We start from the raw sequence: 57,671 nt of genomic DNA, 5'->3' as shown, positions 1-57,671 counted from the left end.
TTAGGGGTTTGTAAGGAAAGCTTGCCATCCACATGGCGTAACACCGCTTGTTCATTTTTAAATTGGTTTAAATGAAATGGCGGAAAAATTTTAATGACGTTATTCCCATAGGAAAAAACTATATTTGTCCCTTCAGGGAAAAGCATTAATGGCAATTTCGGTAATTGAAGCTTATTAATAATCGCTTTTCCCAACTCTTCGCCAATTTGTTGTTTCAATGGTTCATAATCTTCGAAGGTATGAATGGTGGAAAGAATTTGTTTTAAATCGGTATGGTTCATCAGGTTAATAGGGTATTATCCTCAGTTAAATAATTTTATCATTTATTGAGCAATTGCATACCTTTTATTTCATTCCAGCCCATGCATTCTAGATTGAATTTTTGTTCATAATATTTTCTTAATGCTTATTATTTATAATTATGGTTCATTTATTAGTACAAAGAGATATTCCATGAGGTCAAAATCTGAAACAGAAACACCGTTTAACCCATCTAGCGAATCCATAATTACGATTAATCCAACCTGTTTAACCCCAGAGCAGAGCTTGTTCCTAATAGATTTTTTAGAGGGGGATGAGAGTCCAGAAGTATATTCGAAAGATACTGTTTATACATTTGCCCAATTCAAATTTAAATTTACTCATGAATTAAATTGGCGCCATAGAAAAGACGGGATCAGTGAATGTTTTGAGGTCATAAAGGACACTCGGGCTGGAAGCGGAAAATTTGCGAGTGTCGACAACATAGAAGGTAAGTTAATTTTTAAAGAAAGCGGGTTGGAATTTATACCCGTACATTTAAAGCCTCAAAAAGAAAGGGTTAGAAAATTCATTTTCTTTAAAAAAGATAAAGAAGAGGCACAATGGCGTAAAAGCATTAAAGAAGAATATAAACGCACCAGACAAGCAGGACATTTAAATATAAAAGAGCCGGTATTTTATAAAGATAAAAATGAGCTTTATGCTTACTTTTTTATTAAAAAAGCACCTGGACCTACGTTACATGATCTTTTGTATGGGGATGCAAAACAACCGCTTGACACCGCAACCCGAAAAGCAATTTCTCTCGCTATCATCAATGCCTACATCGATCAGGTAGAGATGAAGGGATTAGTGCACAATGATTTATCACTTAGGAATATAATGGTTGATCTTTCAAGCCCCCAGCGGCCAAGGGTTACTTTTATAGATTTTGCATTTGCCAAAAAAGTGCATAAGAATGATGCTGGCGGAGTAATAAGGGGGACTCCTTTATATATGGCTCCCGAACGTTTTGTGGGTGATGGAAGCAGTACCGCAAGTGATGTGTTTGCTTTAGGGCACATTCTCGCTGAAATCTGGGGTGGACAAAGAGTAATACCTAGTGCCCGATCAGGAATAAGAGGTATTTATCTTGCCAATAAAAAGGGTACATTCGATAGCGAACTTATCCACGTCGAGGCTTCTGATAGAGAAAAAATCGTGGGGGGATTACTCCAAATGATATCGCCCAATCCTGAGGATCGACCAGTGCCTGAAGAAGTAAAGGATATTTTCATAACTTCTCCACAACAACTTGCAGAACCCACTGTAGCCGGTTCAATGAATTATCCCTCCTGATCATTGGTTTTAAGTCCTGCCTGCTCTGGGTGGGGCTTACAGGCTTACCTGGCCTGGCAAGTTACTCAGTCCCAGGAAAGTAGGCACCCTGGGTTTTACCATGTTGAGTCGTTAGATCGTAAGTTACATCCCAGTTGTTATGCTGATTGATAATATTTTGAGCTGTATTTTGAATGGCCGATTGCAGTAGTTCGCAAGAAAGCATGGGAGGAATCTTTAATAAAGCTTCCTCCAGCTCAGCTGCAGCTTCCCTGCCATTATTCCCATGGCCTTCTTCATGTCTAATCAGGTTAGCAAGGTAATTTTCCCATTTTAACCTGGGTTCAGAACTTCTATAATTTTTATTTTCCCATGCGGGTAATAGGGTAACGATATCAGCGGTTACATTTACTTCTGTAAGATAACACCCTTTTTCCCTCTCATTATCAGTACGCCACTTATAGTTCCAGTTGATGTACCAGGAGGTTTTCGCATCATAATGTCTACCCATGGAAATAGGGCCTAAATCATTGAGTTGTTGTCGCAACTCTTGCTCGGTAACCCCGGTAATTTTGTAAAAAGTTTGGAGATTATTTACAGTAGGAACGGCATGGATTTTTAGATTGAAAGCGAATAAATGGATTAAAATAAAAGTTATTTTTTTTATCATGTCACATGCTTCTATTTATTATTAAGCCTAAGATTACTGTTTGTTGGCAGGCAATCTATCAAATCAAGTTTTTTGCATTCATTATTATTCAAAATATAGCAAATTGCATTTGTTTCATTTCATTAATTGCAGCAGCAAACAGGGATAAAATCGGTACATCAACAAAAGCAGGTTTTGTTTCCCAAGAGGGTGAACAGTTCTTTCAAGTTCATTCAACAGTATATTTTGAGTGACTGAGAAAATAGCTATCAGGATAGTAGGCGAACAATACCGAGCCGTTTTTAATGAGATTGATAATGGACTTTGCGAGACTTGCTGCAACTGCAGGACAGCCCCACGAACATCCAGCCCGACCCGCTTTCTTGATAAAGGAAGGCTCGACATACCAGGCGCCATGCACCACAACCCGACGCTTGTAGGCGTTGGAATTTAAATCTTCCTCCAAACCTTCGAGATTTAAGGAATAACCGTTATGCCCATCATAGGTATTTTCTGTAATATAGGTTCCAAGACTGGATTCTTTTCCCCACATTTCATTTGAAAAGTGATAGGGAACAGTACCGCTTCCTGAATTTTCGCCATGTGCTACATAGGTTTTAAGTACTAATGCATCCTTCTGCATGTCAAAAATCCACAGGCGGTTTTGATTGGATGGGACAGAAAAATCAATAATAGTAAGCATGGTATTCTTGACTTTTCCTTGCTCAAAAGCTCTTTTATAGGCCCTTAAAGCAAGTTTAATAACCTCTTTGTTTAGATTGGGGGCTGATTGGGTAAGTTTTTCTATTTTCACCTGATCCGGGGAGAAGTTTTCTTTTTGTTCTATGATTATGTTCGAAGTCGAATAAAGATTTTCTAATGATTGGCTTACAAAAAAAGCGAGTAGGGTAAACATCGGGCCTCACGTGTATTTGAATTAAAAATGCCTCAGCTGCATGGGTTATTTCATCATGAAAGTTTTCATTTGCAATAGACTAGATTTTTTGAACTGTAGGAGTCACTAAATAAACCGGGATGAGAATCTTCTCTTGATTTGTGCAACTTTCCAGAAGTAGATTTTCTAATTCTATAACGAGCTTGTAATTACTAAGAAAGAGTTAAAGGATAGTTAAGTTAAAAACTATTATTCAGTATAGCAGAAAATAAACACTAAGGATTAATACAAAGGTGGGTTGGCTCTGGTTGCCCAATTAAAAAATAATATGTGGATTTGAGCTATAATTGTCCATATAGTTTTTTTTAAGAATGCTCAATGCCTAAGAAGTATTTTTCAAGTAAAGGAGGAACACTAGCCAAAAGACTTGATCAAGCTTGGGTTGATTATAAAGACCCATCATTATCTGATAATGATCGGCTTCAAGCTCTTGATTTTATGATCTATGTTTTTGATATCAAAAAATTTTCCAATGAAAAAAATCTACTTAACGGGATCCTGGTCAAGCTGATGGCGGAGAGAGCGAGCAAACAACAAGAAAATCCGCATTACATACCGGTATTATCTTCAGGAAAATATCAATTAACAGCAGATATATTAAAACCAACAAGCCGTACCAAAGATTCTTCCGAACCATCAGTTCAAGAGGCTTTTGATGCCGGGGAATTACTCGATGTTAATCAAGACGATAAATATGAAGATAAAGCACATGGAACTACCTATTTAACTCCAGAGGAAAGAGCAGATTATCGTGTTGAAATTCACGAAGGCCTATTTCATAAAGAAGGTAAAGTTTTTGACTCATCCAAATTAATAGCGCACAACAAACCCGGTTTTATTGCCTTCACCTTAAATACAAACGGCGAGCTTTCTGCTTTCGAACATTTATCTGTTAAATTGGATAAAAGGGGTAGAAAGTTAGCTCACTCTTCGATGAATTCAGGCGCTCCAGTATTGGCTGCTGGTGAAATGGAAATAAAAAATGGCAAATTAATCAGTATTAATACTTATAGTGGACATTATCAGCCTTCTTTATATTCTGTGGCGCGTTTTTTAGAATATTTAAGTGATCGAGGCGTGGATATTTCAAAAACGAAAGTATATCTTCAAGATGCACCCGGTCCACAATCAGGTCTTAGCTCGAAAACAGTTTTGTTAAAGGGAGATCCGCAGCCCTGGCATGAAGTCCCAGCAACAGATATTGTGCATAGTGTAAAATCGATTATGCATAACAATCTAAATTCTCTGGATAACTATCTTAACAGTAGCAAAACAAAATTATTAAGAGATGTTTTTAAAAATGATTCGGCTCAAGCTAAGTCTAAGATCGCAAAAGATTTTTATGAGGAGCTTGCGTACACGATGGATACGATAAAGGACTCTTCTTCGCTGGTAGATATAAAAGTATCTCTTGACTGTCTCGATGCAATAATTGCCAGATATTCAAGTCAGCTTGAACAATTAAATGGAAAAACAGGACGCCTAGACAGTAAGTTTGCCGATATGAAAGCCCAAATAAGAGAAGTACGAGAAAAGTTTGAGGGGTTAGATGAAAGAAAAGAAAATGAACGAATTGAAAGTTTTAAAAATAAATATTAAATGATTCGATAAGCTCAAGTTCCTATGTGACTCTCTTTTTGAAAAATACCAAAAGTAATTGACGGAAAGTTGTGCTTTTTTCAGTAAGGGAGACAAGATGCACACTTTGTCGTGCAAGCGTCTTTACTTTAATTTTTTAGTATATTAGAAATAAAGTTCTGCTAACAAGCAGAATTCATTTTGGATGTTTCTTTTTCAGGACATACTTTTAAGGGATGAAATTATGCACTTAATAAAAAATATAGGATTTATTCTTCTTGCTATCTATCTGATTTTAGTAGCGTTTAGTATTTTGCTACCCCAAATTGGAATTCCCGGTATTCTTACTGCGGTAGTTGCATTGGTAGCCGCGGTATTCATTCTCCTAGGCAGGTAGTCCTGTCGATGCCGCTCGTGCTTCAGTGCCAAATCTAATAAACATAAAAGTCACCACCGGCTCACTTTAAATGGGTGAGCTGAGGTGTTCGTACCAACGAGATATTCTCTAAACCAAAGTTATGTTCTCCTAGTTTAAAAAAAATACTCATCTAGTTACTTAAAACTACACATTGATGTTATAATGCCCAATTTAAATTGTTTGAATGTAATGAGCACCAGTTCAGAAACTCAAAATAATTTGGATAAAATGCTGACTGAAGCAGTTATATCCACTACTTCCGAAAGAACAGCCCAGGAGGCATGTAGATATGCGCGCGCATTTATTTTAAAGGGATATACACAGCTTGCTGCAAATTCCTATGATGCATCCCAACGCAGGGCTTTATACAAAGCCGTCAAAGACTTGAGAATCAGTACCCAAGAGTATCCTTTGTACAGCGTGGAGATAGATAAGGAGATTCAATTTTTTAATGAAAATATTAATAAGTGCAAGAAATTTTCTCTAGGGAATTGCCATGAAATGGCTCTTATGGCTCTTGATTATGTCATTCGCTATGCCTCTCCTTCCCTAAATGCAGAAGTTTATCGAATAAAAGGAGGAGACCATGTATTTTTAGTTGTGGGAAGAAAAAAAGGGAGTAATCCTAAAAAACCTTTAACCTGGGGCAAAGATGCCTGGATTTGTGACCCCTGGTCAAACAAAGTTTATCCGGCTTCCGAATATTTAAGCCAAACAAAAAATTATTACTTTTCGCAGAAATCTGCTGGAGATTTTTCGAACCATCTGGAAGATTTTAATCAACGCAAACATGAATTAACTCCGATACCATTTCAAAATGCGGAGTACTTACGTACAGCAAACTCACGCCCACATCTTGATAAAATTATTGCCCTTTTTCAAAAACGAATTAAAAATATGATAAGCACTTTGGAAAAACTCGATTTTAATTTAAATGCCATTATCAATCGGCTTGCGGAGAGATATCCAGATAACCCGGAGAAAAAAGCAATAATAGGAAAAATCCAGTATGAATTGCATCTGGCTATTGAAAAAATTAAAAAAGGAATGGAAAAAGACTACACCGTATTGTCCTATGACACGCTTCGCTCCAGTCTGGAAGATATATGTAAAGAAGATTTATGTCTTTTTCGACAAGCAGTTCATCTCGATGCTGCAGATAAGGCAATCCTAGCTAAATACTATAATGAAGAATCTTATATTACCAAAGCATTACGTTTCTTTAAAATCCTGCCTAAAACGGCAAGGGATACAGCCCATTCAATAAATACGGCCCATCAACAAATTGAAAAAATATTCAAAAATAAATAGCTGCATCACAGGATTGAGAAAGGTATGATCCGTGCCTATATAACATTTTACCTATCCTTCCTTGTTGTCCATCCCTTTGTTGTTCGCTTCTATTTCTAAGAAAGCAAATAAATGATTAATGAATGCTCTAATTGATTGATTTGGGATCTAATACTACAATAAATTTGCATTTTAACTACAGGGAGCGTCATTATGAATAAAAAAATCAAGTATGCATGGATTGTGGCAACAGTATTGGGGTTAGGAGGCTGTACTACAATGGAGTCTGTTAATTCACCTGGATATCGTACCCATTATGCGTATTCTTCCGGATACACCTCCCCAGGATATACTACCAGTTATCATAGAGGGGGCTGGAATAATGGTTATTCTGGAGATTATTATGGTAACGGTTATAGATATAGACCTGGCTATTCCAGCGGAGTAGGTTATTACACAAACAATGTATTATATAACACCAGTGATGCGAGATATTACCGCCATAGACACTATAATAAGCATCATTATATGGGATACAGTAATGCAATGTATTATCAAGGCCATAAGCGTTATCACAGGAATCACTTAGACTATCAAACAGGTCAGATAAATTATCAAAAAAGATACAGATCCAATCAAATGAATTATCAAAATGGACAGTCAAGTTATCAAAACACCCAAATGTACCATCAAAAACGATATAAAAATAACATGGTAAATTATCAAAGTAGCCAGAGTGGATATCAAAATGGTCAAGTAAATTATCCTAAACATACTGGCGATCATCATCATAGCCAGGTAAATTATCAAAATACCCAAACAACTTATGGGACATCAGGTCCTCAAAATACTCAGCAAAGCTATTAATTAATAAGGACAAATCAAATATCATATCTAGAGCGCGATATTCTTTGTTTCTATCGCGCCTTTTCTTTTTTACATGTAAAGACGCTGTACTTAGGATATTAATTTTTTATCTAGCCGTCTGCCCTGAATAAGGAATTTCTGTTGGATTGTGAACAACAAGGAGAGAATCATCATGCCCAGCTTTTTAGTCAATTATGGAGGACCCAGAACGCCTTTGAGTACAAGCAGTCTTTCGTTTCCAAAGATATTTGAAGCTTGTGAAGAGTTCTATCAAAGTCAGTTAAAATCAACGTCATTTACAGTTAAAGGTCTTGATGTGACTTATTATCAAGTCGGAATTCACCGGATGGTTAAAGTAGATTTACCTGAGCAGGTACTCGAAAACCTAAAATCCAAAAATGCGGCTATTAAAAACAAGGCGATGGAAACCAGAAAATTATTTTACACAGCTCAATCCAGTGCCAGCGACTTTAATACCAAAGATTATAAATTATTGGAGAACAACTGTGTTTCTGCTGTGGCAAATGTACTCAATACAATCGAGCCACCTGTTAGGTGGGGCACATAAAATCGTACCGCTGGTGCTTGATGACAATATCGATGAGGCGCTTGAACTGGATGCGAAAGTGGACGGTATTTTAAGGGGTACAACATTACTCCCCCAGCAAAAACAACCCCACAAAAATTACCAACAGGCACATGTCCCCTCTGAACTATGGGAGGAGGTTATGACTCCGGTGGCTCAACAACATCAGAAAGAACTAAAACAAAAATTACAACAATCAAAATACAAAAATCAATCTGAAGAAGATGTCGCCCATCAAATTTGGGAAGAAGCGATGACTTTTGTTGGAAAACCTAATTCATAGGAAGACTGCCTGCTTGCTTTATGAAGCAGTGGAAAGTGTTTTAAGTCTCGAGGCCCAACAAAAAATCAGCCATCAGTCAGGCGTTGGGTCAAAATCTAGCAAAAAAAGTCAGCTTGCTCATTTTTACTGTTATTGTGTTTTCATATCTCTTTGAGGGCGTTTAAGCCCTTCACTTCGATTTTCTAAAATTCTTGCGAAATCAGTACTATTATTGTTAAATTAAAATCAAAGTATTACAGCGCTTTAACGGTCATCATAATGGGATTTTGACATCAGTCAAAAATCAAAATCAAGGGCCCTTTAAATTAAAGTACAATTCTATTTAACGCTATTTTGCATACGGATTTTAAAATTTATGGAAAGACTCAGACCTCGAAGATGCTGGTTTACGCTAAATATATCCCATGGATTAACTGCTCTTTTATTGTGTGCTTCTTTTTCGCTGAATGCCGCCATCTTAACAATTCCTCAAATTCCGCTGGTAATAGCCAGTCCTACCCATCCGCAGGTATTGATTCTGATAGGGAACTCCCAATCAATGGATGGTACTTTAAGCGGGGCGATCATGAGTGGGTCAGGTGCTCTGTCCAGCGATTTAATTTCGCTTTACAATACAAGTTCTCCGGTAAATTATACGGTACCCGCTGGATTTACCCCTCCTGTGCAAGGTCCAAATGCTAGTGGATTGGCACCATATACCGTTATCCAGAATGGGGTTGAAATAGATAATGGACCCACTCGATTAAATGTCGCAAAAGCGGCAATCCAGGCCATTATTGAATACTATATGCCGACAACCGATTTTGCTTTAGCCACCTACAGCACCAGTAATATAAGCGTCTACAAAACATGGGTTTACTATTTGTCCCCCCCAGGCAGTAATTTTAGCTTTACCAATACACCGAGTTCAGGTAACAGATACGTTACTAACCCTTGTTATAACTACAGCTCAGCCTCATCGACGGTTGCGAGTAATTGCTCGTCATTGACTGCCCTTTATGGCAGTAGCCTGCTTTCGTCAAGCCAATACATGCAAATTGGCTACTCCAGTGATGATTCGACAATTAATGACGTGCTTTATGCCTCTTCAGGATACCCTGGGATATTCGTGAGTTACAATGGCCCCACACCGTCTAATCCTTACCCGCCTAATTACACTATATCCAATTATAACCAGGGAAATATTAAGATATCCTACGGTAGTACTTTGCCTTCAATTGGTAATTTCTCCTTGTCTCCTTCAAATGCGGGTTTTGTCCCTAATTCCAAACAAGTCATGTTTTTAAACCGTGGCTTTGGATATTACAGCAATCAATCGTTTAATACCGGTAATATCTTAATTAATATGATTACAGCGGGTATAAATCCCACATTTACAAGCGTTAACAATGCAATCAACTCTTTTTTACCTTATTTGAAACCCGAAACAAACTCTACCTCCACAACCGAGATTAAATCTGCGGCTGCCCAATCTCCTTTGGCAGGGATGCTAACCCGGGCTCAAAGTTTTTTAAAGACTGTAGGCACAACCAGTGGAAGTTGTCCGCAAAAACAATACATCATCCTGATTTCAGATGGTCTGCCAACCCAGGATCTCCAAGCAAGGTATTGGCCGCCTTTGGGTAGCGTCGCCGCAACCGGTTATGGAGTGACTGCCACCTTCAATGCTGATGGTTCGCTCAACAGCACTAATGATCAAGCTTTGTCTGATGCAATAAGCCAAATGAATACTTTAACAGGCAAGGGGGTAACAACATTTGTTATTGGCCTTGGAGCAGGTGTGGATCCTTCCCTTAACTCCCAAGCTGCTGCTACCCTGAAAGCACTTGCAGTGGCCGGTGGTACAGGAGATTATTACCCGGCAACGGATCCAGACACATTAGTCAATAATTTGAATGCCATTCTCTCAAACATTCAAAATGGATCTTTTTCCACCTCGGCTGCAGCGGTTAGTTCCACTCGCATCAATACCTCGACCGTTGCTTATCAAGCCAATTTCGTAACAAAAGACACGCCCTATAATGACTGGACGGGTAATTTGAATGCGATTAAACTTGACCCCAACACGGGCCAACCTACAAGCACCATTTTATGGTCAGCACAATCCCAACTTGATTCCCTGGCATCAGGTTCCGGATGGTCAGCGAACCGTAAAATAGTTACCTGGGATCCTGTGGGGGGAATGGGGGTACCCTTTGAATGGTCCAGTTTAAATGCAACCCAACAGGCCGCGCTCCAGCCTTCCGACACTTTAGGCCAGCAAAGATTACAGTATTTACGAGGAGATACTTCCACAGAAGTGCGAAATGGCGGGATCTTTCGTAATCGTTCCCATCTGCTGGGGGATATTGTAGACAGTCAGGTTATCTATGTCGGTGCTCCTTCAGGACCTTATACCAGCTCAAGTTATCTTTCTTTTGCACAAGCTCAATCCAATCGAACTCCTGTTTTATATGTTGGTGCAAATGATGGAATGCTGCATGCCTTTAATGCCTCGACCGGACAAGAACTATTTTCATTTATTCCCAGCGGGGTATTCGATAATCTCTATCAGCTTTCATCAACCCTTTATAATCAAAATCATCTCTTCTATGTTAATGGTTCACCAACAAGTGCTGATGTACAGTTTGCTGATTCTTCCTGGCACACTATCCTTGTTGGCGGAGAAAATGCAGGCGGTCAGAGCATTTATGCTCTGGATATTACCAATCCTATAAATTTGGGCACCGAGACCTCAGTTGCAAATGCCGTCTTATGGGAATTTACTGATGCGGATTTGGGACTGAGCTTCAGTAGACCGCAAGTAGGTCAAATTTCTACCACATCATCCAATTTTGCAGTCTTTTTTGGTAATGGTTATAACAATACTAATAATACCTCCGTGTTGTATGCCGTTAATGCTCAAAACGGGAGCCTTATAAAAAAAATAGATCTTTGTGCCGCGGTGCCCTCGGCGTGTAACGTCAATTTACCCCAGGGATTATCCACTGTTGCCCTGGCTCAAAAAGATGGCTTGCAAGGAGTACCTATCACTGTAGTTTATGCCGGTGATTTACAAGGCAACTTATGGGCTATTGATGTGACCTCCAGTGATCCTTCACAATGGAGCGTCAGGGTGTTATTCCAGGCCAGGGATTCTTTAGGCAACCCTCAGCCTATAACAACGCCCCCTGTTGTAACTCTGAATCCAAACTATCCCCGCAGACAAGGACTTTTTGTTCTTTTTGGTACGGGAGAACTTTTATCAACGGCCGATTTAGCCAACAGCCAAACGCAGACAATTTATGGGGTATGGGACAATCCATCTTCATCAACTACCCTTACCCGAGCCAATCTGCAACAACAAACTTTAACATTAGTCAATTCATCTACTTCCGGTTTTTCCACAAATATCATCACGGCAACTTCCAACACGGTAAACTGGATTAACAAATCAGGTTGGTATGCGGATCTGCCTATAGCAGGCCAACGGTTAGTTACTGATCCGGAACTGGTTAATGGGGTTTTTATTGCCACGTTAAATACGCCCCCTCTAAATACATGCGGATATGGCTTCAGCTCCATGCTTTTGGAGTTGAATTTCGCAACCGGGGGTGCGTTCCCGAATCCACAATTTGATCTTAATGGAACAGGTACCTTCGATGCGGGCGATCAGTACAATGGCACCAATCCGGTAGGGATTTTCTTGTCGAACAGTTATGCAAACTCGCCCACTATTTTAGGACCTAATAAAAACAACCAGCTGGTGATTTTGATCACGCAATCTGACCAGACACAAAAAGCAATTATTGCTCCTTATGGCAAACAAAAGAAAACGGGCTGGTGGCAAATAGAGTAAAAATAGAACAGGCATAGCAATAGGGGTTGGGTCCTTAGACCCATTCTCATTAAGAATACATCAATGTAGTTGTTGGCTTAATAAGAGTAATCCCATTTGTTATGCCCAAGCTCTATCAAGAGCTTTTGGTACATGTTTCAGACCCAGTCTCTTTTCCAGATTGAGAAATCCAGTTGCCTTGCAAAGACCCATCGGCCCTTATTGTAAGGGATAATACGCCAATCAGAGTATTGTTGGTTGGGCTCCAGAAAGATGAGGTTATAAAATCATTTATATTCGGATTCATTAACCCCGTTCCATAAAGTACGGGATTACCGGCATCATCAGCCCATTCAGAGTTGTAAGTATCACCAGTTTTCGAAATGGTAAGAGACAAATTCTTGTTCTCTAATGAAGCACCAGTCCATTGACATTTATAGTTTCCCACAAGCGATGGTGGGGTGCTGGCAGTGGTGTTGTCAGCAAAAGCAGCTGAGGTAAGAAAATATAATACGGAAGTGAGAGAAATACTTGCCAATCCTGCATTCATGACTAACTCCTTTTTGTTAATTCACTCAAGCCAAAATTCCTTTTATGAAGATTTTTTACAACTAAACGTGGCGGCTTTATCTTTATTGTTTTGTACCCACCTGCCGTCTAAAGTACCGTCAGTCTTAACGATGATGGATTGGGTAAACGTAGTGGTCATATCTTTGGACCACCAAAATAAAAACGATAAGGCATTATTCTGCTCTTTATTTTGTAAACCCACACCAACAATGGTGGGTGTAGCGTCATGCAAACCTTTTTTGAACATTCGATAATTATTGTCGCTGATTTTTTTAATGATAAGTAATTCCCTGCCATTTGGAGATCCAGAAAAAGGATCATGGAAATCGCATAAATAGGTACCGGAAATTTCTGACTTTGAAGTTTGAACTGCAGGCGTATCTGCAAAAGCAGAGGACAATAAAAAACAGCTAACTACCCCTGCAACCATGTTGAATGAAATCCTATTCATAGAAAATACTCCTTATAATTCCTCATAATTATCCAACATCACTGTTTAGGGAACAGTTCTAAATAGTATAGATTATCTTTAAAAATTAAAGCGGATAAAAAGACATTCTCAGTCAAAGCGGCATTTTTTAAGCAGATAAAATAAGTTAAATTTAGAGCTATAATTTATCATTATGGACAGTAAGGAAAACAAAAAATGCCCTATACAACCAAATTACTAAATGCACAAAACGAAGCAATCGATTTTCAAACTGTAGTAAAACCCTCTCTTCGGGGTAAGAAGCATCAAGTTTTTGAGATTTACATCCGCGAAGGAAACGAGCGAAAACTCGTGGGCGCCATGGATTACAACCTGCGACCCCACTGTATACACATTAACCGCATGGATAATTTGCAAAATGGCTTTACTCAAAAAAATAAGCAAATGATCAAGCACATGGGTTACTTGTTTCTTGAGCACGCATTAAGGGAGAGTTTTGCCAAGGGGTTCCAGGGTAAGTTGGAACTGGAAGCGATTGAAAATTCCCCGATTGTTTATTTTAAATTCGGATTGCGAAAGAACAGCCGTACAATCAATAAGATGATTGATGTATTTGATGTGATTTCCATGATAGAAAATTTCAATGAATCAATACCCATGGACCAGCGGAAAGAACTTAGCAGAGAAATGATGGGCAGATTATGTTTTGGGGGGTTATTTTTAAAGGAAGAGGATAAAGCTGCACAGAAGGACATTGAATTGGCTCTTGATAAAATGCTTGCTGGCGAAACACAGGGAGAAGTCAAGATTGCCAAAAAACAATTGTTTCATCTTCTGGAGCAACATATTAAATTAAATAATAGAACTCTTTGGGAAGAATTAGTAAAAAATACTGCATTACATTTAAATATACCAAAAGCTCAATGTGATACTTTACCGTTTAACGAAATTCTTGAGTATGGTTGTCAATCTTCTGACAATCTTGAATTTTCTTCCTGGTTAATGCATCCCGATACCTCCAAATTAACTGCAGAGGAATTTGCTTCCCAATATTCCATGCAGCTTAACAAGTGCATTATGCGAACTTATATGCATTTGCCTGAGTCGTTTATTCATAAAAAGAGGATTGAATTACAAATTGACCCGCAAAAGCCATTTGATGGGATAGAACATTTCGAGGACAAGCGAATTCCCCTTGTGGAGCAAATGATAGACAAATTAGGCAGGAATCGCTCGTCAAGAGATTTACTTGAAGCATTAAATGCCCTTAAACAAAAATTATTGAGCGGCAAAGACGATCCGGACTCCTTAAAAGAAGATCTGGAATCCATAAGGAGACAAATAGAGCAAAGGAAAAAAGATGTGAAGACCGATCAGAAAAAATCTAAATCTGTTACATTTTGGTCAGTCCCAACGGTAGATGAATTACTCCAACTGGGCGATCAATCAGCCCCAAGGGTAGCTTACGATGAATTACTCCAACTGGTCGATCAAATTGAGGAAGTTGCAAAAAAATCTACAGCACCTAATTTTTATTAATTAAACCCCAGACTCATCTTAAATGGTTTCCTGCTGGGAAGCCAATTTGATATCCACAAGAAGTAATAACAATTCACTTTCCAAAAAGGAAAATAGTCTGTTTGTTTTTATAAAGTGAATGTGTTAAAAATCATATACCTAAGGCTGCAATAAAGTTGCATAGCCCTTATTATATGAGATTTTCATGGACGAAAATAACAATAAATTCCTGGCTTTCCAGGTCTGGGTTGTATGTGCATTGGGTTTGTTCATTGATGGGTATGATTTATATATTGCTTCGGTAGCGGAGCCTTTCATTTATGCCCTATACCATCCTTCCTCCTTTATGATCGGTCTCACCCAAGCTGCAGCACCCCTTGGTGCAGTATTTGGGGCAATTATCGTTGGACGATTGGCGGATATGCTGGGCAGGAAAAGCATGCTCATTCTAAATCTTGTTTTTTTTGTCCTTATTGCTGTTTGTTCTGCTTTAGCATGGAGTATAACCTCCCTTTGCGTTTTTCGTTTTTTACTGGGTTTTGGCGTGGGTGCGGATTACCCTATTTGTGCAGCTTATTTGGCCGAGATGATCCCGGCACGTAAAAGCGGCCAATTTATTGCAACCGCCATGTTCATTAATTGTCTTGCCTCGCCTGTAGGGGTAATTGTTGCCTGGTTTTTATTTAAACTGCATCCCCAACTCGATGTTTGGCGATGGATATTTGCGTCCGGAGCAATTCCAGCCATAGTAGGGTTGTTATTCAGAGCCAGGTTGCCCGAAAGTTTTTTATGGAAAGTTCATCAAGGTTTAAAATTTAAAGCAAAGCGTTCTGTGCTAACTCATTATCAATTTATCTTTTCACCAAAAATGAGAAGAATAACTGTTTGCCTTTGTTTCTCCTGGTTTTTACTTGACATTTCTTATTACGGAATAGGGCTTTTTACTCCCTATGTGTTGCAGGCATTTTCTTTATCTACGGAATCCAATTTTCTGAGTGCTCAAACTGAGGTACTGAAAAGCACTTTGATAGTCAATGTTTTTGTTTCCCTGGGTGCTTTTGCAGTTATTTTTTTTATTAACCAGATACCTTTGATTAAACTTCAGAAGATAGGATTTTTATTTTCTTTTTTGGGATTATTAATCTTGAGCCTAAGTTATCTCTTTTCGAGCTTCGGTATTATTTTCACCGGTTTCATGTTATTTAATTTCTTTATAAATTTTGGTCCCGGGATTAGTACGTACCTGCTGCCTGCCAAACTCTATAATCCCGAATATAAAGCTACAGGACATGGATTAGCTGCCGGGACAGGAAAGCTGGGGGCGTTTATTGGTACTGTATGTTTACCCATTTTGCAGGCGCAATTAGGTATTTATCTGACATTAGCCATTTTGGCCAGTACATTATTACTTGGATGGTTGTTAACCCAATGGCTGGAACATGAAGAGAAGAAACTGGTCTTACTACCGGATAAAATTTCTGAAAGCGCTTTGGTATCAATGTCTTGAAGGGGGAAATGATGGATTATCAATTGAGTGAAGAGCAACACAGTTTCTGGAAAAAACAGGGATATGTGTTTTTGACCGATTTTCTCTTTGGAGATGTAAAACACTATTTGCAAACATGGTGTGATGAACTGACCTCCTGGCCAGAGACACCAGGAAAATGGATGAAATATTTTGAAAAGAATACCCAGGGGGAACGCCAACTGTGCCGGGTGGAAAATTTTATTGATTATCATCAAGGGATGAATGAGGTGGCCAACAGCTCCCGTACTCTAAACCTGGTTTCTTCGTTAATGGAGGAAAAGGCTGCAATTTTCAAAGAAAAAATTAACTATAAATTTCCTGGGGGTGGCGGATTTAAACCCCATCAGGACGCCCCTGCATTTATCAGCTTTAATCAGCAGTTCCATATTACGATGATGGTTGCTATAGATGATTGCACTTTAAAAAATGGATGTTTGCAGGTAGTCCAAGGCGGCGCTAACAAGCCTGTAGTTCTTCCCCAGGAAGCTGACGGTTCCATTAAAAAAGAATTGGCTGCCGAATTTCAATGGACTCCAATTGAATGTGGTACAGGCGACGTCATTTTATTTGATTCCTATCTGCCTCATTATTCTGAGCCTAATCGGAGTAATAAACCACGTAGGGCGATTTTTATTACTTTCAGCAAATTTTCTGAAGGAGGCGTTATGCGACAAGCCTATTATAAGGATAAAAGAGAAAAATTCCCTCCAGATTGCGAGCGTGATCCCAATAAAGACTATTCGGCGGGCGCTGCCATTTACAATGTTGCTAATCCTATTTCTGAAACGGTGCTATGAAAACAATGAATGCAATAAATCAAAAAATTGAGAGAGCTTTCCAGTATTTGCGGTCAGCTAAAAAAATGGATTACATTGGGGAGCCGATTTCGCAATTGGAACATGCCTTGCAATGTGCCTATTTTGCTGAGCAAGCAGGGCATAGTGAGGAAATCGTCCTCGCTTGTTTGTTTCATGATATAGGTCATTTTGCTGGAGAGACAAAACAAAACAGGATGGCAGATTTGGGAATTGTATTGCACGAATGGATCGGGGCGAGTCTGGCTTATGAATTGGGCTTCTCTGCAAAAATTGCTTTACTCATAGGCAACCATGTCAATGCGAAACGTTATCTTGCAGGAAGGAAAAAAGATTATTTTGAGCGCCTATCTGAAGCAAGCAAGAAAACCCTTTTATTTCAAGGCGGAGTAATGTCTGCAGAGGAAATGTTTTGTTTTGAAGCAAACATCCATTTTAAGGATGTATTGCGGGTGCGGGTTAATGATGAAAAAGCGAAAGAAACAGGTTTGAAGGTTCCCGAACTCGATTATTATCGTCCTTATTTATACAGTCATTTTGAAAGAACAATTCACCCTGAAGGGAACATAACGGTGCCTGATTTTATTGATGCTCAATGGGTAGAACGATTCAGAACATTTCTTGAGAAGCAAGCCGAGGTAGATGGAGTACTTAGCGAGTCCTAAAGATGCGATTAAAGCGTGCTTCTTTTTTGGGGAAACCCCATCACCACTAAACAGAATGGCCTTTCCTCAACTGTTCTGAGAGAAGGGGATTTTTAAATTCTTTTGCTACGGGCGGTGCAGGTGAAAAGAGATAAATAAGGAGTAATATCAGAAAAATAGCTGAAGAAATATAAAATAGTATTTTTGCAGAAAAAGCTGATGAAGGATTCATTCCTTTAAAATGCATATATCCGGAAACAATCGCTATAACTAAAAAAATAAAGGCCAGCGTCAACATGTTATCTTCCTTCTTCACAGTTAAAAGGTAGTACTTTTATTGATAAAAAACCTACTTTTATTTTCTTGTAAAAAAAACACTATTTGTACATATTATATAACATATTCCATAGATTAAGGATTTTTCGATTTTTTTTTGGCTTTTTCTGGTTTTATTATCCCCATTTTACCATGTTCCGTGTTTTAACTGGGCTACTACTTCATCATTACCTGCTGCATTATCCAGATGAAATTTCTCAATACTTGGGATGGAACGGGTGTCTTTCGGGGAAAACGGTTACTCAAGCAGGCAGAGGAAAAATACCTGGGTTTGACTTAATAATAATCCATATGAAAAAAGATCGATCTATGAAAAAAATGCTAAAATGAATAATTCGACCTTAAGTCGATCGCTAGTCCAACAAGGCAAATAAAATGCACATGCAAACAACTCAGGAAAAAAAACAACTCTGGATTATTTTACTTATTGTGTTAATCAGTTTTATCGGTTCATCCATTGCTTATCCCATTCTTCCCCCTCTTTTCTTGCAATCAACGGATCAGTTAATCATCTCTCCAGAATGGAGTGAGACGAGCAGGCGGATTTTGCTGGGATTCACCCTTGCTATTTTTCCTTTGGGACAATTTATTGGTTCTCCCATTTTGGGAAGAAATTCAGATGTGTATGGACGCAAAAAAATACTCATCATCAGTTTGACAGGAAGCCTGGTTGGGTATGTACTGACTGTTCTGTCTTTTTGGGCAAACAGTTTTTGGCTTTTATTATTCAGCCGCTTTTTAACCGGATTTATGGAGGGTACTTTTGCCGTCACCCGGGCATATGCTTCGGAGCTCACCAGCATTAACAAATTCGTAAGCTTTGGCAGGATTAACAGCATGGCGGGGATTGGTTATATCATAGGCCCCATCATCGGCGGTTTATTATCCAACCCCCATCTTGCTTCCTGGTTTTCATGGTCATTCCCTTTTACTGTGGCGGCTTTAGCTTCAATTAGTACGCTGGGACTGGTATGGTTGAAATTACCGGAACATAAAACACCGGGTATAATCCAAAAAGAATCCATCCTGGGGCAACTCAATATAATTCGGCAATTCAAACGATTATTCCAGCATCATCCCTATTTGATCCCTTTACTCATCATCAGTACCCTGTTTACCTTTGCAGTGGATATGTTTTATGAGTTTGGACCTGTTTTTTTGGCGGGGAAGTGGCACATGTCGCCAAGCATGATTGCCCTTTATAATGCTGCTTTATCAGCTGCCCTTGCTCTGGGTGCCTCCTGGCTTCCACGCCATTTATCGAAACATCTGCCCGTACATAAAATTATTACCCTAGCTATGCTTGTGACTGCATTAATTTTTGCGGCCATGATTGTGTTTCAATACCCCATATTCATGTTTTTATTGTTCGCATTAATTGGATTTAGTATCACAAGCGTCACCACAACCATGACCATCCATATCTCAAATATGTCTCATTCCACTATTCAGGGGGAGGTTATGGGCGTGCAGCTAAGTTTGCGTACACTTGGCGATGCCATTATTTGTATCTTTGGGGGGTTACTGATTGTTTTATCCATTATCTCCCCCCTTATTTTATGCTGCCTTACGGCTTTAACTGCAAGTTTTCTCTGCTTGTTCTATTTAAAACCAATCAGCAAACAGGCTAATTGAATACCGGATTGAATTCAGATTCTGGACGGATGGCTTCAATCGATGCATTGGGTGCTAGCAAGCCAAAACTTAGCAAACCAGGCATTGGTGAATGTAATGGCTGATGTTCCATTATTTTACCGTGACATCCACTCAATATAAGTTGCCCTTTGTTATCAAAAATCGAAAAATTATTATCATCGGGTAAATTGTGTATTGCTTCCATAGATAATGAGGTGTTTCTAGGATTGGTAACGAGGGCCGTATACAAGGCATCCATGCGCTTTTCTACCGATTCGTTCTGCATCGTTTCAAAATATTTGCGGACGCAGAAAGATAAGGGGGCTGCACTGCCGGCAAGTGTTTTTACAAGACCGTTTTCTCCAGAGGGAAGTCTACCTTCTTTCAGCAAAAAGTTACCCATTTTATCTGCCAGATAAAAGCTGTTATGCTCTTTTCGAATATTTAAAGAGCCCAGTGTGTAAGAACCGTCAGGACAACCGGTCGGGCCCAGGGCATCTGTTACCAGAATGATTTTATTTTTAATGGTGTTCTGAATCAAAGAAATAAATGATGGGGATAAATGCACCCCTCCATCAGAGATGAGTTCGACCCCAGGAGGGCAAAGCTCGGGGTTTTCGAGTATCCATTGCACTAAATGACTTTTGGCATCATGTAAAGTGAGTGGCTGTGTTTCCCTGCTGCATGATTCTTGACATCCATTTCCTAAATGAGTGAATCCACAGGCACCTGCTGCAACAGCCCGACCAATGGCTCCTTTATCCTTCGGGTTACAGTGGCCAATAAATACTTTTACAAAAATGCCTTCCTCCTCCAGAGCTTTTGCCTGTTTAATGAATTCTTCTGCTCCTGGTAAATCAGCGGCTAGGGTAATTTTCCATTGTTTCACTTTGGGTGCTGCATCAATAATCTCCCTAAATTTTTTCATGGAGATACTGTCTTGAAGGGCATCTTTGGCATGGGCACCTTTACAACTTTCGGAAATAAAAGGTCCTTCCAGGTGAACTCCGACGATCTGGGTGCAACCAGGGGTAGGGTGCTGTTCTTGTTTTTCTATAAAGTCATTAATTTTTGCCAATGATTTTTTCAGGTCGGGTATAGGCAAAGAGACTAGTGTTGCTAAAGCATAGGATAGGCCGGTTTTTCCTAATGCCTGGGTAATACGCTCCAAAACCTCATCATTCATTTCGCCAGGATTCGAAAAATCCCCACCGCCCTGGCCATGAACGTGAGAATCCAGCATTCCAGGCATTAAAAAATGACACCCTTTGGAGTCGACTATTTTTGGATCTTGAATGGAGGATAAATCATCATCCAGATTAAAAATTATCCTTACCCCTGTCTCGGTAAGTTGCACATGCTTCAGTTCCCTGATTCCTTTATCGTTATATACATAAATATTTTGAATGAGCATTTTAACATCCTTATTCATGGTGCAAACTCAATAGAAAGTTATTTCTGGCGTCGAGATCCACCTTCTAAAAATACCCTAGAGTTTCGCAGTTAAATTAGCTAGAATCGCTTGTCGATAAGAAAATTTCATTATAAATCATTAGCATCCTGCAAATGGTGATTGTAACAAAATAAGGGAAAGAGATGAATTAAGAGATATCCTCTTAATTTAATTTTTATTAAATATCGGATGGAAACTGCGAATTCTCGGAGAAATACATGTTTAGTTGCGTTTTGGTTAGGGAAACCCCCGAAGGTATGGCAAATAAGGCGGCAAGAGCAATTCAAATGAAAATTATGGAAAATAATGAGAAAAAAATTCCTACTGTCCTTGGACTGGCAACTGGCAGTACTCCCGAACCTTTGTATAGAGAATTAGTTCGTCTGCATAAGGAAGAGAAACTAGATTTTTCCCGCGTAATTACATTTAACCTTGATGAGTATTTAGGTTTGGAACCCACGCATACTCAATCCTATAGTTATTACATGCATCACCATTTGTTTGATCATGTGAATATCAAAGAGGAAAATATTCATTTATTGGATGGAAAGCTCCCTCTGGAACAACTCGACCAGCATGCCAAAGAATATGAAAACCTAATTCAGGAAGCAGGTGGAATAGACATTCAAATTTTAGGTTTGGGGGTGAATGGTCATATAGGTTTTAATGAGCCAGGTTCTGCACTGGATTCCAGAACACGCGTCATTAAATTGGATGAAAAAACCCGGGAGGCAAATAAACGATTTTTTAATTCAAAGGATGAGGTTCCAACCCATGCCGTAACCATGGGCATAGGAACGATTCTGCAATACAGTAAAGAATGTTATTTATTGGCATCCGGTTCATCCAAAGCAGCCATTATTTCGGCGGTTCACGAGGTTTCTTCACCAACCGTAGACATTCCGGCAACTGCTTTATACGCACATAAAAACGTTACCGTGATTCTGGATGAAAAAGCAGCCTCCTTATTACCCTCAACAGTTAAATCAACTAAATCGCCCTTATTATCACGAAGTTTGTATGCTCATAAAACATCAGAAGAAAAAGAATTATTTTCTGGCTGCAAACTCTCTCCGGTATAAGCTGTGTCAATTTGCCCATGGGGTTGGTATAAACCCTGGCTGATGCAAGGCAAGCGAAGTTTGAGAAATGGTCACTTTACGCTTGCCTTAAAAACTTATGTTCTTCTTAAATTGATCTAATATTTATATATGCAGTGATGTTTGGAGAAAATAATGCCTACAGGTGCTGAAAATTTGATTGAAGCCATAAAAAAAAGAGACTTGGCACAAAAAGCGTATGAAGAGCAAATGCTCAAAGCAACCGGGGCGCAAAAGAAAACTCAGACTCTTTACGAAAGTATCATAGGTTCTCCCGAGCCGGATGTCCTTACATTTAAAAAATCTGCAGAGAGTTCCAATCGTGCTGCCTATGAGGCGTACCAAGCAAAAACTGCTTTAAATAACGCTAAAATTTCAGTTGCCGAATCAGAGTATGAAAAAACTTTAGATGAGTTGAATGAGAAAAGATCTGAGCTTTCCCCTGAAGAGTTTGATAAAAAAAAGGATGAGGCATATCAGAAATATGTTGATACGAAGAATCAATTAGATCAGGACAGTCAGGATGCCTATGGGATTTATCAACAGACATACCTTGATAACAGGAAAAAATACGACAATTTAATTAACGCCCAGGAAGAGGACATGAGTTTGTCAGCACCGAGTCAAACCCAGACCACGCCTACCATAATAACACCTGTAGTGTCCGCCAAAAAAGAAGTAACTGTTGCCAGTCAGCTCAGCGATGAGATCATGAAGATGTTTCAGGAGAATTTTAAGGATGATCCCTGGTACAAAGATAACCCTCCTAAAAAGGGTGAGGATGGAAACTTGAGTTTATCATTTAAATCAGAAAATGATATGAGTTCGTTTTTCCAGAAACTTGCTTCTGAAAAAAAGGACTTTATTATGGTCGATGGAAAAACAAAGGAAGTTATGGGGTATTCGAAAAATGGGGAACTATTTCATGCGAACGGAGACCAATTTAAAACGGGAGATACTTTTAAACCGGGAGGCACAAAGTTTGATTCTTCTTATAAAATACCGGAAAAAGAGCAAGAGCAAACCCAAACCCAAAGTAATACGATGAGTAGTCCTGGTTAGGGAAGATTTATCGTAAATTATCCCTAAAAGAAGTTACATTTTGAATTGTCTCTTCCTCAATAAATTCTTTATCCACTGAATGAGGATGTTTTTTAGTGGCCGGTTTGCTTTGAAATAGTGCACCAAAATAAGGCACCTCGGACAAGAAATTTGTAATTGTTGTTTCTGGTTTGCGACTCGCATTCTGTGGAAACATCCCATAGCTGTGATTTATTTGAGCCTCTTTCGGCGTGGAGGCAGATCCTGATGAGAAGCGGTTTATTATTTTATTGGAGAGATCATACGCGCCCAACACAGCAAGGGAAGGCACAAGTAAAACAGAAGTAAGTGCAGCAAGTACCGCAGAGCTTGCCGTAACTGGTGCGATTAATAAGGGAAAGAGAAGTGCCGTTGTTGAGAGGGAAGTAATCAGAGGCCCTTTTCCTGGGTCCTTTAACGAGGTGTTCATATCGGGATAACACCACTCAGTGAATTTAGTAGCCAGTTTTCCCGCAGCCATTAAAGTTGCCCCGAAAATAACGGCAGGAGAGCAGAGTGCAAGCAGAGCGAGCATCAAGGCCACTAGCGCTACGCTGCCTACAGTAGTTAAGGGCAACATGAGGCAAGTCAGAATCATTACACGCATCATTGCATTCCGCAAACAAAACTTGTGTTTTATTTTAACAGAATGAGATTAAGTGATTCTTAACGACTCATTTAATTTAAAAAAATACTTCGATTCGGAGTAAAATATTCCCAAAAGCATGAAAAGTGAAGTTAGGCGGAAAGCCCAACTTTCTTTCGGGAGAAAAATGCATTCCATTTGCAATTAGGCTTCAACCATTGTCGTCTGTTTCACAGTTTCCTTCTCTGAATTTTTTCGGGTCCGTTTATGAAGCAGGTAAATCAGTACGGTTCCCAAAAGGGCGCAGACCGGGATAGCAAGTAAGGCATGATGATAAGATTGGAGACTGTATTGTTTCAAACCTGCCTGGGACAGGTTTCCTTCCCAGTAATAATCCATAATTTTACCTATCAGCGTATGAAAAAAAGACCCACCCAACATATTGATGCAATTAAGAAAGGCGATGGTTATTCCCAAATGTTGGCTGGATACGAATGCAGAACCTGTTGCAAATACAAGAACCTGGTAGCAACACATAAGTCCAACAGAAAAGAATAGGGCACTTAATAGCCACCAATTACTTACATTCTCACTGAGAAGGACCAGGAAGGCTAAAGACAGGCCGACGCCACAAGCTCCAAGGATCATATAATTACCTAATTTTTTGGCCAGCAACGCAAGCATGGGGCCCCCAAACAACATTCCCATGAAGATAAAGGAGACAAGCAGGGCTGCATCTGATTTAGCAAAACCATAGGCAGCAGTTAAATAGGGAACACCCCAAACATCAGCAAAACCTTCGAGTGCACCTACCATTAGCAAATTGGCTAAAGCAAGAACCCATAATTTTTTAAAGGTAAATAAAACCGATAATTGCGACAGGCTTATATTGTTCGTAGGTATTGTTTTAGATTTTTTGGGAGTACGTACCACCATACAAGCGAGAACTCCTATAGCTATAGCACCAATCGCCAGAACCAGTCCTAAACGTTGGCCTCCGTAAGTTGAAAGCAGCTGGGTTAAGGGCTTTCCTCCATAGACTGCTCCTAAAAGCCCGACACTAAAAGACAATCCAATCATGTGCGAGTATTGCTCGGTGTGGAACCATTCAGAGACTACCTTGGATACTCCCAGAAAACCAACAGCTGAGCAGGCGCCAATTAAAAAACGGCTAAATAAAGCCAGGTAAAAATTATTCGTAGAGGTAAAAAGCAAAGCGCCCAAGCCACAAAGAAGTGCAAAAACGAAAATCACTAATCTGGCGCCAAATCTATCCAACAATAATGCCACCGGAATTTGCATTCCAGCATATCCATAATAATAAAAAGCCGCCAATAAACCAAAACTGGATGCATCAATTGAGAAGTGCACCATTATTTCTTGCATCATCAAACCTGGCCAAAGGCGCAATATAAATTGAAAGGCAAAAAATGAGAGTGGGAAAAACCATACCACAAAGGGCATATAATGGGTTTTAAAGCGAAAGAATGGTATTTGAGTCATGAACCCTCCAGCATTAATAATCAGTTATTTTACACACCCGATATTCCTCCCCTAGAGAGGTTCGGAGAAGAAATAACTGACCGCTCTAGGGGAAAGAGGGCAAAATAATAATAATATTTACGGAAGAGATTGCTGCAGGCAAAGAATCATTGCATAGCATTACCTGTGCAGTTAATACTGCAGGGAGGATAGTGCTTTGGTTCGTAGTGCGATGATTCATATTGATGGCAGATTGATTAAATTTTATCTATATTTTGCTTACCATATCAAATTAAACTTTATGATGTCAATTTAATTTTTTAATTGTTTCATTAAAAACAAAATGGAGACACTTACAGTGCTTTGAACTAATTTTAAAATTAAGTACTAAAATTAACATATGGAGATCAATTAAAAATCTTATGGATACGAATTACAAGCTTGCGAAGCCTTCCACTGTTTTTAAAGATTATGTGAATAAATATGCTTATATTGGCTTAAGTATTTCAATTTGCAGCATATTAATTGCTTCACTTATCGTGTCCTATCAAGTCACAGGATTTATCAATCTAAACGGATTTGTCAGAGCGCAAACATCAAATCCTGCTATTTGGATTCTTGATCTAACGCCGTTTTTGTTTGCTTATTGGGGACAATCGTTTTGCTATGGGTTGGCTAATACCGCGGAAACACTGGTTGCCGATAAAACACAGGAGCTTCTTTATAAAAGCGGCGATCTGGAGGCAAAATTAAAATATGAAAGTGAGCATGACTTGTTCACTCAGCTGCCTAATTCCCTTTTGTTTGGGGAGCAAATTATGCAGGCTATCAACAAGATTGAGCGCTCAAATGAGTTAGCAGTGGTACTTTTAAAATTGAATGATTTTAATGTAATCCACAACAATTTTGGTAATTTTAATGCAAACAGTGTCTTAATCCAGTTCGTAAAAAAGTTAAAAGACATGTTACTTTCCCCTTTCATGCTCGAAGCAACTATGGGTATAAATAGTTTAGCCCGGATTGAGAGTGATGAATTTGCTCTATTGTTACCCAGGTTAAATAAAAATATAAATTGGAACAAGTTATTGAATGCTGTTGTTGAGGCAACCACGCTTGATTTTTATGTGGACAATATTCATATCAACCTTAGTACTACTGCTGGGGCAGCCATTTATCCTCAGGATGGAAATAATAGCGTTTCCTTGATAAATCATGCACGGACTGCAGTTTTCCATGCAAGAAAGAAGGGAAAGCCTTATGCACTCTACCATGCCAATATGGAGGAGGATTTTACTACCAACAGAATCATGATGAGTGGGTTAAAAAAATCAATAGAAGATCAGGAAATGAAAATCTATTTTCAACCCATAGTCGAGCTGGAAACAGGGAAAATAATTGGGGCTGAGGCTATGGTCAGCTTTGTGCACGAAAAATATGGATTGATCAGTATGGAAAAATTTATTCCCTTAATTCAAGGTTCGAGTTTGATTCAGCAATTAACCTCATTTATGTTAACCCATGTAGTCGAACAATTAGCCCTTTGGCATAAAGCTGGATATAAAATTTTTGCTTCAGTTAATTTATCAATCCAGGATGCAATTGATAAAAAATTACCGGTTTTTATCAGAAAACTATCGACTGAATATAAAATTCCTCCTGAATATCTGATTCTTGAATTCAAGGAGCGGGCTTGTTTATCGGATCAAGCAAAATCTATTGAGGTGTTAAACCAGTTAACCGACCTGGGGATTAAAATCGCAATCCATGATTTTTGCAGCGGATATGCTTCCTTTACTTATTTAGTCAATTTTCCCATTAATGAAATTAAAATAGAAAAATCTCTTGTTTTAGACATGGCAAGAGACAAGAAAAAATCTAAAATTGTTGAAGCCATTATTAAACTTGCAAAAATCTTTGAAGTAGAGGTATTTGCTGATGGTGTGGAAAATGGGGATATCAGGGAACAGCTCAAACACTATGGTTGCAAGTATGGACAGGGAATATATTTCTCACGCCCCATGAGCCCCTATGAATTTATCTCTTTATTGAACTCGGACGTAAAGAAATAACAAAAGCAGGTCAAGATGCTTTTTTTCCGCTTTTTAATTCGTCAAACCTTTAGGTTTTATTTGTTCTTTCTCTTCACTCGTGTTGGTATTGTTCTCGGTACCCGAAGTATTAAAAACTCCAACTTTCACCAAAGCATCAAGTAAAATAGCGGTATTTTGCACTGCAATTTTGGGTTGAGCCAGTTCACTTGATTTGGATTCCGGAATAGGCAAATCTTCTCTTTTTTCTTTACTCACTGCTTCTGGTTGGGGATAAACCTGGGATCTTGCTTCTTCTTTAGGAGTTCCAGATTTGGTTTGAATCACTGCGCCAGTCAAGCCAATTGCATTGGCAAATTCGATGGCATTGTCTACATATTCTTTATTAGCTGATTCTAGAATTAATTGAACATCCCTGCCGGCAAAAAAGCGGTTCAACGTGCCGTCAAATAAGTAGGGTGCCAAATCTTCTTTTTTTTGCGTACAGAGATTTAAATCACCTTTGTAGATTACTTTATCAAAATCACCTTCAATTGTGGATAATAAATTAAGAAGCTTGGTTTTCACAATCCCATCATCAAAAGGTTGGGGAAGTATTTCCTCCAGTTGCTGCAAGTCTTTTGGTTTAATGTTTTTATCTTTCGATTTAGCCAGAGGTAACGCATTTGCTTTGGACTGTACCTTATCATGATAACTTGAAATAAGCAGTTCTCTATTTGAGGTGATTACATAATTGATGTAAATATTAGGCATAATAATAAAACCTCTCTTATTTCTGTGAAATAAGAATTAAATTAATTAATTATAATATAGACTATTAAAGTATTTTTGGCTTTTATTATGTGGGTAACAGCATCGAGTTGCTAGTGCACACGCTCTTTAGCAATGCCTCATAGGATTGAAGAAAAAATTCCCTTGCTGGGGCCGGTGAGTCAAATCCCAGGGAATTACTGTATTTGAGACCCTGCCCTATGCTTGCATTTTGAATGCTGTAGTGGCTCTCTTTTAAAATTTGTTCTGCTTTATCCAGTGATTCAAGAACTCGTGAATGAGTTAATTGCATCTTTCCAATTTCCTGCTCTTTAACCAGCCAAAAACAATAGTGGGTAAAGGCTTCGGCTAAAACCATATATCCGTAACTGCCGTAATGAGGAAGCATTCTCTCGCTATTGGCAATAAGTTCCTGATAAAGGGCCTCGGCGTCATTGTCGCTTGCTTGCTGAAGTTTTGAATAAAGATAGTCATTATAACGTTGGACTGCATGTACAGAGCCGTATTGAATTGCCATCTTGATTGCTTCCATCTCGGAATAGCCAAAATCGCGTTTTATTTCTTTTCTCATTTCTTGAGACAAATTAAAAAAAAATGCACCCCGCACCAAATTGAACTGATTTAATTGAGGTTGAGAAAAAAATAAAATTACAGGCAATTTTTTTTGCAGCGATAATGCGGCACCATAACTACACCAGATTTCTTCCCAGTAACTCCTTAATTCTTCCCGATTACAAAATGTTTCGAACTCTTTTTCATGATAAGCAGTACGGGCAATCACTTCAATTTTTTGCTTTTTAATTAAATCTATTTTTTCGTTATCTTTTGCCTGATGAAACAGATGTAAAAATAATCGGTCATGGGAGGTTAATTCTAATGCGTTGAAGGTTTGTAAATTAAAAAATGAGTACATATTTATCCCTTTTTTAATTGTTCAGTATAGGTTGCTTAATTTAGTCTCCGGGAAAGAGGATGACCATGGTTTTTTCAAGTTGGAAAATAATGAAAAATAGTGGGCGCAAAGGCCCAACCTATACTGATTAAATACTATGTGGTTAAAATATAGCCATTATACAGGATAAAGAGGGTTGATTTCTACACTTTGGATCTAAAAATACCAGTTTAGAGCTAATGCTACAGAGACAAATTTAGCAGCATGCGGTCCGGTCACCGAAAACCAAACACCGCCAATAAGCCCCAAATTGGAGGTAAAATTGTATTCAATTGCTGGAGCAAGCGAAGCTTGTTCGTTTGCCCTTCCTCCTAAAGTGGCAACTGTCCCTCCGGGAGTAAATCCAGGGTTCCCATCAAAATGACTTCCAGGACTGTGTACATACAGCACTTCGAAAACAGGCACCCAGTGTTGCGTTAATGTATATTCAAACGCCAGATCAGCAGAATAACTGTTATCAAGTTTTACCTTGCCCACTGTTCCGGGGGCACCGCCAAAAACGTTTACTCCATGCACGGTGATATCGCTAAATGTTGCCCCAACCAAACTCAAACGGGTGCGCAAATAATGCTTGTTAGGCAAGAGAATCAATTTTTGAAAGTTAAACCCAAGATAGGTTTGGAAAGCGCCTAGCCCTGTCTGATCCGTTCCCAATTTATCGGCATCCAGGTTTTCATAGCGTCCTGTTGGAAAAATTTCCTGAAGTACAACCCGCAGATCAGGAAGCCAAGAATTATCTTTTTGTCGCAAAACTTGAACGCCTACGGCCAAACTGGTATCTCCAATGCCGTTTCCATGTTGTCCATTATCCCAACTGTAATCATAAGGCAAGGAAGTTTGTAAATCTAAAAAGCTAAGAACCCCAAGGCTTACAATAGGAACTACTTCAAAATTTCTAAATCCTTTTGGGTAGCCGCTAAAAAATGCATAGGGTTCAAAATTAACATGTCCTGCCGGTATTGTTCTTCCAGCAGGTGCAAGCAAAGGGCCTGTGAACCAGGGATCTGCAAATGCGGCATTGATAAAAAAGAGTAATAGGAAAAAAAGTTTTGATTTCATGTGAGTCGTTCAACGGTAAAACTTAAAATTTAAAGCTTTTTTTATATTAAGGGAATTTATTTTTAATCCGCGTACACTCTTTTTATAAAAAATTTTGCAGCCGCAGATTTTGTTGTGAAATTTTTTGCAAGTTGAGATTTTTATTTGCCATAATGGTTAGATATTGTCTGCGGTATAAAAAGCCCGCGAAAGAGGAGAGAGACTCAAGAGTTGGACCACGATGTGGAATGAATTGCAATTGAATGGACTCGGAGCATGAGCTCCGAGTCCAAAAATTATTTTGCAGAAACTTCTTTCCACCAATTAGTTTTGGTTTCAGTTGCCCAGTGACCGTCACGCATACGAGCAACGAAAGCCTCGGCTTTTTCAGGAGTTGATGATTTTTGATCCAGCTTAATGCACCAATCCCATTCACCTGATGTAGACCACATACTCTCTACGCCATCCCATTTCGCCATTGCATTCATGTCAGACATTGACTTGTTGCTTTTCACAAAAATTACACTATTCCATGCATTCATTATTCATATCCTTATAAATATAGATTAAAAAAATTTGGTTTGAATCGATGACTCAAACTTTTTAAGAATAGAGTAATTCCCGAATTCTTTCCAATGCAGCAACAAACTTTCTATTTTTTGAGGTATTGTTAATTGATCGCCCCACCTGCAGGCCGTGAATAAGTCGCGAGCCCTAGGCAGTGGCGATGAGTGCCTTGGTCTGAGTGGGGGCATGTCCTTTCCATGCAGGAAGAACACAATATAACAATACCCCCCAAGGATCCTGTTTTTACATTAAGCAGCAGGGGCAGTGAGGATTTGAATTTCGTTATCGTCTGCCTGCGGCAACTGGGGATAATTACAAATCCATTGATTTTTGAACTCAATTTCTCTATCTGTTTTTGCCTGACTGAAAAATAAAGTTTTACCAGTGGCTAATCGGCCTATGCCTATAAAAATTCCCACGCCCACAAAAGCAGTAACTATCATGGCAATGTCTGCAAGGAGTCGGCGAGTATCATGGCGGTGATTAAATTCAGACGTTGCCGCTTTCATGATGTTCTCAGCCTGTTTTTTTATGGGAAGTTCTGATAAGCGGATGGTCAGAGCTTTTTCATAGAAGTTATTTATTGATTGATCATATTCATTTCCATATTCATTTTCCTTGCTTAGGGCAATTTTTTTGTCACGGAAGGTCTTTAGGATAAGTAAATCCTGAATTAAAGCTGGGGTGAGCTTTTTATTCCCCGCTTTTTGCGAAATTGCCTGCCTGAAGAGATTATCTTCTAAAGCAGCTTCTATGAAGCGGATTTTAAGCGTGTCTTCAAAGTCATCCAATAAATGTCCAAACTGATTTAAAAGTGTATCTAACGGCTTGGTTGGGGAAGATTTTTTTAAAAACTCCGATTTCAGCAGATTTTCATAAAAAAATTGGCTTCTTTTTATTTGTTGATGACATCTTTTTGCGCATTCAGACGTCAGTTCGGGATTTATGGTGTTAAAATGCTCCTGGGTTCCCAAACATACAGGATTATCAAATACCCGTTCTTTTTCATTTACTGAAGTTGCACTTTCAAGGCTGGAAACCAAATCAAATAAATTATTTTCAACTTGTTTTATTTCATATTCCGGACTCAATTCTACCTTGGAGGCAGGCGCTAATTTTTCAAATAATTGTTTTAAAATACCAAAATTTATTCTTCTTTCTTCAATAGTTGATGCGGCATTGATTTTTTGAAGATAATTGTGATAAATGGCTTCTTGCGCTCTAATCAAGTCCATTTCATAATGTTTTTGCTCTTTCGCAGACAGTTCCTTATATTTTTCTTCTAACGAGGCTAGGGCGGTCATGCTGTCTTTGTTGTCTGCCAAACTCTGGAGCCGCAGGAAAAATTCTTGCAGCTCATTTAATTCGTCTTGTGCTTGTTCAAGGGCTTCGGCAGCTCCGAAAATAAAGGGGGATTCAGCAGCTGCATGCTGCAACTTCACGAGGAGCTCCTCTTTTGTTTCCTGAGCAACGCTTTCTTTAAACTGTTGTATTAATTCCCAAAAATGACGAATCTGGCATAATGCATTGATTTTTTCCCCGACATTATCTTTACGTCGGTTAAATTCAGCCGCCTCATCTTGAAGAGCCTGAACCATCCGTTGACATAGTACTTGATCCGTGACGATGCGTTTTATCAGAACACTGGGAGTTTTCGCATTTAATTCTTCCAGACACAGGGTAGCAAGTTGTGCCCCGTTCATTTTTTGTAATGCTTCATCCTCGATAGTATAAAAAAAAGGACTTTCAAAAACTTCTACAGAATCATTGGGGGTATTTTTTTGAAAATACTCTACTGCTTCATTTGCTTTTTTAAAGCGCTCTATAGCATCCTTAAGTAAATTTGCCGTAGCTGCCATTTCTTCCCAGGAAGCTTTGGCTGACTGTTGTTTGTTTAAGATGCGGAGCATGGCAATGACATCAGAGCCGGCAGTCAGAAGCAGATTGATATTATCCCAGTACGAATTAGGATGAATTTTCCTGTATGCTTCACTAGGTTCTTCAAAGGGTTTAAAACGCAGGGTACCCAAGCTTGCAAGATCCAGTGAAAACAAACGTCTCAGGACGGTACTTTCCCGGTACTGGCCCACAAAAGCATGACCAAGCTCAAGCTTGGGTGGGTTCGTAAAGAATTTATTTAAGATATTCATTGTTTGGGAGGGTTGGTGCCCCCAATAATTCAATTCTTCGGCCTGTTGTGCTAAAGCATCAACATAGGCATTAAATTTCTGTCCCAGATCATTAAAGTCTAATTGTGAATAATCAATAAGATTTATTTGGGTAAAGGGTAAAAATCTTTTTTCCCAATTTAATAAGAGTTCGGAAAAAGAAAGTTCTTCTTTTTCAGTTAAAACAATGGGTTTGATGAAAGATTTGGCGGCTTCTATAGTTTGCTTCAACTGGTCCATTGATTCTCGTGTAATCGACACAGGGTTATCACACATTACCCAGCTTGACAATAAATCAACCTCCTCGGGAATAGGGGAGAATGGATTTTGCAGCGCCTTGATGTGGGTATTAATTTGGTTGAGAAAAAGATTTAGCGAATCCTGTTCTTTGGCAAAAGGTAATTGTTGGAAATGCCTTTGTACCTCCAGCAGTTTTTCCAGGATAACTTTACTTTCTTCTTGCAAATCGTCATAAATGTTTTTTAATAAGAGTTCCTCGTGGGTTTGCTTAAGTTTTGGATCAATTTTGAACTGTAATTCAAATAGCTTTTGGATGCGAAGAATAGCCTGTTGATATTCGGGTGGTATTCCCTGGAGTTGCATGAGTTCGCTGATTTGCTGTTTAAAGGGGCCATAACTCTCGATATGGCCTTTTTGCAACTCTTTGATCATAATGGCTAACCTGGATTGCAAATCAAGGAGGTGCAGTTTTTTTTCGGCCTCCAATTCGCTTTCCTCAATGAGTATCTGATATACATGTTTCAAATAATTATTGAAATCAAGAGCAATATAACTTAGAGAACTAAAGTCACCCTTAAGGGGCGTTGCAGTTTTAGGTTTGCTTAACAGTAATTCTACCAACCCTTCAGGGTCTTTCTCTGCCCCCATTTTCAGTTCATCTAAAAATTGTTTGATATGAGGCCAATTTTCATCAGTAATTGTGACTCGCATAGCCCCATATTTATCGGGTGGAAAAACCCCTTTTTCCAATAGAAGTTTTGCTTGATAAACGGGATCGCTAAAGTATAAAGATCCTGCAGCAGTATAGGTGTCAGACGCACCTTTTAAAGAATGTCCCTGACCAAATTGGTCATGATCTTGTTGGACTTCTTCGGGATATTTTTTTGCCCCAAGCAGAAAGTCCAGGGCAGATGCTGCCGGTGCTGTTTGCTCCAGACCAAGCAGGAGTAAATGTTCGTTGTCATTTCGATGAAAATAAAAATGACCGCTGCAGCCATTATCTGATATTTTTTTTCCATAAAAATTCGTTTTTCCTGCACCACCCATCGCGATGTTAACCCCAAAGTCTTGCGGTGTTTTGATAATTCCCGGTAATTGCCCCATAATGCCAATCAACATTCCCTTGCCTTCAACCGGCACTCCTTCTCTACTACGATTCACATTATGAGTGGCTGAACGTGCAAACACGTTATTTTTCTCTCCGGGAGCGGGAAAATATTTGAGTAACTCTTCCCGGTTAGTCCCAGTGAGATTTTGATAATCAAGAATAATTCGGCTGGCATGAGAAATATAATCGGCAATGGTTAATGCATCCGAAGGGGCTTGCAATTCAGTTGAATGGGAGAGAAAAGGACGGGTTTTGAAGTCACCGCAGGCCACACAAGCCAGCAATAACTGGGTCATATTTACTGCGCTATCATCTTTCGCATTATGTCTAAATGTATCAGCCCACTGTTTGGCAACCGCCATTTGATCTTCATCAATGGTGCACGAAAGAATTTCAAATTTCTTATCAGGCATTTTAGTTTGACCTATATTAAATTGTCATAGAGCTCACAAATGACAAAGGTTTACTGCGAAACATCAGATTGGACACTTGCTAATAAAAGTTTTTCGAGCTTTGATGAATCGTTTATTTCAAATATTGGAGCCAATTATACTCATTAATCATTAAGAAAATATTAATTTCTGCAGTGAGCTTAAGCTCCGTTTAGCGAACCGAGTCTTGCAGTTTTTTAATAATCTGTGGAGAAATGAAGCCACAGGCTTGGTAAAAATAGTTTCAGCTTAGGGAAAAATCCCCCATCATTTTAATACTATAATTAATTTATAGGCCTCAAAGATCAGTTGAAAATCAATGGGTGTATATCGCATACTCCATCTCAATTAAATTAATGAAGACTGTTATGAATTACCAAAAAAAAATTATCTGCCCCTCATGTGGAAAACCCAATACCTGGCGTCCTGAGAACCGGTTTAAACCCTTTTGTTCAGAGCGGTGCAAACTTATAGATCTTGGTGAATGGGCGAGTGAAAACCGGAAAATCCCTGGAAAATCGGTTGATCCGGAGTTTATTGGTTCGATCGATAAGGATCAGGACGAGCTGCTTTAAATAGCCGGCTCACACCGTATTTTATTGGGAGTAATGGGGGAGCGGTATAAATACATGGGTTAAGGAGTTGCTATGAGAAATCAAAAATGTTCTGCCTCCAATAGCATTACCATGCGTATTCGTATTAAAAATGCTCCCGGTACTTTTGGAAAATTAGCAGCTGCAATCGAAAAAGAGGGGGGACAAATCGGGGCAATAGATACCGTTCGCGTGGAGGCAGATGCCCAAATACGCGATATTACCATCTACACCTATGGCCCAAAACACGCAGAATTAATCGTTGATGTTTTGCGGATGATCTCCAATTTGGAAGTAATCCATGTTTCTGATCGCACCTTTCTAGCCCATCTTGGGGGAAAAATTGAAATTAAAGGCCGGATCCCATTAAAAACCCGTGATGATCTGTCCATTGCCTATACGCCTGGTGTTGCCCGAATTTGTACCTCAATATATAAAAAACCTGAAGATGTTTTTAATTTAACCATTAAAAAAAACTCGGTTGCTGTGGTCTCTGACGGCTCAGCAGTTTTAGGGCTCGGAGATATAGGGCCTTATGCTGCCATACCTGTTATGGAAGGCAAGGCTCTGCTATTTAAGGAATTTGCCAATGTCGATGCATTCCCTATTTGTTTAAATACTCAAAACGTAGATGAAATTGTTACCACAGTGAAGCATATCGCACCTGTATTTGGAGGAATTAACCTGGAAGATATTTCTGCCCCCCGTTGTTTTGAAGTGGAAGAGCGCCTTAAAAAAGAACTGGATATCCCCGTTTTTCACGATGATCAACATGGCACAGCGGTAGTACTTGCAGCCGCAACAATTAACTCCCTGAAACTGGTTAAGAAAAAAATTGAAGAAATTAAAGTGGTAGTGGTAGGGATCGGCGCCGCCGGGACTGCATGCACTAAAATGCTATTGAACCTTGGTGTAAAAAATATTATCGGCTGTGATTGTGAGGGAGTGCTTTATGCGGGAAAACCCGGGTTAAATCCAGCCCATCAATGGTATGCGGAACACACCAATCCTAATATGGAAAAAGGCACTGTCCATGATGTGATAAGGGGTGCAGATCTTTTTGTAGGAGTTTCAAAGCCTGGGGTGATTAATGCTCAAGACATAAAAAAAATGAATCAGGATGCGATTGTTTTTGCGATGGCTAACCCAACCCCTGAAATAATGCCTGAAGAGGCAAAAAAGCATGCTGCGATTGTCGCAACAGGACGTAGTGATTATCCAAATCAAATTAACAATGTACTGTGTTTTCCAGGTATTTTCAGAGGGGCCCTGGATTGTATGGCTACAGAGATTAACGAGGAAATGAAGCTCGCTGCTGCTTATGCCATAGCCAATACCATAGAAGATCAGTATCTAAGTTGCACCTATATAGTTCCCAGCGTATTTGATACGAGCGTGGTCAAAAGAGTAGCTCAAGCGGTTAAAGAGGCAGCTATCAAAACCGGAGTGGCACGGAAAATCAAAACTTAAGTGCAAGCAGATAAGAACTGTCACCAAGTCTCATTGCAATTCTCTGTTTTTTATTTAAATTTCTAAGTGTGATCCACAATATTCTAAAAAGATTATAAAAATTAGAATGATTATTTTTATGAGAGCATTTAATACTCGTTTTCATGAAATATTTTGCGGCGGGCAAATGCAAAAATGAATTTATTTTAATAAAGGAATAAGAAAATGTCAGAGAAAATCAGAGGGACCGTGAAATGGTTTAACGAGCGCAAAGGGTTCGGGTTTATTCAATGTGATGGTCAAGATTATTTCGTACATTTTAGCTCAATTCAAGGAAATGGTTTTAAAAAGCTTTGCGAAGGCGATCATGTTGAATTTAAGCAAGGAAAAGGACAAAAGGGCCTGTTAGCAGAAGATGTTCAACTGGTTCATTAAAATTTTACTCATTCAGGAACGGCCTAGCCTCCTCATAGAGAACAGGTACTTGTTGCCTCTTGAACGTTACGGGATCCGAATCGCTATTTTTTTCTGGCTCGAGTAATAGACCCTGGATCCCATAAAGGCGACAAGGAAGAACCTTGAAAATCTTCCGGGATTAGTTCATAGAAATTCTTGCGTCTATTTCTCCAGATTTTTTCTTAAAAATTCAGATAACTCATGCTCTTTTAAATGAATCACATCATTTTTGAGATTATGGACGACCAACTGATTAACATGCTTATTCAGGTGATGGAATAAAAGTCCATTCATATGTGGCGGTGCAACTACAATAAGTTTTTCATACTCATTTTTGTTTCTCGAGTGGTTTAATTCTTCTGCAATTTGACGGGCAAAAGCATCAATCTCGATTTCTTTTGGATCGGATTCTTGGCTGTACATCCCTTGAGCGGATGTACCTGTTTGGTAGCGGCCTGAGCGATCCGAAGTTAATTCAATATCTTTGAGTTTACTTTCAGGATGTTGCAGTTCTTTGAGTAGTGTTAACTCGTAAGGCTTGGTAGTCGCTTGATAGATTCGACAGGTAGTGGTGTCCGCCGCAATAATCCATGTGGTTTGGTGATCAAATTTCATTGCCATGTCCTTATAGTGACAAAAAATTTTTCTGGTTTCGCAATAAACCAGAAAATTGTTTATCGATAATTTGCTATTCTAGAATTCATTTTCCTCTTGCAACTCAGTATCAAATGTCGGTAACAGCTCTTTTTTTATGGCATATTTTTTTAATAAATACAAGACGATTCCATCGATTTGTTCCTCTGCTCTTTCATACAGTGTTTCTGATTTTTTATTATCCATAACGACTCCATCCATTGTAGATTAATTTATTTCATAAATTACATGTACTGTCCACCATTGATGTAATATGAGCACCTGTAATAAATCCAGACTTATCCAAAGCTAAAAAAACCACAGCATAGGCAAACTTTTCAGGCTGACCAGTCGCCCACAGAAATAGATCCAATAATAGGTTGAAGAATATCAGTTTATATACTGGCAGGCATCGGCGTTTCAATATATCTAGGGATAGTTTACCGTAATTCCATTTTTTGCTACTTCCAGGGGCAAACTTTTACTAAAACCGAACAGGGCTGCTGTTGGAGTGCCTGCCATTTCTTTGCTTGCTCAGATTTCCATTTTTAAAATAACAGGGAATAACCTGATAATCTGCTTTATCCAGACGTCTGCAAATGGCAGACCCAATTCCCCCGGTAACTACAGCTACTTTGCGTTCCATAAATCTAATCCTTTTGTGGGTTCGCTTACCTTACCGCAATATAGGATTAACAGTTTAATTTTTAGGGGAGTAAGTTGACAATAGTGATTCTCTTTAATAGCGATAAGGAGAATCAGTATTGATGTGTGTTTTTATGCCACGAGGTTTATGCAGTTATGTTCGCTTTACGGTACATGCCTGCTTCAAAATGACCTGGAATATTACAGGCGAATACCACGTCGTGTTTTGGGGTTGATTTGAATTTCCAGGTCAAGGTTTTAGTTTCCCCAGGCTTAACCGTAATGGTATTTCCATCTTCATGGACCATATCGGGCATAGCACGCATCATTTTTTGATGTGCTTGCTGTTCTTGTTCATCACCAATTGAAAACTCATGATTTACTTTCCCGGTATTGGTCACTTTAAACGTTATAACTTCTCCGTCATGAAACTCAAGATCTTGTGAAAAGTGGAAACGCATATCATCTGAAGCAGTCACTAAAATAGTTTTCGTAGCTTTTGCAGCACGTTCAGGATTTCCTGTGGTGCTTTGTTCATGGTGCGCATGGGCAAATACGGAGTTGATAAAAATTCCTGAGAAGAATACGGTCAAAATAGTTGTTTTTGGCAATGAATATATCATATTTAAAAAATCCCGGATTAAAGAGAAGGTGTAGATTAAACGAACAATTAAATGAATTCTACTGTTTTGGCAAAGTAAAAATAAACCAGGCGCCTATGCCATTGTGTTTGTTAATGTAAAGTTTTCCCCCATGCGCCTCAATAAGATTTCTGCATATGGTCAGACCCAAACCAGTTCCTTGGGCTTTGGTAGTGAAGTATGAATGCAGGATTTTATCCTGGTATTCAGGGATAATACCCGGGCCATTATCATGAAAATGAATTTCAATGAATCCATCTTCCTTATCAATTGTTTTAATGGTGAGCTCAGGGGTTTGATTTGTAGTTTCCTGGATGGCTTCAATGCTGTTACGGGTTAGATTGGTGATGATTTGCATCATTTGAATTCGATCAATATTTAATTTGGGAAGGTGTTCTTCCAATACCAGGTTAATCTGTAATTTGGAGTGGCTTATTTCCGAATCCAGAAAAATGATCGTGTCTTTAATTAAATTGTTAATATCTGTTTCTTGCGGGAAATGTACGTCTTTAAAAATAAAACTTTTCATACGAGTCATGATTTCACTCGCAAGTTTTGCTTGTGAAATAATTTTATTTAATAAACAGAACACACTGGGATCTAATTTCTCTTCCTCCAATTTGAGTTGTAAAAGGCAGGTTTGACTGTAAAGAAAAATTGCGGTCAGCGGTTGATTAATTTCATGGGCCAAAGCTGATGCCATTCCTTCCATGGTATTGAGGCGAATGACATGCGCCAATTTGGATTGCTCTCTCATTTTAGAGCGTTTTTGCAGGTAATAGTTGGTCAAGTCCTTAATCAACAAGATAACTTCGTTTTCCTGGGCGGAATGGTTATAAAGAGGGGTAAAGTTAATTTCAAAACAAAAAATAGCTTCGTCAAACTCATTGGAATTTTCAATTAAAATGGTAGTTGATTTCCCTAATAGAGCTTGCTCGCATGCGGTGATTAATTGTTTTTTATATTCGGAAAAGTCGGAAATAAGGGTTAAAAAATTCATTCCGGTATGAATTTTCATGGCAAAAATTCGGGAAAAAAATTTGATAAACGAGGGATTTATTATTTTAAAGTAGAATTCTTTATCCAGGGTAGCTATGGCATCTGACATATTTTGAAACAAATTGGTTACTGTTTCCAGGGACTGATTGAGTTGGATTTGTTGGGATTCCAGTTGGCGTACATAGGTTATATCCTTAAGGGCCATCGCTATTAGCTTATCCTTTGTATAATAACATTCGGCGACAACAAACCTTCGCTCCCCTCCTTTTTTTAATAATTCCAGTTCGCATATTTGCTTTCCCTGATTTCTTGCAAGCGCCTGAATGCATTTTTTTAAAGTATTTTTAGTAAATGTGCTAATTAAATTTAAAAAACTGGTGTTTACTAATTGGAATCGTTCGTAGTTTACCAGCACAGCGCCCTGAAAATTTACCGCGTGTATTTTGAAATTTTCATCGACAGTAAAGAAAGGTTTGGAGTTCAAATCATATAACTCCGCAACTTGCTTTTTTAATTCCGCTATTTCCAAATTCAGAGAATAGATCTCTTGTTCTTTTTTATTTAAATTGTTCTGTTTCAACAGCAACTCGTCCTGGATATTTTTAAGTTCATCTTGAATCGGTAAAGATGATTCCTTATTGCCATTTGAACTCATTGAATGGACCTTTTAAAAAAATTTGGGAATTAAACAGTTTTATCAGTTATTAATTTAAGAAAATATGTATCTCAACATTCGCAAGCAGATACGAAAGTACAGCACCGTTTCGTTCTTCTTTGGCAATCAAAAATGTACCTATTTATTTAATAGTAATAATAATATAGAGTTCATCTTTTGAACACTTATGCTGTAATCACTTCCATTTATTTTAATTTTACACTCGTTGTGCTCGGTTTTATGTGCAACAAACTCCTCTAAAAAGTGTCTCAATATGTCTTTTTCCATATTAAGTTTAATTTTAAACAGATTCTGGGAAAGCAGATTTGCTTCTTTTTCCTTAAATTGTTTTATAAAGCAATTATTGAGGAGCAGAATCTGGAAGTTCTTATCTAAAACCAAAGCAGGGCAAGAGTAGTCATTAATTAATTTTTCTACGATTTCTTGGGTGATTTTATGCTGACTTTCCAATCGCATTAATTCATTTTCCGCTTTCTTTTGATTATGAATATTTAAAAAGGTGATCACCACACCATCAATAATATTGTTTACAGTACGATATGGAATAATACGGACAAAATACCAACGTCCGCTTTTATCGACTACTTCGGTAGTTTTGGATTCTAATGTTTTAAGTACCCTGCGCGCATCCTCCATTAATCTATCGTATTCCAGGTTGGAAACAATATGGTTAATGGGACGGCCCACATCAGTTGGAATTAAGTTAATAATTTCTGTTGCCCTTGGGGTGAAGCGTTTAATACATAAATCTTTATCCAGAAAAATGGTCGCGATTTCTGTGTTATCAAGCAGGTTTTTAATATCGTCATTTGCACTTGAGAGTTGTTCAATTCTGCTTTCAAGTTCCGAGTTTACGGTGGTGAGTTCTTCATTTAAGGATTGTAACTCTTCTTTTGAGGTTTCAATTTCTTCATTGGTACTTTGTAATTCTTCATTGGTTGATTGCAACTCTTCGTTACTCGACTTTAATTCTTCATTGGACGTTTCCAATTCCTCAATAGTAGATTGCAGGCTTTCTTTGGTGTATTTAAGTTCTTGTTCTAACTGGATAATGCGTTTACCCAGCTCGCTTTTTTTATCATTTTTGGGCACTTCATTTAACTGTAATGTTGTGGGGGTCTCTTCAAAAATTAATAAAAGCAATGTTCGATTAAAAGGTTTTGCTTCCGGGAGTGGTCTTACCCGTATATTGATGTATTTAAATTCAGTATCTTCTTTAAAAGGAAGGCCATTAAGGATCTCCTCTTTTTGCAGGGTTGATACTTTACGCATTGCAGCTAAAACCTTGGATTTTAGTTCGGGCCGTATCATATCAATAAAATTTAATCGGACTTCCCCCGCTGCAAATTCAATATATCGGCTTGTTCGCCCGTAGGTATAAATAATTTTTCCTTGTTCGTCGAGAACAAATGAGGCCGGGACGTAATTTTCCAGTAAAATACGCTCAATTAAACGGGATAAATTTGGTTCTGTATTTTGATTATTCTGTTCCATAATATCAATGCTCATTAATTCAGTTTGTTGCGTGAGAAAGGGGGGATTCATTATGGTGCTAAATAGAGCGGATCCGCCTCGCCTTTGAAAAATCTTCCACCTTCTATTTAGAATTGTAAATAAATCAACAGAGCCACTGATCGCTTCTGATGTTCCTAAAAACAGGATCCCGCCGGGATTTAAGCTATAGTGAAATAGTGAAAAAAGTCTCTTTTGTAATTGCGAGCTTAAATAAATCAGTAAATTTCTGCAACTTAATAAATCAAGTTTTGTAAAAGGTGGATCTTTAATGAGATTTTGTACGGCAAAGATAATCATTTTTCTTATGTCGATATTCACCTTATAAGAATGTTCTTCCCGCATAAAAAATCGATTGAGCCGGTCCTTTGAAATATCATTCTTAATATCGAGGGGAAATACTCCAGAGCGAGCTATTTCAATTGCTTCTTCGTCAATGTCGGTCCCAAAAATCTGGACATTAAAATGACATTTTAATTCTTCCATGCATTCTTGCAAAATAATGGCTATTGAATACACCTCTTCACCGGTAGAACACCCCGGAATCCAAACCCTGACATGTTCACTTTGGGATTTATTTACCAAAATCTGGGTAAGTAAAAGTTCTTTGAGTTGCTCGAATGCTTCAGGATCGCGGAAGAAATTGGTGACATTGATGAGCAATTCCTTGAATAAAATTTGGAGTTCATTCGGATTCTGTTGGATGTATTGGATATAAATTTCCAGATTATCGAGGTGTAAAAGACTCAAACGCTTTTGAATCCTGCGAAAAATGGTATTGGGTTTATACAAGGAAAAATCATGCCCAGTATTGTTTCTGAGCAAGGTTAATATTTGCTTTATTTCTTCTGCAATGCTTGCCTGTATGGGTATATGGGCATGCTCAAAATGAGCGGCATAGTTAATGAGGAAAGGGTATATTTCTTCGGGAGCAAAAATATAATCAACCAATCCAGTATTTATAGCACTTTTGGGCATCACATCATAAAAGGCTGACTTGGCTATTTGAGCAATGACAATTCCACCTTGCTTTGCAATGACACGCAATCCGATAGTGCCATCATTTCCTGTCTCCGAAAGAATAACGGCAACACTCTTTGAGCCCTGATCTTCTGCCAGGAGACGGAAAAATAAATCTATAGGATGCATTTTTGTTTCTGGGGTCGGCTCTTTCAGAAAAAGGATTCCTTGATGAATGTGGACATATCTTCCCGGGGGTAAAACATAAACATGTTTCGGTTCTATTTTTTGATTGTCGGCAATGGTGGTAACTTTCAGTGAGGTAAATTGCTGCAATATCTCTGGCAAAATACTTATTTTATCCGGGCTTAAATGAGTCACTACCACAAAGGCAAGCCGGTCATCCGGTTTGGAATGAGAAAATAAGGCTCTTAACGCTTCCAATCCCCCCGCAGAGGCACCAATCCCAACAATTAGGAACAAGCTTTTTTGGGGGGGTGTTGTACTCAAAGAATGAGAGGGGTCCTCTGAACTAGTAATATTTTTTTTAGAACGAGTCTTATTTTTTCTTGGGGTCATTTAATAGTTCCGGGATAAATTATTCATTCACTCCAAATGAGCCAGAGCCAGTTACATGATTTATGAGTAAGGATGCAATATCCTCCATGGGCAAACAAAAATCCACCTCTGTTTTTTCCGCTGCATGTTTCGGTAAATCCGGAAATTCAGCTTCGTTCAAGGATTGGATAATTGCAAGGCCATTGTGTTCTTTAACCTCTTTTAAACCGGCACTGCCATCATCTAGGACGCCGCTTAACACAATTCCTACCACTTGCTTTCCATAATTGGCTGCAGCTGAAATAAATAAAGGATCAATGGCAGGCCTGCAATGATGGATCTCGGCATCCTGAGTCAGGTAAATTTTGTCATGTGCAACACGCATATGAAAATTGGGTGGGGCAACATAAATGTGGTTCGATTTCAGTATCATGCCATCAAGAGGTTTACTTACCGGCATTTTAGAATAAGGTTTAAGTACGTTAGATAATCTGCTAGGGAGATGAGGAGGGAGGTGGATTACTATCAGTATTGCGGCGGGAAAATCTGCAGGTAACCGAGGCAGCAGGTTTTGTAATGCGGTGATGGCTCCTGCAGAGCCTCCAATCACAATAAGATAATTCTTAAACAATGTCCTGACTCCTCTTGAAGAGATTGTTATTATATAGCAAATTCTAGAATGTCAATCTAGGGTAAACCCGAACTCCATGGAGTTTTTCAGAATATTTTTTTTTAAAAATCAATACTACATTTTAATATGAAAAAAGCAGTTGATGTTGTTGCAAATAGGTGTAAGTACTCTATTGCCGGTTTTTTTCAGATTTACACAAATTCATTATTCCGTGCCAATTACTCTATATCCATTCACAGCGGCTTGTTTTTGTTCTTCCAGGGTGAGAACAAGTCGCAAAATGGGAAGCCAGAAGGAGAACACTGGCTTTTCAAATATTTTAGAACACCATTTTATCGATATAGAGAGTGAGGTTTGTAAAAAGCGATACAGAGAAAATGTTTCAATCCCTACACTATTTTTTTCAGAAGATGAAACAATTCATTCAAATCAAAGGGTTTGGGGAGAAAAGTCTCACAAGACATTTTTTCCATTTTTTCCAAATTGGTTTTAGCTGAAGTTATTATTGTTGGAATATTACATATTCTTGACGATAATTTCTTTTTCTCCCTGAATTCAAAGCCATCAAGAACAGGCATCATGAGGTCCAAAAAAATAACTACAGGTAAGGGATCTTTTTCAAGAAGGGTTAATGCCTCCTGTCCATCTTGAACAGCCACAGTTAAATACCCGGCATATTCCAAGGCCCAAACCAGGGCTTCCCTTACTGCATTGTTATCGTCAATTAACAAAATAAATTGTTCTTTTTTTTGCAAACTCATAGGCCCTGGTTTAATCGTAAGTTAAATAATTCATTACATAGTGCAAAGACTATGTTTGAAAACATTCAAATCCCATGTAGTGATGGCAAATGTCACAATTAAGTGGATTCATTCAAAACAGCAGGGGAGTTAATGACTTTATCATAAATAAGATTAATTTTTATCAGTTCAGCTAAGGATTTAACCCCCATTTTTCTCATGACGTTAGCACGATGAACTTCCACCGTGGATATCGATATATTAAGCTCATAGGCTATTTGTTTATTCAGCTTACCTTCCACAACCAAATCCATGACCTGCTTTTCCCGTTTGGTCAAACTGTTCATTCGCTCCTGGAAATCACCTTGAGACTGGGTGGTATTGTTTTTAATTTTTTTAAGGCATCTTTGCGTGATTTCCAATAAGTTCTGGTGATTGACGGGTTTTAGGATGAAATCCTCCGCGCCCGCTTTCATAGCCCTTATCGCCATTGCAATATCCCCATAACCCGTGATGATTATCACTGATAACTGATTTTTTGTTGAATGCAAATGCTCCAGTAATTCCAAACCGCTCATTACCGGCATGCGTACATCAATGATCAAGCATCCACTTTGATTATTATAATTATCAAGAAAATCTTTAGCATTTTCATAAGTTTGAACTTGCAGATTAATTGACTCAAATAACCAGCGGAAAGATTTGCAAATTTCAGGATCATCATCAACGATAAAAATAGTTGTATTTTTATGAGGCATATTCCTTTACCCTTAGTGATATATCATTATTTGAAAACAAATACCATCAGTCAATAAATCAGCTGATAAGGTTCCATTATCTACATTGAAAAAAGTACGACAATAAGTTAATTCCTTTTCCAAATCATTTTCTTCCATGAAACAGTTACTTATTATTATTATTTTTATAGTGTCCTTTTGCACGGTTGTTTGAATTTCCAGTTTACTATTCTGTATTTTGTTTTTTTCTACAGTAGTGATGCATTTTTTCAGTATACGAAACAAAACATGCTTGATGGGGAATTTATCCATCAGAAGAGCGGGGGTATGGTCTTGTAAATTTAAGATTAATTCAATGTTATAGTGTTCCATTTCATAGGAGTACAAAAAAATAATCTCAGCGATTAAAGCATCAATACTTTGAGTATCTACCGGATTTTCCTGAGCTATAAGTTCCTGCATTGAGGAAATCTTGTGTTGCAACAATTCGGTGTGTTTATTAATTTTTTGCACGGCATTAATCATTTGCTCAGCACTTAAATCATTTTTTTGTAATCTAAGTTCACATCCACCAAGATAGGCTTTAATTGCTGTTAATGGTTGATTGATTTCATGAATTAACTTTGAAATATTACACCTATGAAAATGCACTTTCATTATTTTGTTCATTTACTACTTCCCAACGGAGATACTAAGAACAAGCTCAGATTTCCAGTTTCTATTAGGTACCAACATAGAAATCATTTCTTTCATTGTGTTGGGAAAAAACCAAGTCTGCTATGATTATTTACTTTATGCTAATTCATATTAGCGCTATAGTTTATTCTGGTTAACCTTAGTATATACTAAAAGTTGACCAAATCCTCAATTAACGTGGCCCTATTTTCCTGCAACTGGAATGTGAAATAATCCGGTTCACCCTCCTAAAAATAAAATGATGATTTCAAAAGGAGGCTTTGGCAAAATTTTGTGCCTGTTTGTATCGCAATACTCCATCTCATTTATATGCAGTTTTTATTGGATTGTCTTAACTATTTTTTTCAGTTAATTTATTGTTTCCATATATTTTTTGGGGCAGTGCTATGGCCAGCCTAATTATTTTGGCAATGCGCAACTTTACCATTACTTGTTTTATTCTTGGTTTGCTCTGTGCTTTTCTGGCATGCCTGCAAAGGGTAATCCGTTCAGGAGCTTTGAAAAAAGAGGGGGTTATTGAACGTATTTTTTCCTGGTATTTATTATTCAATATCGGCTTGGCCTATTTATTTAATTTTGTGATGCATGTTTTCTTCGGCGATTTTACTGCACAGTTTATTGGCTGGCCGCAAAGTCCCTTTCAAATGGAAGTAGGATTTGCCAGTTTGGGAATCGCTTTAAATGGTCTAATCAGCTTTAAAGCCCCCATTGCTTTTCGTGCTGCAACAATTATTGTGCCTGCTGCTTTTTTATGGGGGGCTGCTGGAGTACATCTTTATCAAATGATAGTTGCCCATAATTTTGAACCCGGAAATGCGGGCAGCGTATTTTGGACTGATATCCTCATGCCGCTTTTTGCCTTTTTCTTGTTGTGGTTGAATTACCGAAATCCGGAAAAGAAGTAACCCACATGATGTGATACACTGCGCGCATTTGTCATTACTCCCCCTCCATATGGGTAATTGGGTGGAAAACCCCATTTGAAAAATGTTTATTTTTGTACCAAAATTAATTAGATCCTATAGGTCAAATGGAGGTAGTCATGAGCAGGGTAACACAGTTTAAGAAAGGTCCTGGGAAAGGGGCGTCTTCTAAGGGATCTTCCATTCAAATTAATCGTTCACAAAACCCTTTTTTAAGTTTGCAAAACGAAGTGGACAGATTATTTAATGACTTTACCGAGTTTTTTTCTCCAACCAAATTCAATTGGGGACAATTTGAAAAAATGGATCTTTCCCCTTCAATGGATATCGTTGAGGATCAAGAGCATTTCTGCGTTCAGCTCGAAATGCCCGGGATGGATGAAAAAGACATTAAAGTCTCAATATCAGACAATATACTCACTATTAGTGGGGAAAAATCTGTTTCTAAAAAAAATGAAGGTAAAAGATATCTTTCCCGAGAAATCAGCTTCGGGAAGTATGAACGCTCTATTTCCTTACCCTCTACCGTGGATTTAAATAACGCGAAAGCAACCTTTAAGAAAGGAATGCTTTGGGTGGAATTGCCCAAAAAAGCGGAATCTAAAACCGGTATTCGAGATATAAAAGTTGAACAGACCAAATAGTCCAGGAATAATCCCATAGAGTGTTGACTATGGGATTATTTATTTATCTAGGCATTAATCCAGAATATACGGACTAAAATATATAAGATGGTCATTCCCACAATAGGAATTACGAGAAAAGCAAGAAAATTATAAAATCCTATCCTGTTTTCCGCAGAGGAATTATAAAACTCTTTGAATTTTTTCCATAAAGTCATTTTTAGTACCTTATTGATTAAGCCCTGGCTTACAGTTTAAAAAATCAAAGTTATCTATCTGTGCACCAAATTGCACGCTTGCTTGCACCAAGACATCGGTAATGATGGCTTCAATGAGCTCTGCAAGAGGATATTCTTTGTAATGCCTCATTGTCCTGACCTGCTTTTCCAGGTTCTGGTTCACAAAAAGGTGGGGAGTGGCATGAGCCAATTGATATTGGCCTAAGCCGATTTTACTGGTTATTAACTCCAGTGCGTGAGGATGTGATTCAGTAATACCCGATTGAACCTCTTGCAGTACAGATTCAAGAGAAAATTCAAGTTTTAGCAAGTGAGCGCTTAACTCCGCCAATTGATAGATTTTGTCTACATAGCTGGGCTCGTCCCCCAACATTAAAAATTTCATGGCAAAAGCTGCTGCGGATTTCACCTGTGATAAATTTGCAGTTTCCTTGGTAGCCTCTGTAAAAAGGGCTTCCAGGGAAAACTCGGATTGACTTGCATCAGTCTTACTTTGCACGATGGGCTCCAAAGCAGGATTAAGAGGAACGGGTCCGTTCTATAGCGCAACTTCAATAAAAATTATTGCTCATTATGAGTTTCATATAAACAGAAGTAAAGAACATTAAAATTAACAAAGTTCTATTGGTTAACCTTACCCTACTCTCCCCTATGGTATACTCAGTTATTTTGAACTGTTTTAGTGAGTTGTTCAATTGATTACGCATCAGGTTGATCTTCGTTCCTACCAAACTGAAACGTGCAGTCATGCTCATGATTTTGCCCAATTGGTGCTGCCTCTTTCGGGCACCATGGAGCTGCAAGCAGGCCATTATTCCGGAATAGTGAATCAGGATGTGGGTGTTTTTATTGCGCCCAAGGAACGCCATTGTTTTGCAGGAAGTCAAAACAACCTTTTTTTAGTGGTAGATGTTGCTGCCCGAAAGGTGCCTCACAACAACTCTCATGCATTTAACTTAACTCCCAGCCTAAAAAAACTCATCCAGTTCACTCATTTTTATTTAGCAGCTGATGACGGGGATTTATTTACGGAGTCTCTAATTAATCCACTGCTTGTCCATCTTGCTACAAAATCATTTGCCCCCAAGCTGGATCAGGTGGTGATAAAAGCTAAAAACTGGATTGATTTTTATTTTGCAGAAGCCGTAAATGTGAGTCACGTCGCCAAGCACTGTCATCTGAGCGTGAGCCAGTTACAGCGTCGTTTCAAACAAACGTTGGGTTACAGTATTGCAGAGTATTGGCGATTGAAAAAATTAATGCAGGCAAAGCAGTTGCTTTTGTCGAAAAATAGTTCTATTGAAGCTGTAGCCCTTGCTGTGGGCTATGAAAATGTTCCCGCTTTTAGCCGACGGTTCAGTAAGGTTTATGGTGAATCGCCTTTCCAATGGAAAACAAAGGCGTTATCGGCAAAAAAGATGCGTGAATTGGATAACTCCTAGTGAAGCCACTATTGATACACTGCGGATTCAGTTTCATTTTTTGACAGTGATCATGAAAAAATCAAATGTTTATTATGAGGGCATGTTATTTCTAATCCTGGCGCAAGTCATGGTAGGGGTGAATATCGTTTTTTCCAAATACGTGCTTGCCTCAATTCCGGTTTTGCTTGTATTAACCCTTCGCTTTACTTTGGCGGCGATGATTTTACTCCCGTTGCACTGGTTTAGTCCTGCTAAGAAGATGACGGTGAGTTATTATTTTCTTCAACTAAAAAAGCGCGACTGGTTTTTTATTGGGGCGCAGGCGTTATCTGCAGGCGTATTATTTAATTTTTTTATGCTATGGGGTCTAAAGGGCACGGATGCACATGTAGCCGGGATTATTAGCAGTGCTTTACCTGCCATAATTGTCCTCATGTCCTGGATTATTCTCGGTGAAAAAATTTCAGGAAAAAATGCCATTTGTGTGTTTTTTGCAACCTTGGGATTAATCATTATAGCGTGCACCAAAATAACAGGAGTGCAAGTAAATCATTCTTTTCGGGGTGATGTCCTGGTTTTAATTTCTCTTTTACCTGAAGCGGCATACTATATCTTAAATAAAATGCATCCCAATACGCTTCCAGTTTTTTTAATTTCTTCATTGCTCAATGCGATTAATGCCATTTTGTTATTAATTTATTTGGGCTTTAATGTCCTGGATGAGGTAAGCATCCGCTTTGGGGATGGATTAATTTTGCTTGTTTTGGGATTGAGTTCGGGGCTTTTTTACGTTTTTTGGAATATGGGGTGCCAAAAAGTGGATCAGGTTATGGCTTCATTATCCACAGCGGTGATGCCGTTAGCTACAGTCCTCATTGCCTGGGTTTTTTTGGGTGAACACTTGACTTCTGTTCAGGCAATTGGAATGGGGATGGTTATTTTATCTATCGCAGTATCTGCAAAACGGTAAGCGGCTTAATTTAACAAGAGGGGACATCTGCATGGATTTATTTTGCAACATTGCTTCCCCCCAAGTTATGATGTTCCATGATTTATTTTTATTTTAATTTTTTATGCCTCATTTGCTTTTGGAATTAAGTAACAATATCAAGAACACAGAGCATTTAAATCAGTTGTTTACTCAGCTACACCAGGTGCTGTCTGAAAACTTGCCTACCCCGTTATCAAACTGCAGGAGCAGGTGTATTGTTCATCCCATGTTTTTTATCGGTGATCAGAGTGAGTACCATGCTTTTGTTCATTTAACGCTCAAAATACTTGCGGGCAGGGATGAGGCTAAAAAAAGAAGCATAGGCCAGAAGCTTTTTGATTTATTGGATAAGTTTTTTAGAACGGACCCGTCCGGGTTAAATATTACTTTATCTGTAGAAATCCGGGATTTGGATCCTGTTTATTTTAAAGGCTAGAGTGTTTCAAACTTGATGGAATAACGGTGATTTTCTATGAATGCAAAAAAGGGATGGGAACATTTTTTCCATGAATCAGATATCGGGGTTAGAGGGTTTGGTGCGACGCTATCTGAGGCTTTTGCGATGGGGGCGCTTGCCCTCACGAATGTTATTACTCGTGCACAGTTAGTCCATCCCCACAAGAAAATTCACATATCGTGCGAAGCTCCGAATCAGGAAATTTTATTTGTTGACTGGTTAAATGCCATTATTTATAACATGGCAATCCATAACATGCTGTTTAGTGAGTTTGATGTAACCATAAAAGGTCTGAAATTGACTGCTATAATTGCAGGTGAACCAGTAGATATTCATCGACATCAACCAGCAGTCGAGGTCAAAGGTGCTACATTCACTGAATTAAAAGTGGATCAAGGCGATAAGCTTTGGGTGGCTCAATGTGTAGTTGATGTATAACCGTTTCATACCCTCTAGTCAGGCTCTCAGGAGATAAGGCAGGAAACCTATGGACTTAAACCGGTTAGAAAAAATCAGTGACTTTGAATGGCGAATTCCCAAACATGGGAAGATGCGTGTACCGGGAATTATTTTTGCCTCTGAAGAATTGATTCTCAATATGGATATGAAAGTCTATGAGCAAGTTACCAATGTTGCAACCTTACCCGGAATTGTCCGCGGTTCCTATGCAATGCCGGATGCGCATTGGGGATACGGGTTTCCCATTGGGGGAGTTGCTGCCTTTGATCCTGATAATGAAGGAGTTGTCTCTGCCGGAGGGGTTGGTTTTGATATTTCTTGTGGTGTGAGACTCTTATCTACCGGACTGAAGCGTGAGGAGTTTGAACCCTATAAAGAACAGCTCGCGGATGCCTTGTTTGCCCATATTCCTGCTGGTGTTGGCAGTAAAAGCCGTATCAACCTGACCATGAGGCAGATGGATGATATGCTGCTCGGCGGAGCTGTTTGGGCGGTAAAGCAAGGGTATGGTGAAAAAGAAGATTTGGAACGAATCGAAGATAATGGCCGCGTAGAGGGAGCATTACCTGAGCATGTTTCAGAGCATGCAAAAAAACGCCAAAAAAATGAAATGGGTACTTTGGGTTCGGGTAATCACTATTTGGAAATTCAGGAAGTACGTAAAATATATTGTGAAAAAACTGCAACAGCATTTGGTTTGGCAGAAGGGGATGTGGTTGTAAGTATCCATTGTGGTTCACGTGGTCTGGGTCATCAAATTGGAACTGATTTTTTACGCTCCATGCTTATTTCCGCACAACAGCATGGAATACAGCTTACGGATCGTGAATTAGCTTGTGCCCCTATTCGTTCAGCTATGGGAGAAAGCTATCTCGGTGCTATGCGTGCAGGAATTAATTGTGCATTGGCTAATCGGGAAATACTTACCCATTTTATGCGGGAAGTATTTCAAGATGAAATGCCGGGTACCCAAATCAAGCTCATCTATGATGTATCCCATAATACCTGCAAGGAAGAAACACACCAGGTTGAGGGGAAAACGATGCGTTTGTTTGTTCATCGCAAAGGGGCAACACGAGCTTTCGGTCCCGGACATCCGCAATTGGTAAACGCATTAAAAGATGTAGGACAACCCGTTATCATTGGCGGCAGTATGGGCACTTCCTCATATGTTTTAGTGGGAACAGAACTTTCTGAGCAGAAATCTTTTGGTTCTGCCTGCCATGGCGCCGGACGGGCGATGAGCCGGCATCAGGCCACTAAAAAATGGAGGGGAAGCGAGATTATTGCTCAATTGGCCCAACAAGGAATTTTAATACGCAGCAGTTCGTATCGAGGTGTCGCAGAAGAAGCTCCCGAAGCCTACAAGAATGTCGATTTAGTGGTGGATGCAGCACAGCAGTCAGGTTTAACCAAGAAGGTCGCCCGCTTGGTACCTATCGTTTGTGTTAAAGGCTGACCGTTCCTTTTCATGTTCTATCTTATTTCCCAAAAAACTCATGGGAAAAGTGGTTTGCCATAAGTCACTTAATATTAGCTTAAAAATAAATCAGCTATAATTTAAAATGTTGCTTTAGTGAGTGGGAGTTTATATGCCTTTAACTGCTAGATCCTATAAAGGGGCAATTAAAAAATTGAGTGGCCCCTCAAATCATCTCCAGGGACGCCCTGATAGCGTCGATATTGTTGCTTTCGATAGAGAAGGGGCCGAATGGGGGATTTTTTCCAATTATGCAGAAATTCCTATCGAAATGCAGACCCCATATGGAAAAAGAACTTTTCCAACAGTAGAACATTATTTTCAATATCAAAAAGATCCCCAGGATAAAAAATATCTGGATAAAATCCTTGCGGGGGATGCGCAGAATGCCAGAGATTTGGGGCAATCAAAAAAATGGGCGGATTTTAGATTGGCAGATGAGGCAATGCAAAGAGCAATCCAGGAAAAATTAAAAAACCCCAAAGTACAAGATGCGTTGAGAGATACAGGTAATGCCTGCCTTATAGAAGATACGGGAAGCAGAGCCAACAATCAGGATGGTAATTGGGGGTGGAAAAAAGGAGGGACGATTGATTCGTTTGCTAAGACCGGCAATAAGCTTGGCATCCTGTGGATGGAGGAGCGAAATCGTTTGTATCAACAGGATGGCAATTATTCCATGATCGTCAAAAATCCTGCTGAAGTATCGGAACGTGCCCGTGGTGTCATGACCAAAAATTATGGAAACACCGATCTTATTAGCCTTAGTGCCCGCTTGCCTAATGCTGCAAATTCACCAAAAAATACCCCTAAAAATGACAGTTTTCCTTCCTCTCGTGTGAAAAGTTCCCTAAAAGGATTGACCCAGGGGCAAACGGGTCAAGAATCAAGCGCCGCAGTGAGTGCCGTGATTCGCACCATGATGACTGCCAAGGCCCCTTCATCCATAGAACTTCCAATGGTGAGTAAGGGACAAATGAATGGTACATTCAAAATCGCTTTTGATAATCCTGCAGATGCAGCGGCTTTTAAGGGGTTACTGCAAAAGCAGGGATTTGAAACCTCCTATTTTGGTAATGGAGAACGTTATCCTATGCAACATGGAGGAAAAACTTTAAATCATATTGTTCGATTTGAAAACAAAGGAAGCAGCAGCGAAATCCCTAAAGAAGCCCTGGAATTTCTCAAACAAAAATTTAATGATGATGACAAAGTGGCCAGTATTGTGGAACAGATGGGATTTGAACGACCAGCACCAAAGCAATCCATGCACAGGTAAATATTGAAAAGGTGCAAGAAGTACTTTATCGCCATCGTATTGTAATGAAATAAAGAGTTTCAATTAAACCCCAAGCTGTCTTAAAAACAGGCTCTCATTATGGACTATCGCTTTACCTTAAATGCCGTTGCTCCGTTTCGTCTCGATTATACTGTTTTTGCTTTGCGAAGAAGAAGCAAAAACAAGGTTGATCTCTGGGATGGAAATTGTTACACACGAGTATTAATCATAGAAAATACTCCAGTTAAAGTGGTAGTTGAACAAAAAAAAGGAATCAACGATCCCGAATTGCTTTTGCACAGTGAAGGCAGCAAACAAGTCTCTCAAAATCAAATCCATGCGGAGATGGAAAAAATGCTGGGATTAAAGCGCGACCTGCATGATTTCTATTGTCTTGCCGAACAGGATGCCCGGTTGCATCCGCTTGCGCTTCGATTTAAGGGACTTAAGCCGCCGCGATTTCCCTCTGTTTTTGAAGCTTTGGTCAATGCTGTTTCCTGTCAGCAAATCTCTCTGGAGGCGGGTTTGCAAATTCAAAACCGCTTGGTTGAATACCTGGGTTTGAAAATTAAAGGCAAAGAAGAAAAAGTGTTCTATGCCTTCCCAAGACCAACGGAAGTTGCCAATTGCTCTGTCTCTGAATTAAAGAATATAGGCTACAGCACACATAAAAGTGAAACCTTGATCCGGTTAGCGTCTGCATTTATTGGAGAGGAAGCTTATTTTGGAAGTTTGGAAAATAAATCAAATGAGGAGATCATCAATTTTTTATGTGCTTTTAAAGGGGTGGGGCGCTGGACAGCGGAATATGTTTTACTGCGTGGTTTGGGACGAATCGATATTTTTCCAGGTGATGATATAGGCGCACAAAACAATTTATATCAATTGCTGCATCTTGAGAGAAAACCGGATTATAAAAAAATAGCGGAAATTACAGCAAAGTGGCATCCCTATGCCGGTTTTGTTTATTTTCATTTGTTATTACAGCGTTTGCATGAAAAGCAAGCACTGACGTAATCTTATTCATCAAAAAAATCTTCTGTTTTTTCCAGTAAATTTTATATAAAATTAACAACTTAGTTGTGCCGACCAAAATTTTTTATATCACAAGGAAACGTGCTGAATGGAGAATTTACACCAGGATGTGGTTGAGCCAGTCAACCCAGATAAAGTATCCAATGTATTAAAATGGGTTCTTTTAATTACTGCAATCATTTGTTTTGTAGTATTAATTTGGGGTACTTATAAAACCTATCAACTTGCCCCTCCCTTACCCCAGCAATTTCAATTCCCCTCCGGTCAAATTGTGATGAAGGCGGATGATATCGTCGCAGGTAAAGCAGGTTTTCAACGGGCGGACCTGATGGATTATGGAAGTCTTTATGGAATGGGTTCTTATTTTGGGGAAGATTATACCGCCAAATATCTGGTAACCCTGGGAAGACTGACCGAAGATAACATAGCGCAACAGCATTTTGGCAAGCCATTTACGAATCTCGATGCCGGAGGACAATACATTGTACGCCAAATGATGCAGCGGGACTTGCAGCATACTGATCTGAGCAAGCCCGTCAGTATTTTGTCCGAACCAGTCGCCAATGCAATTGTGCAGCTACGTCAGCAAATTGCAAAAACCTTACTTAATCATGATGCAACAACTGGTTGGACTAAAGCATACAGCCTGGATGCTCAAAGCGCGTTACAAACCGCTGACTTTCTTATCTATTCTTCACTGACTACGATAGCGCATCGGCCTGGACAAAACAGTTCATATACCAATAATTGGCCTTATGAACCCACTATGGGAAATAATCCCACTGCAAACACGTTTTACTGGACCTGGGTCTCATTTTGTTTTGTATTCCTGGGCTTTGGAGCCGTGTTGTTTATCTATCATCGATATCTAAGTGCTCCTGATGATGCATTTAAAACCCCAGTATTTTTGGGATTTGAGCCACTAACCCCGAGCCAACGCAAAGTGGGGCAGTATTTTGTGGTGGTTGCCCTGGTTTTACTGATTCAGATTGCTGTAGGCGCCATAATGGCACATTATTATACAGAACGTAATGGTTTTTACGGGTTAAGCATCAATGAGTTTTTACCCTTTAATTTCTTGCGGGATATACATATTCAGACACCCATAGTCTGGATCGCTCTTTCCTGGGTTAGCGCAGGTGTTTTCATGGCTCCGCTTATCAGCAAAAGAGAGGCTAAAAGACAAGGTTTTTTTGTGGATCTCCTGTTTTGGGTCACTTTGTTTATTGTAGGGGGTGCCATTGTTGGAAACTACCTGGGAATTATGGGGTATGTGAATGAGTCCTGGTTTTGGATTGGCAACCAGGGTTTATCTTATCTGCAACTAGGTCGATTATGGCAAATAGGATTTTGCGTGGGCCTCTTTCTTTGGAGTTTTATAGTTTTTCGGGGGATGTGGCCTACCTGGAGTGACTTAAAAACCGCTACTGTGGCATTTTGGACGGGGCGAATCCGGTTAGAGCATCTTTTTTGGGCAAGTACTATAAATATTGCCGTGTTGTATTGTTTTGGAATGATTCCATTAACCGGGATCGAAAAATCGTTCACGATTACCGATTTTTGGCGCTGGTGGGTCGTCCATCTTTGGGTTGAGCAGTCTTTTGAATTCTTTGCTGCATGCGCTACGGCTTATGTATTAATGGGAACGGGTTTAATTTCGCGTGCCCTGGCAGAACGGACCATGTACTTTGAAACCATTCTGGTATTTTTAGGTGGAATTATTGGTACAGGACATCACTGGTACTGGACAGGTACGCCGGATTTATGGGTGCCACTGGGCTCAATGTTTTCATTTATTGAAGTCTTGCCTTTAGTGCTGCTTATTATTGATGCAATCGAACATCATCAATTAATCAAACGCGAACGTGCATTCACGTACAATCTTGCCTATCTCTATATTTTAGGGGCTTCCTTCTGGAATTTTGTAGGTGCAGGAGTATTTGGTGGCGGGACACTTAATGCACCTCTTGTAAATTATTATGAGCATGGAACTTTTCTTACTTTAAATCATGCACATACGGCCTTGTTTGGAGCATTTGGTTTACTGGGATTAGGGCTCATTTATTTTTGTTTACGCTATGCCGCAGGGGATCGTTTTTCCTGGGATGATCGTTTAGGAACCTGGGCATTTTGGCTCTATAACATAGGATTAATCTTATGGATTGTATTGAATTTCTTTCCCGTTGGATGGGCTCAGTTAATGGATGTTTATGAAAACGGTTTCGCTCATTCAAGAAGCCTTGAATTTTATAATACAACTTTGATATGGCAGTGGTTGCGATTTCCCGGGGATGTGGTATTTGCTCTTGGTGCC

The 57,671-nt window shown here is 39.0% G+C and carries 55 protein-coding genes and 1 pseudogene (2 of these 56 only partly in view); 29 read left to right on the top strand and 27 right to left on the bottom strand.

From position 1 onward, the window contains the following. On the bottom strand, positions 1 to 281 hold the beginning of the coding sequence (locus KYQ_RS08955) for an aminoglycoside phosphotransferase family protein (RefSeq protein WP_010652908.1). The gene continues 679 nt to the left of window position 1, outside the view; only the first 281 of its 960 coding nucleotides appear in the window; the start codon lies at positions 279 to 281; its stop codon lies beyond the left edge, outside the window. Positions 282 to 453: 172 nt separating this feature from the next. On the opposite strand from KYQ_RS08955, the gene KYQ_RS08950 reads away from it, so the two are divergent. Further along, on the top strand, positions 454 to 1,599 hold the full coding sequence (locus tag KYQ_RS08950) for a protein kinase domain-containing protein (RefSeq protein WP_010652909.1): 1,146 nt from the start codon (positions 454 to 456) through the stop codon (positions 1,597 to 1,599). A gap of 61 nt (positions 1,600 to 1,660) precedes the next feature. Here the strand turns inward: KYQ_RS08950 and KYQ_RS08945 are convergent, their stop codons facing one another. Beyond that, positions 1,661 to 2,248 (bottom strand): DUF922 domain-containing protein, encoded by a 588-nt coding sequence (locus tag KYQ_RS08945; RefSeq protein ID WP_019349897.1) that lies wholly within the window; start codon positions 2,246 to 2,248, stop codon positions 1,661 to 1,663. A gap of 208 nt (positions 2,249 to 2,456) precedes the next feature. After that, positions 2,457 to 3,143 carry a murein L,D-transpeptidase catalytic domain family protein gene (locus tag KYQ_RS08935; protein WP_010652912.1) on the bottom strand — a complete coding sequence of 229 codons (687 nt, stop codon included), beginning with the start codon at positions 3,141 to 3,143 and terminating at the stop codon, positions 2,457 to 2,459. 357 nt (positions 3,144 to 3,500) lie between these two features. On the opposite strand from KYQ_RS08935, the gene KYQ_RS08930 reads away from it, so the two are divergent. The 7 genes from KYQ_RS08930 to KYQ_RS08905 all read left to right on the top strand — a co-directional run bounded on the left by KYQ_RS08930 (position 3,501) and on the right by KYQ_RS08905 (position 12,042). Then, positions 3,501 to 4,781, top strand: coding sequence for a hypothetical protein (locus KYQ_RS08930; RefSeq protein WP_010652913.1), 1,281 nt, complete (start codon positions 3,501 to 3,503; stop codon positions 4,779 to 4,781). Positions 4,782 to 5,004: 223 nt separating this feature from the next. Further along, the gene (locus KYQ_RS18305; protein ID WP_231294534.1) at positions 5,005 to 5,157 is read left to right on the top strand and encodes a hypothetical protein; all 153 of its coding nucleotides are present in this window, start codon (positions 5,005 to 5,007) and stop codon (positions 5,155 to 5,157) included. A gap of 183 nt (positions 5,158 to 5,340) precedes the next feature. Then, positions 5,341 to 6,489 (top strand): hypothetical protein, encoded by a 1,149-nt coding sequence (locus KYQ_RS08920; protein ID WP_010652915.1) that lies wholly within the window; start codon positions 5,341 to 5,343, stop codon positions 6,487 to 6,489. 192 nt (positions 6,490 to 6,681) lie between these two features. After that, positions 6,682 to 7,335: a hypothetical protein gene (locus KYQ_RS08915; RefSeq protein WP_019349896.1), complete on the top strand. Its 654-nt coding sequence runs from the start codon at positions 6,682 to 6,684 to the stop codon at positions 7,333 to 7,335. A gap of 172 nt (positions 7,336 to 7,507) precedes the next feature. Then, a complete protein-coding gene (locus tag KYQ_RS19505; protein ID WP_019349895.1) occupies positions 7,508 to 7,903 on the top strand; it encodes a DUF778 domain-containing protein in 396 nt (131 codons plus the stop codon). After that, positions 7,860 to 8,204 carry a hypothetical protein gene (locus tag KYQ_RS19500; protein ID WP_231294533.1) on the top strand — a complete coding sequence of 115 codons (345 nt, stop codon included), beginning with the start codon at positions 7,860 to 7,862 and terminating at the stop codon, positions 8,202 to 8,204. Before KYQ_RS19505 ends, KYQ_RS19500 begins: the two co-directional genes overlap by 44 nt. 355 nt (positions 8,205 to 8,559) lie before the next feature. Further along, positions 8,560 to 12,042 carry a pilus assembly protein gene (locus KYQ_RS08905; RefSeq protein WP_010652917.1) on the top strand — a complete coding sequence of 1,161 codons (3,483 nt, stop codon included), beginning with the start codon at positions 8,560 to 8,562 and terminating at the stop codon, positions 12,040 to 12,042. Between the two features lie 115 nt (positions 12,043 to 12,157). On the opposite strand, the gene KYQ_RS08900 is transcribed toward KYQ_RS08905, so the two are convergent. Next, positions 12,158 to 12,571: a hypothetical protein gene (locus KYQ_RS08900; RefSeq protein ID WP_010652918.1), complete on the bottom strand. Its 414-nt coding sequence runs from the start codon at positions 12,569 to 12,571 to the stop codon at positions 12,158 to 12,160. Positions 12,572 to 12,613: 42 nt separating this feature from the next. After that, a complete protein-coding gene (locus tag KYQ_RS08895) occupies positions 12,614 to 13,042 on the bottom strand; it encodes a hypothetical protein (RefSeq protein WP_010652919.1) in 429 nt (142 codons plus the stop codon). Positions 13,043 to 13,237: 195 nt separating this feature from the next. Between KYQ_RS08895 and KYQ_RS08890 the strand changes: the two genes are divergently transcribed. From KYQ_RS08890 to KYQ_RS08875, 4 genes are all read left to right on the top strand, one after another. After that, positions 13,238 to 14,560, top strand: coding sequence for a hypothetical protein (locus KYQ_RS08890; RefSeq protein WP_010652920.1), 1,323 nt, complete (start codon positions 13,238 to 13,240; stop codon positions 14,558 to 14,560). 184 nt (positions 14,561 to 14,744) lie between these two features. Continuing rightward, positions 14,745 to 16,046 carry an MFS transporter gene (locus KYQ_RS08885; RefSeq protein WP_019349893.1) on the top strand — a complete coding sequence of 434 codons (1,302 nt, stop codon included), beginning with the start codon at positions 14,745 to 14,747 and terminating at the stop codon, positions 16,044 to 16,046. An 8-nt stretch (positions 16,047 to 16,054) separates the two neighbouring features. Further along, a complete protein-coding gene (locus tag KYQ_RS08880) occupies positions 16,055 to 16,864 on the top strand; it encodes a phytanoyl-CoA dioxygenase family protein (RefSeq protein WP_231294532.1) in 810 nt (269 codons plus the stop codon). A gap of 5 nt (positions 16,865 to 16,869) precedes the next feature. Next, positions 16,870 to 17,547 carry an HD domain-containing protein gene (locus KYQ_RS08875; RefSeq protein WP_019349891.1) on the top strand — a complete coding sequence of 226 codons (678 nt, stop codon included), beginning with the start codon at positions 16,870 to 16,872 and terminating at the stop codon, positions 17,545 to 17,547. Positions 17,548 to 17,593: 46 nt separating this feature from the next. On the opposite strand, the gene KYQ_RS08870 is transcribed toward KYQ_RS08875, so the two are convergent. Continuing rightward, entirely contained in the window at positions 17,594 to 17,824 is a 231-nt protein-coding gene (locus tag KYQ_RS08870; RefSeq protein WP_010652924.1) for a DUF1328 domain-containing protein, read from the bottom strand. 413 nt (positions 17,825 to 18,237) lie between these two features. Between KYQ_RS08870 and KYQ_RS08865 the strand changes: the two genes are divergently transcribed. Beyond that, entirely contained in the window at positions 18,238 to 19,497 is a 1,260-nt protein-coding gene (locus KYQ_RS08865; protein ID WP_010652925.1) for an MFS transporter, read from the top strand. Here the strand turns inward: KYQ_RS08865 and KYQ_RS08860 are convergent. Further along, the gene (locus KYQ_RS08860; RefSeq protein WP_010652926.1) at positions 19,490 to 20,911 is read right to left on the bottom strand and encodes an N-acetylglucosamine-6-phosphate deacetylase; all 1,422 of its coding nucleotides are present in this window, start codon (positions 20,909 to 20,911) and stop codon (positions 19,490 to 19,492) included. The two genes, KYQ_RS08865 and KYQ_RS08860, sit on opposite strands and share 8 nt — an antisense overlap. A gap of 257 nt (positions 20,912 to 21,168) precedes the next feature. Between KYQ_RS08860 and nagB the strand changes: the two genes are divergently transcribed. Together nagB and KYQ_RS08850 are read left to right on the top strand one after the other, a co-directional pair. Continuing rightward, positions 21,169 to 22,032 carry a glucosamine-6-phosphate deaminase gene (gene nagB / locus KYQ_RS08855; protein ID WP_010652927.1) on the top strand — a complete coding sequence of 288 codons (864 nt, stop codon included), beginning with the start codon at positions 21,169 to 21,171 and terminating at the stop codon, positions 22,030 to 22,032. Between the two features lie 153 nt (positions 22,033 to 22,185). After that, complete coding sequence (locus KYQ_RS08850; protein WP_010652928.1) at positions 22,186 to 23,112, top strand: hypothetical protein; 927 nt, start codon at positions 22,186 to 22,188, stop codon at positions 23,110 to 23,112. Between the two features lie 7 nt (positions 23,113 to 23,119). Here the strand turns inward: KYQ_RS08850 and KYQ_RS08845 are convergent, their stop codons facing one another. Continuing rightward, positions 23,120 to 23,740, bottom strand: coding sequence for a hypothetical protein (locus tag KYQ_RS08845; protein ID WP_147285892.1), 621 nt, complete (start codon positions 23,738 to 23,740; stop codon positions 23,120 to 23,122). Between the two features lie 180 nt (positions 23,741 to 23,920). Beyond that, positions 23,921 to 25,219 carry an MFS transporter gene (locus tag KYQ_RS08840; RefSeq protein ID WP_019349889.1) on the bottom strand — a complete coding sequence of 433 codons (1,299 nt, stop codon included), beginning with the start codon at positions 25,217 to 25,219 and terminating at the stop codon, positions 23,921 to 23,923. Positions 25,220 to 25,620: 401 nt separating this feature from the next. Between KYQ_RS08840 and KYQ_RS08835 the strand changes: the two genes are divergently transcribed. After that, complete coding sequence (locus KYQ_RS08835) at positions 25,621 to 27,267, top strand: putative bifunctional diguanylate cyclase/phosphodiesterase (RefSeq protein WP_019349888.1); 1,647 nt, start codon at positions 25,621 to 25,623, stop codon at positions 27,265 to 27,267. Between the two features lie 33 nt (positions 27,268 to 27,300). Here KYQ_RS08835 and KYQ_RS08830 read toward each other — a convergent pair whose 3' ends face one another. The 5 genes from KYQ_RS08830 to KYQ_RS08810 form a co-directional block, all read right to left on the bottom strand. Then, entirely contained in the window at positions 27,301 to 27,999 is a 699-nt protein-coding gene (locus tag KYQ_RS08830) for a hypothetical protein (protein WP_019349887.1), read from the bottom strand. Positions 28,000 to 28,084: 85 nt separating this feature from the next. Continuing rightward, positions 28,085 to 28,930, bottom strand: coding sequence for a DUF5630 domain-containing protein (locus KYQ_RS08825; RefSeq protein WP_010652933.1), 846 nt, complete (start codon positions 28,928 to 28,930; stop codon positions 28,085 to 28,087). A 195-nt stretch (positions 28,931 to 29,125) separates the two neighbouring features. Further along, positions 29,126 to 30,028, bottom strand: coding sequence for a hypothetical protein (locus tag KYQ_RS08820; RefSeq protein WP_019349886.1), 903 nt, complete (start codon positions 30,026 to 30,028; stop codon positions 29,126 to 29,128). A gap of 275 nt (positions 30,029 to 30,303) precedes the next feature. Next, positions 30,304 to 30,549, bottom strand: a complete 246-nt coding sequence (locus KYQ_RS08815) for a hypothetical protein (protein ID WP_010652935.1) — start codon at positions 30,547 to 30,549, stop codon at positions 30,304 to 30,306. Between the two features lie 273 nt (positions 30,550 to 30,822). Beyond that, positions 30,823 to 34,503 (bottom strand): LepB GTPase-activating domain-containing protein, encoded by a 3,681-nt coding sequence (locus KYQ_RS08810; protein WP_010652936.1) that lies wholly within the window; start codon positions 34,501 to 34,503, stop codon positions 30,823 to 30,825. A gap of 386 nt (positions 34,504 to 34,889) precedes the next feature. On the opposite strand from KYQ_RS08810, the gene KYQ_RS08805 reads away from it, so the two are divergent. From KYQ_RS08805 to KYQ_RS08795, 3 genes are all read left to right on the top strand, one after another. Next, complete coding sequence (locus KYQ_RS08805; protein WP_010652937.1) at positions 34,890 to 35,096, top strand: DNA gyrase inhibitor YacG; 207 nt, start codon at positions 34,890 to 34,892, stop codon at positions 35,094 to 35,096. Positions 35,097 to 35,168: 72 nt separating this feature from the next. Beyond that, a complete protein-coding gene (locus KYQ_RS08800) occupies positions 35,169 to 36,584 on the top strand; it encodes an NAD-dependent malic enzyme (protein ID WP_019349885.1) in 1,416 nt (471 codons plus the stop codon). 204 nt (positions 36,585 to 36,788) lie between these two features. Next, positions 36,789 to 36,998 (top strand): cold-shock protein, encoded by a 210-nt coding sequence (locus KYQ_RS08795; RefSeq protein ID WP_010652939.1) that lies wholly within the window; start codon positions 36,789 to 36,791, stop codon positions 36,996 to 36,998. Positions 36,999 to 37,181: 183 nt separating this feature from the next. Here the strand turns inward: KYQ_RS08795 and KYQ_RS08790 are convergent, their stop codons facing one another. The 11 genes and pseudogenes from KYQ_RS08790 to KYQ_RS08745 form a co-directional block, all read right to left on the bottom strand. Continuing rightward, the gene (locus KYQ_RS08790) at positions 37,182 to 37,634 is read right to left on the bottom strand and encodes a host attachment protein (protein WP_010652940.1); all 453 of its coding nucleotides are present in this window, start codon (positions 37,632 to 37,634) and stop codon (positions 37,182 to 37,184) included. A 78-nt stretch (positions 37,635 to 37,712) separates the two neighbouring features. Further along, positions 37,713 to 37,859 (bottom strand): hypothetical protein, encoded by a 147-nt coding sequence (locus KYQ_RS19320; RefSeq protein WP_019349884.1) that lies wholly within the window; start codon positions 37,857 to 37,859, stop codon positions 37,713 to 37,715. 38 nt (positions 37,860 to 37,897) lie between these two features. Further along, positions 37,898 to 38,156 (bottom strand): annotated as a pseudogene (locus KYQ_RS19710) (SDR family oxidoreductase); the annotation flags it as partial. Beyond that, on the bottom strand, positions 38,137 to 38,298 hold the full coding sequence (locus KYQ_RS19705; RefSeq protein ID WP_010652941.1) for a hypothetical protein: 162 nt from the start codon (positions 38,296 to 38,298) through the stop codon (positions 38,137 to 38,139). The gene KYQ_RS19705 and the pseudogene KYQ_RS19710, both read right to left, overlap by 20 nt. 145 nt (positions 38,299 to 38,443) lie before the next feature. Then, a complete protein-coding gene (locus tag KYQ_RS08775; RefSeq protein ID WP_010652942.1) occupies positions 38,444 to 38,920 on the bottom strand; it encodes a cupredoxin domain-containing protein in 477 nt (158 codons plus the stop codon). A 58-nt stretch (positions 38,921 to 38,978) separates the two neighbouring features. Further along, positions 38,979 to 40,592 carry a sensor histidine kinase gene (locus tag KYQ_RS08770; RefSeq protein ID WP_010652943.1) on the bottom strand — a complete coding sequence of 538 codons (1,614 nt, stop codon included), beginning with the start codon at positions 40,590 to 40,592 and terminating at the stop codon, positions 38,979 to 38,981. Positions 40,593 to 40,730: 138 nt separating this feature from the next. Next, positions 40,731 to 43,664 (bottom strand): CheR family methyltransferase, encoded by a 2,934-nt coding sequence (locus KYQ_RS08765; protein ID WP_019349883.1) that lies wholly within the window; start codon positions 43,662 to 43,664, stop codon positions 40,731 to 40,733. Between the two features lie 19 nt (positions 43,665 to 43,683). Beyond that, entirely contained in the window at positions 43,684 to 44,274 is a 591-nt protein-coding gene (locus KYQ_RS08760; RefSeq protein ID WP_010652945.1) for a chemotaxis protein CheB, read from the bottom strand. A 389-nt stretch (positions 44,275 to 44,663) separates the two neighbouring features. Continuing rightward, the gene (locus KYQ_RS08755; RefSeq protein WP_010652946.1) at positions 44,664 to 45,035 is read right to left on the bottom strand and encodes a response regulator; all 372 of its coding nucleotides are present in this window, start codon (positions 45,033 to 45,035) and stop codon (positions 44,664 to 44,666) included. A 98-nt stretch (positions 45,036 to 45,133) separates the two neighbouring features. Continuing rightward, a complete protein-coding gene (locus KYQ_RS08750; protein ID WP_010652947.1) occupies positions 45,134 to 45,772 on the bottom strand; it encodes a response regulator transcription factor in 639 nt (212 codons plus the stop codon). Between the two features lie 12 nt (positions 45,773 to 45,784). Beyond that, the gene (locus KYQ_RS08745; RefSeq protein ID WP_035748880.1) at positions 45,785 to 46,420 is read right to left on the bottom strand and encodes a sensor histidine kinase; all 636 of its coding nucleotides are present in this window, start codon (positions 46,418 to 46,420) and stop codon (positions 45,785 to 45,787) included. Positions 46,421 to 46,833: 413 nt separating this feature from the next. Between KYQ_RS08745 and KYQ_RS08740 the strand changes: the two genes are divergently transcribed. Then, positions 46,834 to 47,352, top strand: coding sequence for a DUF6790 family protein (locus tag KYQ_RS08740; RefSeq protein ID WP_010652949.1), 519 nt, complete (start codon positions 46,834 to 46,836; stop codon positions 47,350 to 47,352). 137 nt (positions 47,353 to 47,489) lie between these two features. Then, positions 47,490 to 48,014: an Hsp20/alpha crystallin family protein gene (locus KYQ_RS08735; protein WP_010652950.1), complete on the top strand. Its 525-nt coding sequence runs from the start codon at positions 47,490 to 47,492 to the stop codon at positions 48,012 to 48,014. Positions 48,015 to 48,061: 47 nt separating this feature from the next. Here KYQ_RS08735 and KYQ_RS19315 read toward each other — a convergent pair whose 3' ends face one another. Next, positions 48,062 to 48,211, bottom strand: a complete 150-nt coding sequence (locus tag KYQ_RS19315; protein WP_010652951.1) for a hypothetical protein — start codon at positions 48,209 to 48,211, stop codon at positions 48,062 to 48,064. 10 nt (positions 48,212 to 48,221) lie between these two features. Beyond that, positions 48,222 to 48,731 carry a hypothetical protein gene (locus KYQ_RS08725; RefSeq protein ID WP_010652952.1) on the bottom strand — a complete coding sequence of 170 codons (510 nt, stop codon included), beginning with the start codon at positions 48,729 to 48,731 and terminating at the stop codon, positions 48,222 to 48,224. Between the two features lie 196 nt (positions 48,732 to 48,927). On the opposite strand from KYQ_RS08725, the gene KYQ_RS08720 reads away from it, so the two are divergent. From KYQ_RS08720 to KYQ_RS08685, 8 genes are all read left to right on the top strand, one after another. After that, positions 48,928 to 49,674 carry an AraC family transcriptional regulator gene (locus tag KYQ_RS08720; RefSeq protein WP_010652953.1) on the top strand — a complete coding sequence of 249 codons (747 nt, stop codon included), beginning with the start codon at positions 48,928 to 48,930 and terminating at the stop codon, positions 49,672 to 49,674. 52 nt (positions 49,675 to 49,726) lie between these two features. After that, entirely contained in the window at positions 49,727 to 50,626 is a 900-nt protein-coding gene (locus tag KYQ_RS08715) for a DMT family transporter (RefSeq protein ID WP_231294531.1), read from the top strand. Positions 50,627 to 50,729: 103 nt separating this feature from the next. Continuing rightward, positions 50,730 to 51,083, top strand: a complete 354-nt coding sequence (locus KYQ_RS18885; RefSeq protein WP_081465855.1) for a 5-carboxymethyl-2-hydroxymuconate Delta-isomerase — start codon at positions 50,730 to 50,732, stop codon at positions 51,081 to 51,083. Between the two features lie 36 nt (positions 51,084 to 51,119). Beyond that, positions 51,120 to 51,542, top strand: a complete 423-nt coding sequence (locus KYQ_RS18290) for an archease (protein WP_010652956.1) — start codon at positions 51,120 to 51,122, stop codon at positions 51,540 to 51,542. Positions 51,543 to 51,591: 49 nt separating this feature from the next. Continuing rightward, complete coding sequence (locus KYQ_RS08700; RefSeq protein WP_010652957.1) at positions 51,592 to 53,022, top strand: RtcB family protein; 1,431 nt, start codon at positions 51,592 to 51,594, stop codon at positions 53,020 to 53,022. A 133-nt stretch (positions 53,023 to 53,155) separates the two neighbouring features. Beyond that, on the top strand, positions 53,156 to 54,322 hold the full coding sequence (locus tag KYQ_RS08695; protein WP_019349880.1) for an NADAR family protein: 1,167 nt from the start codon (positions 53,156 to 53,158) through the stop codon (positions 54,320 to 54,322). Between the two features lie 99 nt (positions 54,323 to 54,421). After that, positions 54,422 to 55,339 (top strand): DNA-3-methyladenine glycosylase family protein, encoded by a 918-nt coding sequence (locus KYQ_RS08690; protein WP_019349879.1) that lies wholly within the window; start codon positions 54,422 to 54,424, stop codon positions 55,337 to 55,339. 106 nt (positions 55,340 to 55,445) lie between these two features. Next, on the top strand, positions 55,446 to 57,671 hold the 5' portion of the coding sequence (locus KYQ_RS08685; RefSeq protein WP_019349878.1) for a nitric-oxide reductase large subunit. It continues 96 nt past the right edge of the window; 2,226 of the gene's 2,322 nt are visible here — the first part of the coding sequence; its start codon is at positions 55,446 to 55,448; the stop codon falls past the right edge of the window.

The organism is Fluoribacter dumoffii NY 23 (assembly GCF_000236165.1).
In the GTDB taxonomy this organism is placed as follows: domain Bacteria; phylum Pseudomonadota; class Gammaproteobacteria; order Legionellales; family Legionellaceae; genus Legionella; species Legionella dumoffii.
Note: the sequence above shows the minus strand (reverse complement) of the source record. Positions and strands in the feature narration are given on the sequence as shown.

Bases quoted from the DNA above. Each gene is read 5' to 3' on its own strand.
- KYQ_RS08950 (WP_010652909.1), top strand. From the start codon at position 454: ATGAGGTCAAAATCTGAAACAGAAACACCGTTTAACCCATCTAGCGAA.
- KYQ_RS08945 (WP_019349897.1), bottom strand. From the start codon at position 2,248: ATGATAAAAAAAATAACTTTTATTTTAATCCATTTATTCGCTTTCAAT.
- KYQ_RS08935 (WP_010652912.1), bottom strand. From the start codon at position 3,143: ATGTTTACCCTACTCGCTTTTTTTGTAAGCCAATCATTAGAAAATCTT.
- KYQ_RS08930 (WP_010652913.1), top strand. From the start codon at position 3,501: ATGCCTAAGAAGTATTTTTCAAGTAAAGGAGGAACACTAGCCAAAAGA.
- KYQ_RS18305 (WP_231294534.1), top strand. From the start codon at position 5,005: ATGCACTTAATAAAAAATATAGGATTTATTCTTCTTGCTATCTATCTG.
- KYQ_RS08920 (WP_010652915.1), top strand. From the start codon at position 5,341: ATGCCCAATTTAAATTGTTTGAATGTAATGAGCACCAGTTCAGAAACT.
- KYQ_RS08915 (WP_019349896.1), top strand. From the start codon at position 6,682: ATGAATAAAAAAATCAAGTATGCATGGATTGTGGCAACAGTATTGGGG.
- KYQ_RS19505 (WP_019349895.1), top strand. From the start codon at position 7,508: ATGCCCAGCTTTTTAGTCAATTATGGAGGACCCAGAACGCCTTTGAGT.
- KYQ_RS19500 (WP_231294533.1), top strand. From the start codon at position 7,860: ATGTACTCAATACAATCGAGCCACCTGTTAGGTGGGGCACATAAAATC.
- KYQ_RS08905 (WP_010652917.1), top strand. From the start codon at position 8,560: ATGGAAAGACTCAGACCTCGAAGATGCTGGTTTACGCTAAATATATCC.
- KYQ_RS08900 (WP_010652918.1), bottom strand. From the start codon at position 12,571: ATGAATGCAGGATTGGCAAGTATTTCTCTCACTTCCGTATTATATTTT.
- KYQ_RS08895 (WP_010652919.1), bottom strand. From the start codon at position 13,042: ATGAATAGGATTTCATTCAACATGGTTGCAGGGGTAGTTAGCTGTTTT.
- KYQ_RS08890 (WP_010652920.1), top strand. From the start codon at position 13,238: ATGCCCTATACAACCAAATTACTAAATGCACAAAACGAAGCAATCGAT.
- KYQ_RS08885 (WP_019349893.1), top strand. From the start codon at position 14,745: ATGGACGAAAATAACAATAAATTCCTGGCTTTCCAGGTCTGGGTTGTA.
- KYQ_RS08880 (WP_231294532.1), top strand. From the start codon at position 16,055: ATGATGGATTATCAATTGAGTGAAGAGCAACACAGTTTCTGGAAAAAA.
- KYQ_RS08875 (WP_019349891.1), top strand. From the start codon at position 16,870: ATGAATGCAATAAATCAAAAAATTGAGAGAGCTTTCCAGTATTTGCGG.
- KYQ_RS08870 (WP_010652924.1), bottom strand. From the start codon at position 17,824: ATGTTGACGCTGGCCTTTATTTTTTTAGTTATAGCGATTGTTTCCGGA.
- KYQ_RS08865 (WP_010652925.1), top strand. From the start codon at position 18,238: ATGCACATGCAAACAACTCAGGAAAAAAAACAACTCTGGATTATTTTA.
- KYQ_RS08860 (WP_010652926.1), bottom strand. From the start codon at position 20,911: ATGCTCATTCAAAATATTTATGTATATAACGATAAAGGAATCAGGGAA.
- nagB (WP_010652927.1), top strand. From the start codon at position 21,169: ATGTTTAGTTGCGTTTTGGTTAGGGAAACCCCCGAAGGTATGGCAAAT.
- KYQ_RS08850 (WP_010652928.1), top strand. From the start codon at position 22,186: ATGCCTACAGGTGCTGAAAATTTGATTGAAGCCATAAAAAAAAGAGAC.
- KYQ_RS08845 (WP_147285892.1), bottom strand. From the start codon at position 23,740: ATGATGCGTGTAATGATTCTGACTTGCCTCATGTTGCCCTTAACTACT.
- KYQ_RS08840 (WP_019349889.1), bottom strand. From the start codon at position 25,219: ATGACTCAAATACCATTCTTTCGCTTTAAAACCCATTATATGCCCTTT.
- KYQ_RS08835 (WP_019349888.1), top strand. From the start codon at position 25,621: ATGGATACGAATTACAAGCTTGCGAAGCCTTCCACTGTTTTTAAAGAT.
- KYQ_RS08830 (WP_019349887.1), bottom strand. From the start codon at position 27,999: ATGCCTAATATTTACATCAATTATGTAATCACCTCAAATAGAGAACTG.
- KYQ_RS08825 (WP_010652933.1), bottom strand. From the start codon at position 28,930: ATGTACTCATTTTTTAATTTACAAACCTTCAACGCATTAGAATTAACC.
- KYQ_RS08820 (WP_019349886.1), bottom strand. From the start codon at position 30,028: ATGAAATCAAAACTTTTTTTCCTATTACTCTTTTTTATCAATGCCGCA.
- KYQ_RS08815 (WP_010652935.1), bottom strand. From the start codon at position 30,549: ATGAATGCATGGAATAGTGTAATTTTTGTGAAAAGCAACAAGTCAATG.
- KYQ_RS08810 (WP_010652936.1), bottom strand. From the start codon at position 34,503: ATGCCTGATAAGAAATTTGAAATTCTTTCGTGCACCATTGATGAAGAT.
- KYQ_RS08805 (WP_010652937.1), top strand. From the start codon at position 34,890: ATGAATTACCAAAAAAAAATTATCTGCCCCTCATGTGGAAAACCCAAT.
- KYQ_RS08800 (WP_019349885.1), top strand. From the start codon at position 35,169: ATGAGAAATCAAAAATGTTCTGCCTCCAATAGCATTACCATGCGTATT.
- KYQ_RS08795 (WP_010652939.1), top strand. From the start codon at position 36,789: ATGTCAGAGAAAATCAGAGGGACCGTGAAATGGTTTAACGAGCGCAAA.
- KYQ_RS08790 (WP_010652940.1), bottom strand. From the start codon at position 37,634: ATGAAATTTGATCACCAAACCACATGGATTATTGCGGCGGACACCACT.
- KYQ_RS19320 (WP_019349884.1), bottom strand. From the start codon at position 37,859: ATGGATAATAAAAAATCAGAAACACTGTATGAAAGAGCAGAGGAACAA.
- KYQ_RS19705 (WP_010652941.1), bottom strand. From the start codon at position 38,298: ATGGAACGCAAAGTAGCTGTAGTTACCGGGGGAATTGGGTCTGCCATT.
- KYQ_RS08775 (WP_010652942.1), bottom strand. From the start codon at position 38,920: ATGATATATTCATTGCCAAAAACAACTATTTTGACCGTATTCTTCTCA.
- KYQ_RS08770 (WP_010652943.1), bottom strand. From the start codon at position 40,592: ATGAGTTCAAATGGCAATAAGGAATCATCTTTACCGATTCAAGATGAA.
- KYQ_RS08765 (WP_019349883.1), bottom strand. From the start codon at position 43,664: ATGACCCCAAGAAAAAATAAGACTCGTTCTAAAAAAAATATTACTAGT.
- KYQ_RS08755 (WP_010652946.1), bottom strand. From the start codon at position 45,035: ATGAGTTTGCAAAAAAAAGAACAATTTATTTTGTTAATTGACGATAAC.
- KYQ_RS08750 (WP_010652947.1), bottom strand. From the start codon at position 45,772: ATGCCTCATAAAAATACAACTATTTTTATCGTTGATGATGATCCTGAA.
- KYQ_RS08745 (WP_035748880.1), bottom strand. From the start codon at position 46,420: ATGAACAAAATAATGAAAGTGCATTTTCATAGGTGTAATATTTCAAAG.
- KYQ_RS08740 (WP_010652949.1), top strand. From the start codon at position 46,834: ATGGCCAGCCTAATTATTTTGGCAATGCGCAACTTTACCATTACTTGT.
- KYQ_RS08735 (WP_010652950.1), top strand. From the start codon at position 47,490: ATGAGCAGGGTAACACAGTTTAAGAAAGGTCCTGGGAAAGGGGCGTCT.
- KYQ_RS19315 (WP_010652951.1), bottom strand. From the start codon at position 48,211: ATGACTTTATGGAAAAAATTCAAAGAGTTTTATAATTCCTCTGCGGAA.
- KYQ_RS08715 (WP_231294531.1), top strand. From the start codon at position 49,727: ATGAAAAAATCAAATGTTTATTATGAGGGCATGTTATTTCTAATCCTG.
- KYQ_RS18885 (WP_081465855.1), top strand. From the start codon at position 50,730: ATGCCTCATTTGCTTTTGGAATTAAGTAACAATATCAAGAACACAGAG.
- KYQ_RS18290 (WP_010652956.1), top strand. From the start codon at position 51,120: ATGAATGCAAAAAAGGGATGGGAACATTTTTTCCATGAATCAGATATC.
- KYQ_RS08700 (WP_010652957.1), top strand. From the start codon at position 51,592: ATGGACTTAAACCGGTTAGAAAAAATCAGTGACTTTGAATGGCGAATT.
- KYQ_RS08695 (WP_019349880.1), top strand. From the start codon at position 53,156: ATGCCTTTAACTGCTAGATCCTATAAAGGGGCAATTAAAAAATTGAGT.
- KYQ_RS08690 (WP_019349879.1), top strand. From the start codon at position 54,422: ATGGACTATCGCTTTACCTTAAATGCCGTTGCTCCGTTTCGTCTCGAT.